Source organism: Paenibacillus sp. OK060 (assembly GCF_900101205.1).
Classification (GTDB): Bacteria; Bacillota; Bacilli; order Paenibacillales; family Paenibacillaceae; genus Paenibacillus; species Paenibacillus marchantiae.
Window position 1 is genome coordinate 288,358 of the sequence record NZ_FNFR01000005.1, and the last position, 57,671, is coordinate 346,028.

Below are 57,671 nucleotides of genomic sequence, written 5' to 3' on the forward strand. Positions count from 1 at the left end.
GTTGTTGGAGCCTGAATGCCTTCCTTGTCAAAAACATCCTTGCGGTACATCCAGATCATACGATTCGTCTCGCCGAAACCCTGATTGGGGAACATATACATTTTACCGTCGGCGGACAGGGCAGCCTTCGCTTCCTCGGGATATTGCTTCATCCATGCCTTCAGATTCGGCATACTGTCCATATACTGCATCAGATCCACTAGTGCGCCCTGTTGACCAAACTTATTCGAATCCTTGCGATTGGGCATATACATCAGATCAGGCAGCGTTTTGGAGGCAATCGCCAGGTTCAGGCTCTCATCCAGCTTGCCGGAAGGTGTCTGCACTTCCAGCGTGACGCCCGTCTTTTCCTTCAACCAGCTCCAAATGGGCCAGCTCTTGGAATAAGGAAAAGTGGCATTGTTGTCCAGCAGGGCCGTGAAGGTCTTTCCCGCCCCGGTGGAGTTATCGGTTATTCCGGTACCGTTTCCTTTGGTATCTGTTTGCGGGTCGGCACCCTTGCCGCCACTGCACCCTGCCACCATCGTTACTGCAATCAGCAGGGGAAGTATTACCGATTTCCATTTACCCATAAGCTTCTCTCCCTTAATCTGAATTCGCGGTGCACTTCTTGCCTCACTTAACCTTTAACAGCACCAACCATGGCTCCTTTGACGAAATACTTCTGTACAAACGGATAGATGACCAGAATCGGCAGGGTTGAGACCATAATGGTCGCATACTTGAGCGATTCCTCCACCACCAGATTATCTCCCCCAATGGATGTTACGTCGCCTGAGCTTGCGCTGCCGGCCAGTACGAGATTACGCAGCAGCACTTGGAGCGGAAACAAATCGGGAGACCGTAGGTAGAGCAGCGGAAAGATAAAGTTGTTCCACATACCCACGGCATAGAACAGGGCAATCGTGGCAAAGGATGCCTTGGACAACGGTACAATAATACGTATGAAGATTCCAATATCGTTTAGGCCATCCATTCGACCCGATTCCTCCAGCTCTTTGGGGATGCCTGAGAAGAACGTGCGCATCAGAATGAGGTTCCAGGTGCTGACTGCCCCCGGGAGAACCATGCCCCATACGGTGTCCACCAGATTCAGGGAACGGACCACCAGAAAGGTCGGAATCATCCCGCCGCTGAAGAACATCGTAATGACAATCAAGACCGTGAAGCTATTACGCAGTGCCATGTCTTTTCTGGACAAAGCGTAGGCTCCGGTGGAGGTGACCACCAGTGAGATCAGTGTGCCAAGCACGGTGTAAATGATCGTATTTCGGTAAGCCGTCCAGATTTGCGGATCGCCCAGCACCAATTTGTACATGCTCAGATTAAAGCCCTTGGGCCAGAAGGAAATATTGTTTTGGATGACGTTTACGTTGCTGCTGAGGGAAACCGCCAGCATATGAAGGAACGGATAGAGTGTAACCACCACAACGAACAGCAGGATCAGCGATGCCACAACGTTAAACCAGGAAAATCGGAGTGAGTTCACGCCACACCTCTTTCTACCATAGACTGGTCTCACTTAATCGGCGGCTAAGCCAGTTGGCCGTATAGATGAATATCAGACTGATGACACCCATGAACAAATCAATGGACGCACCATAGCTAAAATTCCCCTGTACCATACCCACCCTGTAAACATACGTGCTGATAATATCCGCTGTATCGTAGATCGCCGGATTCTGCATCAGGAAGACTTTCTCGAATCCGATTTCCAGCACTTTGCCGATATTTAGAATCAGTGTAATGACGATCGCGGGAGATATACCGGGTAGTGTGACATGCCAGATTTTGCGCAATCGGCTTGCCCCGTCCATATCTGCGGCTTCATACAACTGCGGATCGATGGCCGTTAGCGCGGCCAGATAAATAATGGTCTCCCAGCCGATATGTTGCCAGATTTCCGACAGGACGTAGATGCCCCTGAACAGCCCGGGCTCATTCATGAAATTGATCGGTCCAATGCCGATACCTGCCAGCAAATTGTTAATGAGCCCTCCGGTTGGGGACAGGAACATAATCACCATACTCGCCACGATTACATTCGAGATGAAATGCGGCAGATAGCTGACCGTCTGTACAAAACGCTTGAATGCTGCCCTTCGCACCTCATTCAGCAGAATGGCCAGCAAGATTGGGGCTGGAAAGCCGAACACCAGCTTATACAGTCCCAGCAGAAACGTATTCTTCATCAGCGGCCAAAAATCAGGATTCTCCAGAAACATCCGGTAATATTTGAATCCCACCCAATCACTGGCCCAAATTCCTTTAAACAGATTGTAATCCTTGAACGTGATGACCAGACCAAACATCGGCGCATAGCGGAAGATCAAATAATACAGGAGGCATGGCAGGAATAGCAGCCATAGCGCCTTGTTCCTGTTCCAGGTTCTGATCAAACGCGACTTCCGCCGAGGCGGCCGGTGCGCTTCCTTTTGCAGTGTGCGTTGCGTTACGCTAGCATCAGCCATCGGCATGCCCCCTCTTGCTTAGATGAGTTAATTCGACTTGTATGTCAGATAACTTAACCTGGAATTCCTGGGTTCGTATTCGAATTATAGCTATAAACCTTTAGAAAGCGCTATCTACATGTTATATAACTTTTCGCCTTTACTCCTTTTTTCCAGATATCCGCGTATAATTCAGTAAAAGTGTATATTGTTTGTGTCAGATTTATGCCGCTATGATAGGATTAACTACTCGATCCGGGGCTGTACTCAAGGGGGAATGTCATAATGAAGGGACTGCTTACAAGCAAATTTGCGCTGAATGGACTGTTTGTCAAGCTAATGCTGAGCTTCCTCAGTGTCATCCTGATTTTGGCTTCATTTAATCTGTTCTCCCATCTGTACTTAAGCAACAAGGTCTATCAGGAGATGGTCAGACAAAATGAACTAGGCCTTGCGCAGACCGTTGAAGGGTATGAGAATCATTTCCGACTGACCCAGAACATGATTCTGGCCCTCACCCAATCGGATACCTGGACAGCCAATCTGGGCATTTTGAGCCACATTAAGGAGAACCGCCGTTACGATATTCCCGCAGAGGTGAAGTCGGACCTCTCCACGCTGTACGCTAATCCTTTTCTGCATATCGACAATTTCATTCTCTATTTCAAGCAAGAAGACTATGTACTGGAGAAGGAAGGTCTTAGCAGTGCCAGCGATATGTTCGGTAAATATTATTATAGTAAAGAATATCCTCCGGACTATTGGAAAACTCAAACGATGAACAAACAGTTCCTGAAAGTAATGCCTGCGGCAGCTTTTACGGAAAATACCGTTCACTCATCCCGTTCTCTCGGTCAACTGATGCCCGTCATGATGAAAGCCATTCCTTACGAAGATGTGTACGGCATTGTTATGCTGGATCCACAACGTATGCAGGACACATATGGCGATGCCGCTAATAATCCGTTCTACATTCTGGACAACGAGGGACGCCTGCTTTTTACTACGAAGGAGGGGGAACTGCAGAATCCGCAGCTACCTGCAGACGGAAGCAAACATGAACGTATTGGGGATCAGTATTACTTTTATGAAAAAGGTAAACAAACCGGGTTTACTTATGTCCGGGTCACTCAGGCCGCGGTAATCGCCGCGGAAATGCGCGGCATGCAGCTGCTGCTGGCTTTCCTGCTTGGCGCTGCTGTACTAATTAGCGTGCTCTCCTCCCTGTTTTTCAGTATAAGATTAAACCAGCCACTCCAACGTCTTATTGCCGCTCTGGACCGAAATCCGGACAGCGGACCAGACAAATGGAGCAGTGTAAAAGAATTCGCCATGATCGGCGACCGCCTGAGCTCTATTCTGGAGAATAACCGTTATATTCAAAGCGACCTTGCGCAGAAGAACTCTCTCGTACGCCAGTACGCTTATATCCATAAAGTAAAAAATATACCGCTCAGCTCCTATCTGGCGGAGCTTGAGGATGCCCAGCAATCCGAGCAGCCTTATGTCTCCATTCTGTTCAAGGTAGGCTTCAAATTCCAGCCGGATGAATTCGGGCAACATACCCTGTTATTATGGAAGCTGATTCAGAGCCTGTTTACCAGTAGCAAAACCAATAGCGTGGCCATTCAGCCCGAGCAGGACCAACTGCTCTTGCTGCTGTTCGATCCAGGTCCACAGAGTGGTATTCTTCAAGCGCTCGATACACTGAAGGAGTTGCTGGCTGTCGAGGAAACCCTTTATCTGACCATTGCGGTAAGTCCGGTGTATTCCGGAGAAATTCCGTTTACCGATGCGTACAGCAATCTGTCCATGCTGTTAAAAGAGCGCAGGCTGAATGGGGAGACACAAGTTATTGTGGAGCCGCGTGCTTCTTCGTCAAATGCCTTCCATGTGAAGGTCACTTATGGGGAGGAACTGCACAACCTGCTGCAATCCGGCAATGAAGAGGCCGTATTCGCTTGGCTGGATCGCCAGCTGGAGCAACTGCAGCACAAGGATGCGGCCGCAGAAGACTTCCGCACCTTTGCCATCGGTGCAGTCGAACAGATCAGCAAGACGGTGATGAAGCTGAATTTGACGAACATCGAATCCGAGCTTCGCTCTTCTCCTCCGGGAGAGGCATTTGCTGGTTTCCATTCCATGCAGCAATACAGAGAATGGCTTCAGGCGTTGGCTCAACCGGTACTTGCGGCAGTACGCAGCCAGCTGGAAACGCGTGATCCGGTTATCACCTTTGTGCTGGACTACCTGGATCATCATTATGGGGAAGACATTAATTTGAATATCGTCGCCGACAAGTTGAATTTAACATCGGGGTACCTCTCCAGTATTTTCAAGGAAAAGACTAACATCAACTTCAGCGAATATCTGAACAATCTGCGGGTTGAGCGGGCCAAAGAACTGCTTGTGAATGTAGATCTGCGAATTCAGGACATTGCGACACAGGTCGGCTATCAAAATGTGAATTCGTTCATCCGCATGTTCAAGCGTCGATACGGGCTGACCCCCGGAGAATACCGCAGGCGTCATGCGGGTGATGAGCCATTCATCTCCTCCAGCCATGGCTAACCAGATGTGAGCGGGCAAGAACCGAAGATTGTAAATACACCAGCGTCCGCTCGGAAGCAGGCGCTGGTGTACTGTCAGTTTACATTAGAATTTTGGACAGGTGCATAAGAGCCATCGAAGGAATTCGTTGTTCTTCAGGAATTTGTTCATAGAGCAGATGCCCTTTTCCCGCTTCAATCATTTGTTTGCGCATAGTAGCAATACGACCTTTACTATGATCAATAAAACGAAAATCCACCTGTTTCAAATTTTGCATTTCGGTCATACACTCAAAAGTTTCTGCCTTTATCCCCTTATGTATCTCTTTCAGTTCCAGCACCTCCAATTGATCCGCAGTCCACAGGTTCTCAATCTCTTGCAGAGACTTCATGAAATCCAGTTCAAGCTGCCGCAGATTTTTCATGTGCGAGAAGTCGCACAACCGCTCAATCTTGGGTAGCGAAAGGTGCAGAAAGACCAGATGATGTAATGCTCCTACTGCATCGATCTCGGTCAGATTCTTTACGGACGATAACCTCAGCATACGGATATTCGATTCAGCCAGTACTTCGAGTGAACCAGCCAATGTACAGTGATCGAGAGCCAAATACTCGATAAATGGTAAGTCTACAACAAAATCAAGCTGATCAATGTCACAGTTCAGGACGAGGGTGCTCAACCGAATGCAGTCCTCAATCGGCGAGATATCGGGAAATTTCCCGCTAAGTGCGAGGTAATTCAAGTATTTGTAATTCCGGATGAAGTTTAGGTTTTGCTTTTTGGGTGAGCGAATGTTCAGAAACTCCATCTTTTGCAGCGCACTCAATATACTCAAATCTTGTGTTTGCTTGAGATCCAGCTGCAAAGCGGTGACATGTTTTAAACCAGCAAGTGCCTCCAGAAACTCTTCTGAATACCGCCCCTTCACATCTGTATTGGACACATTTAAAATCAAATCGGGTCGTTTGGCAAACACATATTCATCCAGTGTTCGCAGATCATGCATCTCGTCCAGCCCGACAACAAAGCTAATCGTAGCCCTGTTCCGCAGTTGTACGATAGCCTTGTCCATTTTATCCTCGTTCCAGGGAACTCCACTCATCGAAGCGGCCCACGGTTCGTTCATTACTGGTCACCCTCCAATTCTCTGATACTTATCCATGTCCAGCTTTCCTTTAATTGTAAATCAAGAAGAGTACATTGAGAAGTCGAATACACATTTCGTGGTTACTTATCACCTGAAAACTCTGCTATTTATCCATGTCCAGCTTTCCTTTAATTGTAAATCAAGAAGAGTACATTGAGAAGTCGAATACACATTTCGTGGTTACTTATCACCTGAAAACTCTGCTATAATACCTCCAAGTGTTATTCCCCAAGGGGAGATCAGGATGGAGGATAATCATCATGAAGTTTGCTAAACGTATGGAACATTTCAGTGAGGGGATATTCACACGTTTGCTGGAAATCAAGAGGCAACGACTGAAGAATGGAGAACCTGTCATCGATTTAAGTGTAGGCACACCCAATATTCCCCCGGCCCAACATATCATGACGGCTTTATGCGAGGCAGCAGCAGATGCTTCAAACTATACATATGCTGTAAATGATCAGAGCGAATTGCTGCAAGCAGTCAGTGAATGGTACAAGCGCCGTTACCATGTTGAACTGAACCCGAAAACCCAAATTTGCTCCTTGCTTGGATCACAGGAAGGACTCGCCCATATTTCTTTGGCGATCGTTGATGAAGGAGATTTAGTCCTTGTACCCGATCCTTGTTATCCAGTCTTTGCTGATGGACCTCTACTTGCAGGAGCCGAACTGTATTATATGCCCCAAAAAGAAGAACATGGATATGTTATTCAACTTCAGGACATTCCTGAAGCTGTTGCGCGCAAAGCAAAATTCATGCTTGTATCCTATCCCAACAATCCGACGACAGCAATGGCACCCGATCAGTTCTATCTGGATCTAATTGATTTTGCCAAGAAATACGACATTATCGTTCTTCATGACAATGCATACAGCGAGCTAGTGTTCGATGGGAAAACGTGCGGTAGTTTCCTTGCTTATCCCGGGGCGATGGATGTCGGCATTGAATTCAACTCGTTATCCAAAACCTATGGATTGGCTGGGGCACGAATCGGCTTTTGTGTGGGGAACCCGGATGTGGTATCTGTGCTTAAAAAGTTGAAATCCAACATGGATTACGGCATGTTTCTTCCGATTCAGAAGGCAGCCATTGCTGCAATCACAGGGGATCAGAGTGAAGTTGAGCGGGTCAGAGATATCTACGAGGAGCGCAGAGATATTCTTTGCGAAGGATTCAGCAACCTCGGTTGGCATATTGCCAAACCCGAAGCCAGCATGTTCATCTGGAGTCGGATTCCAGACCACTACGATACCTCAGAGCAGTTTGCCATGGATCTGGTTACACAAGCGGGTGTAATCGTAACGCCTGGGAGTGCATTCGGACCTTCGGGTGAAGGATATGTGAGATTCGCTTTGGTTCAGGATAAAGAGACGTTGCAGCAAGCGATCCTATCGGTAGATAACAGTGGAATGCTAAGAGAAAAAACAACGAAGTTATAACACAAATGAAAAAAAGCTATCATAATAAAATATCCCCTCTAGGTAAGCAGTGAGAAAAGAGAACATGTCTACATGAACTCACCACTGAAAACCAGAGGGGATTTTTTATTTAAGGATCGAATGTTTAAGCTGATTTGCGCCAGTTGGAACGATACATTAAATAAAGGAAATACGGCGTTCCAATGATTGCAATTAACAATCCGGATGGAATCTCGGTTGGTGCCATAATGGTCCTTCCGATTGTATCCGCCAGCACCAGCATCACTGCACCGACCAAAGCCGACAGAAACATCGACCGTCTTAACTTGTTTCCCGTCAACAGACGGACCATATGTGGGGCAATTAGCCCGATAAATCCAACCGTTCCCACACAGGCGACTGCACCTGCGGCAAGCAAAACACCAACGGTCATAGCCAGCAGACGCGTCCGACGAACACTCAAGCCAAGACCGGAAGCACTATTATCGTCGAATACCAACAGTTCGAATCTTCGCGCCAGCCACCACGCAAGCGGGATCAAAATCAACAGGAACACCCCAATGATCTTCACTTGATCCCACGTACGTGCATAAGTACTGCCTGTTAGCCAGATAAAACCGCTACTGCCATATACAGCGCCGCGAACAATCAGAACCTGAATGCCTGCGCCTGCAATTGCAGACATGGCGATACCCAGCAATACAACTGCGGAAGGATTGAGACCCTTCTTCCAGGACAAAGAGAATACGACTGCTGCAGCGAGCCCTGCCCCAACAATCGCCGCGATAGGCAGCAAGAACACCGGAAGACCAGGCCATAGGATGATGACCATCATCGCACCCAAGCCTGCGCCTGACGATACGCCCACGATGGACGCGTCAGCAAGCGGGTTGCGAACGGCCATCTGAATAAGCACACCGCTGATCGCCAGCGCAGCACCTGCACCTGCGGCGACAAGAGTTCGCGGAATGCGAAGCTGCACAATGGCCGAGTATAGCCCATCCGATTGAAACAGGCTTGGCAGAAGATCAGCCATTGGAATGCGCATCCCGCCAAACATCGTACTAAGGAGAACCAATGCTAACGTTAGTACCGTAAAGATAATAGCAATAGGGCCGAATGCCCAGCGACGCGAACGTGCTCCTGTGCTCATTGAGGTAGACATGCCTGATCCATTTGCTGCCTTCATGCGTGTAAGTACAAGCCAGATTAGCCATGGTGCACCAATGATTGCCATCACGGCCCCTGTCGGCAACTCCAGACTGGAGTTATGAACCATCTTGGCAAGTACGTCTGCACCGACTAGCAGTGCTGCGCCCCACAAGAAAACACCAGGCAATAACAATCGATTTGAACGAATTCCACTCAATCGAACCAGATGAGGTGCCACCAAACCCACAAAGCCAATTGGCCCAATTACACTGACAATGACCGCAGCCAGCAACACAGCAATAATTAACCCCGTGGCACGGGCCATGCCTACTTTTTGCCCGAGTGAGGAAGCAGTTGATTCATCCAGTTCCAACATATCCCACTGCCGGGATAAAACCAGGGCAACGATCGTAATTCCAATGACCCAAGGCCATGCGTAAATTACACCGCTCCAGTCATTCTGAACAAGCGTTCCTGATCCCCATAGAAATAATGCCTGAGTCTCCTGAGAGAAGAAAATATGCAGCGCGCTTGTAAAAGAACCAAGTACCATCGATACAATCATGCCGGACAGCGCAAGTCGCACCAGACTTGACGTTCTCCCCCCGCCCATGAAGTAGGCTGCGGCAGCTGCCAGTAATCCACCGAGTACGGCGAAAAGGAAAGGCGATTGCTGCATCAAGCCTGGGAAAAAAATCGTTCCCAACACCACGACAAAATAGGCCCCCGCATTGATGCCGAGTGTGTCCGATGCCGCGAGCGGATTGCGTGTAATGGTCTGTAACAACGAACCAGCAACAGCAAGCGCCCCTCCAGCGAGTATACCGATTACTGTTCGCGGCATGCGCAGATCCCAGATCATATTATGTTCCAGTGTGTCCTGCCTGCCCATAAGTGAATCTACAACCGTATGGAGTGGAATTGAAGCTTCTCCATAACACAGGCTTACAAAAAAAAGCACGATGAGAGCGGTTAGACCGCCCCCATAAATGCTTAATGTACGCCAGTTAAACACTGGTCGGGAATGTTGGACCGAACTCATTGGGTAATCGCTCCAACAACCCCGTCAACCAGAGCTTTGGACGAGATAGGTCCACCAAACGTCCATGTTGTGCTATCCAGTTGATAAGTGCGTTTATCTTTGACAAAATTCAGACCTTTCCATACTGAATTGTCTTTCATTGCTGTGCCAAAAACGTCATCATCCGGTTGTGTGATGTAGATGAAGTTGCTGTCCTGAACAGCAGGCAAGGATTCAATACCTACCGTTGAGAAGCCATATCCTTCAATCTTGTCCGGCTGCCAGTCGTTAACCAGTCCAACCTTCGCCAACGTGCCAATTACGACAGCGTTATCGGTAAACATGCGAAGACTTGCTGCATTTTGATACGTAAATGCTTGTGTCAGTACATAATGGAATTCCGATTTGTCGGCAGCAGCAAGTTTATCTTTGGCTTCTGTATAGTGCTGATCGAGTTCATCGAGTACCTTCTTCGCTTGGTCTTCTTTTCCAAGAGCAACCGCGATATTGTTGAACGTTTCCGTCATTTTGTCATAATTATAGCCATCACCCGTATACAGGTCATATTCAAGCGTTGGTGCAATGGCATTGAGCTGATCATAGATATTCGAATTGGAATTGGCGATAATCAAATCCGGCTTCAAAGCTGCAATCGCCTCCAGATTTGGCTCGTCACGTGTTCCAACATCCGTCACCGTGTCATCCAAAGCTGCTTCGGGAGTCACATAGACTTTATAGTTGGCGTTATCTGCACTACCTACTGGCTGAACACCCAGTGCTACTACATCTTCCGTATATGTCCATTCCAGTGTAACAACTCTCTTAGCTGGTTTGTCCAGTTTGAGCTCTCCACCACTATGTTTAACTGTAACAGGACCTGCTGTCTCTTCAGTCGGCGTGCTGCCGGAAGAGGCATTTTCATTTGTATCTGTTGTGCTGCTGGCTTTACCGCAACCTGTCAGAGCAAGCGCCAAAACCGTCAGCAATAAAAATCCGTTTAAGCTTTTTTTCATATCCTACTTCTCCCCTATTTATATGTATTTATATGATAACAATTATCATTATCACTAATGGATTATCCCGTAGGATTGCGATTTTGTCAATTCAAAAGAGTTATTATTTTCATTTTGCAAAATCTTCACTGTCACAGCATAAACAGAAAAAAATGAAAGAACCCGCATTCAAGGCGGGCCTGGATCACATCGAGTCTTTTGAAATGATGTTAGAATGCACCGTACGACGATTTAACTCAACTGCATCGTTGTGATGCACGTATTATCTTCTTCATATGTAGATAACTGTGTCTCTGCAACCTTTCCATCATGCACCACACGAATGAGGTATGACTTATCTCTGGCTAACCAAAAATCCATAAAACCGTTGGAGCCGGCCTTCATCTCAGCATCCTTCATAAGCGTATTTCCTTCAGAGTCATGAATCGTCACAATGAACTTCTTATTCTTCATTTCGCCCTGACATCCGGTCAGGCTATGAATTGCACAAGGATGAGTCTGATCCACATAGGGTGCAATGGAAAGGAAAAACTCCTTTTCAGGCAAGTCGTAGGTTGTCGTTTGGTTACCTTTATCCGTGACGATTAACTGGGTGGCATTAATGGAAGCCGATTCCGGTGTCTCCTTGCCTGTACTGATATCTTCTACTAATTTCTTAATATTGGGTGCTTCCGCGTTACCTGCCTCTTCTGTCCCCACATTGTTTGCAATAAGGAAGGCCCCCAACACAATTACAACCACTAAGCTGGCAATGATCCACATTTGTTTTTTCATCTGGAGTTCATCTCCTCGTCCGTTTTGGTTTATTATAAGGGAAAATACACCAACATTTAAGTGAATAAACGCATACAGCTGGAATGTAAAGGTTTTGATATAAAAAATCCTGGAATACGACGGTCGACTCATGTTCTGCACGATACTAATGTAGTAACCTATCATGGCTTGTCCCTGTGCAATCCTATATAATAACCATAAATTATGGAAATCATTTCGAACATTTGAATCCATTATACGTGTCTAACTTATTCTAGCTTGAGGATCAGGAGGAATTTCCAATGAAGAGGTACCGTGTACATAAAGAAAAACCGAATACACCCCATTCTATCGACTGGAACGGATTAATCCCAAGGCATATCGCAATCATGATGGATGGAAATGGAAGATGGGCTACGCGAAAAGGATTACCTCGAAGTGCTGGGCACTATGCAGGAATGCAGACAATGCGGGAAACGATAAGCATGTGCCACAAAAACGGGATTGCTTCGCTCACTCTTTACGCCTTCTCTACGGAAAACTGGAAAAGGCCCAAGGAAGAGGTCGATTACATCATTAGTTTGGTGGTCGAATTTGTACAGGATACAACCGTTCAGGAACTGAATCAGAATAATATCAAAGTTAATTTTATCGGTGATATCTCAAAATTCCCAGAAGAAACACAGGAAGCGATGCGCAAAGTGGTGGAACTAACCCAAACGAACAGCGGGATGGCTGTGTATTTTGCGATGAATTATGGGGGTAAAAACGATATTGTACAAGCGATCAAAACGTACATCGTAGAAAATAATGAAGAAAACAAAGAAACCTCGGAAATCTCCGAGGCGGATTTTGAAAAGTTTTTGTATACCGGACTCAATCCTGCCCCCGATCTGCTGATCCGAACCAGTGGGGAGAAACGGTTAAGCAATTTTCTATTATGGCAAGCCGCTTATTCCGAGCTCTGGTTCACGGATGTGATGTGGCCGGATTTCAATGAGCAATTGTTATACGAATCCATTCTGGATTATCAGCAGCGCAAACAAAGAGCTTTAGACGATATCACACAGTAATATCAACTTGTTTTTGCCGATCCTGAGCTTAAATGACTTTTTAACCAGGGATGGATAATAGGGAGAACGGTGCTGGGCTGCATGGCTTTGGTGTGATCCATATCCGCTCCCTTGATGATTTCGACGGTCCAGCCGAGGTTTTCAAGAACGGATTTATGCTTTTGCAATCGTCCAGCGATATCCACCGTCACATTCCCAAATTTCTCACCGTACACAATCGTATCTTTCTCTCCTGCAAAAGCCAATCTGGGGATATTCAACTGAGTTTGAATACGTTGGTCATCGAAATCAATTAAACCTTGATACAAGGTCGCAAATTGTTTCGTTTGAGCCGGATCGATCTTTAACTCCAAGTTGTCCCAATCCAATTGATCCGGACTCAATTCTTCAGCTTTCATTAGGGTTTCTGCTGAGTGTATTTCTCCCGTTTCTTCATACTGCTTCAATGCTCCCTCATATGTCTTGATGGTCACTACTCTCATTTCCTCATACGGCCCCTCGTATGGCGGGAATCCTCCCATAATGAGACTTTCCATTCGGTCAGTCCGCAGGGCTAACTGCAGCCCGGCGAGAGCCAGCCAGGAGTATCCATAATAACTAAATCGATTCACATTCATCTGATCCGCAATTCGTAACAAATCCTGAGCGATATATTCGGGCGTAAAATGTTCCGGATGGGGATGTGCCATATAGTGGCCTTCATAATCAAAATGCAGGATCTGAAATTCATCGGAAAGTCCGTCGATAAACTTTGCACCCAATTCAGGATCAACCCCCCATAACTTTAGGGTTTCAGCTTCTTGTCCAGTTACGGACTTTTTGGATATGGGCAGCATGATGACACTACGATCTTGCGCTCCCGTCAGACCCACTTCAAGCTGCGAGCCATTTAACAATGTAATCATTTTCTGCAATTGAACCAGTCCTTTACTGTTGATATCCTCAGTGTATAACATAGATGCAATCTTTCGGTTTTCATTATAAAGTGTTGATAAAATATGGACTTTGGCGCGTTGTATGTTAGTGTAGCACTTGAAGGTTTTACTTGAAGCATGAGGAGAAGAAACATGAACCGAACATATACACCTGGGCAGATTGCCACAAGGCTGGATGTAAGTACAACTACACTGCGACGGTATGAAAAGGAGAACCTGATTCCTGACGTTCCACGGACCGCCAGCAATCACAGGTACTATACCCCTGTTCATCTTCAGGCGTTTGTCGCCATTCGTTTATTATTGAAAGGGTATGAGATTCCCGTTGCATATGAGGTTATGAGAAAAGTAAAACAGGGTGATACAATCGATGCCCTCTGGCTTATAAACCAACAGCTGTACAACAGCCAACTGGAGAAGCAACGAATGGAAGACATATGGAAGATGGTGCAACAGGTGGATTTTGCTAACGATCGAAAGGTTGGAACGACGGAGGCGGTGACGATTGGAAAAGCTGCCGAAGCAGCCGGGGTCAACACTTCTGCTATCAGGCATTGGGAAACAGAAGGCTTGATTTGCTCCGAAAGAGACCCTAACAACGGTTATCGAATGTATACCCGAGCCGAGTTAAGAAAGATATTGGTCATTAGCAGTTTAAGAAAATCCGTCTACTACATTGAACATATGAAAGAGCTTCTGAACACTGTCGGCACGCAGGATTATACACAGATTAATAATGCCTTCCAACTGGCTCTGCAAAAGCTTAACAGCCAACTGTCCCTGCAATTTGCAGGCGTGAAGGAACTTATGACATATATTGAATTATTTCAGGAACCACAGGGGTAACTTATTGGTTAGTTGAGATTGGATGTTTTAATAAAAAAAGCCCGACACATGTTCGAGAAATTATTCTCAATACCGGTCGGGCTTCTTACTGTTACTTCACGTTCTAACATGCTGATTTACAGGGTAGAAATGGCTTTGTTTTTCTCAAAGAACCTTGCATTATGGGACGATACTCCTGCCATATCGGAAGCGGTCGGCTCCAGATAGAGCTTGGCACTATTCACTGCGAGTACGGCATCATTAAATGCACCAGCAATCAGACGGACTTTGCTTCCATAGGTAATGAAATCACCTGCTCCGAAGATTCCCGGCTGACTTGTGCACATTCGCGGATCAACCGAGATACCGTAATCTTCACGTTCCAGTCCCCAATGGACCAGGTTACCGAAATCACGATCGTATCCATGACTTACAACCACTTCATCCACTTCAATTGGCATGATCTCCCCATTGTCTACATGGGCAAGTTCGACGCGGCCTATTTTGTCTCCTGTACCATATAAGCGCGAGATGCTGTAAGGAGTCAAGACTTGGGCAAAAGCTTTCATCTGGGCAACAGGCAGCTCATGTGCCGTAAACTCCTGGCGTCTGTGCACCACAATGACCTCCCGCGCCAATCCCTCCATTTCATTCGCCCAATCTATTGCGGAATCCCCGCCTCCCGAGATCAGCACACGTTTATCCTTGAATCTGGACAGATCCGTAATGGTATAGTGTAGATTCGTCAGCTCATACCGATTTGCGCCTTCAATATCCAGCTTCTGAACCTGCGTCATGCCTCTGCCTGCACATAACAAAATCGTACGCGTGTAATGACGCTCTCCTGTCTTTGAGGTGAGTACAAATACTTGATCATCGCGTCGTTCCATCTGAGCAATTTCCTGGCCGAATACAATGGTTGGATCGAAGGTTCTTGCCTGTCTTTCCAGGGAATCAATCAATTTCTCACAACGAATCGGATCAACTCCACCTACATCCCAGACCAGTTTCTCCGGGTACGTGCGCATAAATCCGCCCAATTCCTCTTTGGCTTCAATCATTTTGGTACGCATGGCTCTCATCCCGCTGTAAAATGCAGCATACATTCCTGCCGGTCCGCCACCAACAATCGTTATATCGTAAATGTCCAATTGCTGCTCTGCTTCAGTATTCATCTAGGGCACCAACTTTTCAACGACATAATCCAACAACTTGGCCGACCCAATAGGGCCCACACCTGTTACAAAATCACTCGTTTTCAGCGGAAAGACATGATTGTCTTTCACGGCGTTCAAGCTCGCCCACACTTTGCTTTCTTTCAGGTTATCCATGGATTGCTTCGTATCATAGCCTTTCAGCGTCCTGTCTTCTAGAAATATATAATCCGGGTTCATTTCCGGCAAAAATTCCAGGGAAAACTGGCTAAACCAATCGGTAGAGTCTTTGATGACTTCAGGGCTGTTCAGACCCAAAGTATCATAGAAAAAGACACTGCTGCTTCCTCCTTTGGGACCCATGAAACGGTAACGATTGTGCTCTACTCGAAGAACCAGCACGGTTTTGCCGCCGATGGCTTGAGAAATTTTCTCCTGTGCCTGCTTCGCCTTCTCATCAAATTCAGCCAGCACTTTGGCAGATTCCTCTGTCTTGTCAAAGACAGCAGCCAACTTCGGCATGGCAATCTGCATTTCACTGTTGGAATCCAGAGCCACCGTTGGAGCAATCTTGGATAGTTCATCATATACGCCTTGCTCCATACCTACGCCTGCGGTAACAATTATATCTGGTGACAACGTCAGCAATTGTTCATAATTATATTGATATTGTTCCGCTTCAATCATTTGGACCCCGTGTTCCTCAAAATAAGACGCACGATAGTCCGGTTCAATCTCCGGAACAAATATAACCATCTGCGGTGTAACGCCCATCTCAATCAAGTACTCGGCATAGATGGAATCTAGTACAAGCATATTTTGAGGATTCGTAGGAATCGTCACCTCTCCAAACTGATCCCGAACAACTTTCGTCTCATTTTTCTCTGCCGTTTTTGCTGAAGCTTCCACTTCTTTATCAGAAGAACCGGAACAGGCGGAAAGCACCAAACTTAGTGCCAACAGCACCATTCCCAAACCCTTAAACCTTCGTGACATGATCTACTCGCCCCTTATGTAATATTGATAATGATAATTATTATCAAATACTAGCAAATAGGAAGAGATCCTTCCATAGGAGATGGTGCGTATTTAGTTGGATTATTGTGCTCTACCATACATTGGTGACCAGACTATTCACAATTTCATTCAAAATCATTTTCTGTCCAATAATTCCACGGCCATCCACCCACAGGCGAGTATCCACGAGAAATACCCTGTTGTTTTTTACAGCCTTCAAGTCATTCCATTGAGAGCTCTCCACTAACTTCTTCATATTTTCTTGAGCACTAAAGTGTTGCATAACTCGTTTCTCCACAAACAGGTAATCGGGATTGGCTTTGGCCAACAAGTCGAGTGAGCAAGGATTAAACCACGCCTCCCCTGCTTGCAGCGGCTGTGGCAGAGTTAAACGGAGCTGTTCGTACAGTAAATGGGATACCCCATTAGAATGACCACCCAAATATCGATAACCAAACGGTTCTACCCTCAGTACCATCACGGTAGAGGAAGATTGGACAAGATGCTGCAGTTGCTGCTGTGCTGCGTTTACTTTCAATTTCATCTGCATATGGAGTTTATGGGCTGTATCTTCTCGGTGAAAAAAGCCTGCCAGTTGACGGAGCAGAGCCTCCACATCGTTATTTAAACCGGTTATGATGGGTGCAATTGTGCGCAGCTTTTGTTTGATCTCTTCTGTCCAACAATTTCCCATAATGCATTCAGGATGAACTTGCCGAATCAGTTCCACATCCAGCTCATATTGTGAGACTTCCAACATCTTCACCTGATGCGTTTCAAATAGTTCATGTTGATGTTCATGCAAAAGCAAGGGAGTTACTACAACCGCATGTGGAATAATCCCCAAGTGAATCAGCACTTCCGCACAAAGCGGGGAAAGACATACGATTTTACGCTGGGGTAGCGTTTGTGCATAATTTCTCGGCGACACACCCGTTAACTGTTTGAAACGACGACTGAAATAATGTGCATCCTCGAATCCGGTCTTCTTCGCAATATCCTGAGATGTTGCCGTTGATAACAACAGCTCCTCTTGAGCACGATAGATCCGGTAATGAGCCAGATAATCCAGAGGCGGCTTTCCAAAGCGCTCACTGAATTTGCGGGAATAATGCCAGGGACTGATGCCTGCGATCTCAGCCAATTGCTTGCGTGTGATGACCTGTTCATAATGCTGCTGCATGTAATCCACAGTGCGGAGAATGCTTTGTTCCACGGTCGGTTCCTCTTCTAACAGCTCCCGGTATACATGTTGCAACAGTTCATACACCAAAAGCTGATTTCCTACACGGATTACATTGGGATTAGGAGAACCATCTCCATTCCAATGTTGGCTAAGACTCGCCAGTGTGCCACCGGTTAATTTTACTTTTTGATACGTGTCCCCTGACGGTACATGCCATTCATATTTCACTACTTCACCTCGGTCTGGGAACATCGCGTATGTATCGAACTGAACATGCCATCCGGCCAGATCCAGATTGCCACCCTCAATCACTTCAATCACGGTGTTTTCTTGCACTGCAACTAACTCCCCATAAGATACCTGAACCCTATGACCATTAATATTCCAGATCGCTTTCCCGTCGAGGATAAGTAGTAAGGCATGACTTGAAAAGTGATGCCTTTTGCCCTCACTCATCCATTGGTCTGTAAGTGGCTTAGTTGACTTCCATTGAGCCATCCACTCTATGTTGTTGGGCATTTTGTTATCCTTTCTGTGGCTGTTGTGTTATTAACTCTACAATACACGAAAACCCGCACCATCAGGTACGGGCTTTTCTTAATTTATACGTGTTTCCGTTCTTTTCCTATCATCCAATAGGTGAGCACACCTGACACACAGAAGGAAATAATCAAACCAACGCAGGCATGTAACAGATTCAGGCTCCCTTCCTCCATAAATAGCGGAATTTCCAGCAGACTTCCGGACCCACCCAATGCAACTGCTTTGACGGACATCAGCCCGAAACACAGTCCTCCTGCAGCACCGCCCAGCAATGCCGAATAAAAAGAGGCCCTCTTTCTCATATTGACCGCATACATCGCAGGCTCTGGGGTACCTAATAAAGCAGTTCCTGTTGCCCAGAAAGCCAGCTTCCTGAATTCCCGCTGTTTGCTTCTTAGCCCAGTAGCGAGTGAAGCTCCTGCTTGTGCGACGAAGGCAACTAACATGACAGGGAGAATGAGGGAGAAACCATTAACCATCAATTCATTGATTATGATAGGTAAAAGCCAGTAATGTAATCCAGCGATCATCATTAGGGAATAAACCGCTCCCAGCAGCATAATTGCTACAATCGGGGCATCATTCAGTAGTGAATCTACCACATCCGGTAAATGCTGATCAATCCAAGTACCAATTGGACCGAGTATCATTAGAACCAGTGGAACTAGAATCAGAAACGTCAACAATGGAGCAAGAATTCCTTTAAAAACTCTTGGGCTTTTTTGCTCAACGACTTTATCCAGATAGGACGCCGCATATATCGTCAAAATCACCCAAATTGAAGCTGAAAAAAAGATCGCTTGTGACACAATGGGTACACCCATAAAATGAACATCCTCTTCACCTGACAATAAAGCGGTCATTTGCGGGTAGAACATTAGACCGCCAATCGCTGCGGCAACATAAATATTGCTTTTTAACCGATAGGCTGTACTGATGGCTACCAGGATTGGCAACAGATAATACACACTATCTCCAATGGATTTAAATATCAGGAATGTCTGACTATCCATCAGTGAGGATTCGTTAAATAACGTAATGACGGCTAGAACAATCTTGAGCACTGCAGCTCCCAGGATGGCGGGCATCAGAGGCCTGAACACATCGGAAATAAAATATAACAATGATTTTTTACGGGTACGCCTTGTTGCAGGCAGTACGTCCCCTTCTGCTTTCCTCACTCCCATGCCCTGTAGCGTATTATATAGTTGGGAGGATTCGTCCTCATATGCTATGGAGCAATAATCGCCTGTTATACGAATATCGGCGCCAAGATCCAATACATCAGATACTGATAGATCCATTCGAGTACGGTCACGCAATGTCAGCGTAGTGGTATCCATGTCATGCTGCACATGACGAATATTTTCCTTTCCCCCTGCGAGTTTCAATAGTGCTTCGATTTGCTTGTCATTCATATGTACCTTCTCCTTATGCTGCGGTAAACCCGAGTTTTATGATATGCCCTTATCTATATACGCATTTCCATGAAAAAACTTCAATAGGATAAAAAAACTAATTCCCCTTTTATTTCATGGTTTTTGCGCAAGGTACAATGACCTAATCAAAATAAACAGCAAAAGTATATCCAACACACCGCATAGCAAACGAATGAGATTTACCAGACGCGGAGATTCTACCTATGGAGTTCATAAAATTGATAAAGTTTCACTGGTTCTTAGACGCCTGCAAGGTTATATACACAAAGAAATCTAATATCTGAAATCTATGATCCAAGGAGCTGGTCATTTGCAATATTACAGACATAGTGCAGAGGAGACACTTCAGGACGTTCAGAGTTCCACTAATGGGCTCACAACCTCTGAGGCTGCGAAGAGACTGCAGACGGAAGGCTATAACGAGTTAAAGGGAAAAGCTGCAACCCCCATCTGGAAGCTATTTATTGAAAATTTTAAAGATCCTATGGTTATCGTGCTGCTGATCGCGGCCGCTGTTCAGATCGTCCTTGGACACCTGATCGAATCGCTAATCATTTTTCTCGTCATTCTGTTAAATGCGGTAATCAGCGTTGTGCAGACCAAAAAGGCCGAAAGTTCTCTGGATGCACTCCGGCAGATGTCTGCTCCCGAAGCCAAAATCATTCGTGACGGGCAGAAAAAAACGATTCCCGCGCGGGAACTTGTTCCCGGTGATATTGTCTTGCTGGATGCAGGGGATTATGTCCCTGCAGACGGCCGCATTTTGGAGTCAGGCAGCTTACGAATCAACGAGGGAATGCTTACAGGTGAATCCGAAGCAGCGGAGAAACATGCAGATGCCATCCCGGAAGAAGCTCCGATCGGTGACCGTCGCAATATGGCATTCAGTGGATCACTGGTGGTGTATGGTCGGGGTACGCTTGTCATTACGGGTACAGCACTGAAAACGGAAATCGGCAAGATTGCCGAATTGATTGAAAATGCAGAGGCGAAGGAAACTCCGTTGCAACGGAAATTGGAATCCTTTAGTAAGAAGCTTGGCTTCTTTATCCTAGGCTTGTCGATTCTTATTTTCGCCATCGAAGCAGGACGTGTCTGGTTAACTGAGGGAACGGAAAATATCGGGCCATCCATTGTGAATGCCCTAATGTTCGCAGTTGCCGTCGCTGTCGCCGCCATTCCAGAAGCCCTTTCCTCCATAGTGACGATTGTATTGTCTCTGGGAACGAACAAAATGGCCAAGCAGCACGCCATCATCAGACGTCTTCCAGCCGTGGAAGCTTTGGGTTCTGCCAGCATCATCTGTACCGACAAAACAGGAACGCTCACTCAAAACAAAATGACCGTGGTGGACTATTACATTCCCCATGGCACGAAAGACCAATTCCCCGATGATCCCAAACAGTGGTCTGCAGAGGAACGGCGCTTGTTACATATTGCAGTACTCTGCAATGATTCGAATATTAACCAGGAAGGCAAGGAACTCGGTGACCCAACCGAGGTGGCGCTCATTGCCTTCAGTAACCGGGTGAACAAGGATTACAATGAAATTCGTGATCAGTTTCCGCGTGAAGCCGAGCTTCCTTTTGACTCGGATCGGAAATTGATGAGTACTGTGCACACATTTGAAGGACAGACGGCTTTGCTGACCAAGGGTGGCCCGGATGTGCTGTTCAGTCGCTGTAGTCATGTGTTTATGAACGGAGAAGTTCAGCCATTGACGCCTGAGATTCGCATACAGTTTGAAGAAAAGAACGAAGCGTTCTCCAAACGGGCCTTCCGTGTGCTAGCATACGCCTACAAAAAGTTTGATGACAAAAATCAGGTCACGGTAGAGGACGAATATGATCTAACACTTGTTGGTCTGACAGCCATGATTGATCCACCGCGTGAAGCGGTATATGGTTCCATCGAAGAATCCAAGAAGGCAGGCATTCGCACGATCATGATCACTGGCGACCACAAAACAACAGCCCAAGCGATCGGTATTGATATCGGACTTGCAGGCCCGGATGATCTGGCCCTTACCGGAGCAGAGTTGGACAAACTGTCGGATGATGAACTCGATCAGCAGCTCGAACATATCTCGGTGTATGCACGTGTATCTCCTGAAAATAAAATCCGCATCGTGCGTGCGTGGCAACGCAAAGGCAAGATTGCAGCGATGACCGGAGATGGCGTCAACGACGCACCTGCACTGAAACAGGCAGACATCGGCGTAGCGATGGGCAGCGGGACGGATGTCGCGAAAGACGCGGCAGCCATGATTTTGACGGATGATAACTTTGTCTCCATCGTGAATGCAGTCAGTGTAGGGCGTATGGTATTCGATAATATCAAAAAAGCCATTGCGTACCTGTTTGCAGGAAATCTTGGGGCGATTATCGCCATTTTGTTTGCACTTGTAGTCGGCTGGGTGAACCCATTTACGGCCCTCCAGCTGCTCTTCATCAATCTGGTAAATGATTCCCTGCCTGCTATTGCACTGGGTACGGAAAAAGCTGAACCGGATGTCATGCGGCGGAAACCGCGGGATATCAACGAAGGTATCTTTGCCGGCGGAACATTGCAGGCTGTCATTACACGTGGTGTTCTGATCGGGGTGGCTGTTATCGTGTCCCAATATATTGGACTTGGGATCTCGGAGGAAATGAGTGTGGCAATGGCCTTCACGACCCTGATTCTGGCACGGAGTCTGCAAACTTTTGCAGCGCGCTCCAACACACAGACGATTTTCCAGGTCGGCTTCACCACTAACAAATATGTCCTCGGCTCCATCTTGGTTTGTCTCTGCCTGTATGGAATCACGCTGATTCCAGGGGTTCGCAGCATCTTCGCCATCCCGGCAGCCTTTGGCTGGAATGAGTTCCTTATCGCAGGGGGACTTGCTCTCGCAGCGGTCATTCTGATGGATGTCATCAAGTGGATTCGCAATCGTGGCACACCAGCTACTACGTCCTAAAAATAATCAGATGAAAATGCTCATGTGCAAAAACGACGTCCTGGGTCAGGACGCCGTTTTTGTTTAACCACCCAATGAATTCGTATGACATTATTGCCATATACATAGATTGAGCGTAAAATGGTTTATTGAATTCATAGACAGGAATGGTTACGTGAAAGATAAAATTGTAATGCCTCTCTGGACTTGCTGCCTATTCATCGTTGTGATGAATACCACCATGTTTAACGTCTCTTTACCCGTTATTATTCATGATCTTCAGATTACATCAGACCTGGGGTCCTGGGTCATTTCAAGCTACTCCATTGGTTATGCCTTGTCGACGGTGATTTACAGTCGATTGTCTGACCGTATTCCGGTACGCAAATTGTTGACGGTGGGATTGCTTATTCTGGGCTTATCTTCATTGCTGGGATTATTTGCGCACAGCTTTGCGATCCTTTTGCTGACACGTATTTTGCAATCTGCGGGTGCAGGAGTCATGGCCGGGCTTGGACTTGTCATCGCGAGCCGTTATATCCCAGTGGAACGACGCGGAGCTGCCATCGCACTGATCTCATCAGGAAGTGCCATGGCGTTTGGGCTTGGTCCCATTGTCGGCGGACTCATTAGTGAGTACTGGGGCTGGAATGGACTTTTCGCCATTACGGTGCTTGTCCTGCTTGCACTGCCCGTACTGCTCTATTTTCTCCCGCGTGAAACGGCCAAACTGGAGAATCCTTTTGATATGATCGGTGCTGCATTAACCGTGATTAATGCAACCACCCTTCTGGTTGCCATTACTCAGCAGTCTTGGTTATGGCTGGCCATCGGTGTCATTTCACTTGTTGTGCACATCGTGTATATTCGCAGGGCGAGCCTTCCTTTTGTGAATCCACATGTATTCCGAACACCCGGGTTTACCCGGCTACTGATCATCGGCTTCTGTGTTCTGGTCGTAAATCTGGGGAATCTATTCCTGATGCCGCTAGTGCTCGCTGATCTGTTTGGACGCTCGTCACTGGCTATTGGTCTGCTGATTGCTCCTGGAGCCATCGTCTCGGCATTCTGTACCCGTTTTGTAGGTCGCTGGATCGATCGTTATGGCAATATACGTTTTCTGATGATCGGACACATTTTGCTTGCCGCAGTGCTTGCTCTGTTTATGCTGGGACTGAATCAGTCTGCCCTGATCATCACCGGAGGATATCTCTTCTTCTCCCCGGCACTCTCCGCCTCCATAGCTTCACTGAATAACGAAGCGTCTCGGGTGCTGCCCAAAGCGCAAATCGGTTCCGGTATGGGCTTGCTGCAGTTGATCCAGTTTTTTGGCGGTTCGGTATCCGTAGCTGTCTGCGGGCTTATGCTGCACGGCATTCCGGGTGTTCCGGTAGAGGAAGCCTATCATTATGTATATGGGTGTCTGCTTTTAGTCTGTCTGATCTCGCTTGTCATCGTGGTCTGGCATAACAAAGCTGCACGATCGAACTCTACGGCTACAATGACTGAGACTGGATAGGTTGTAAACTAGGATGTATTCTATATCATTCAATCACAACATTATTTATTCAATTGAGTAAAAGGCTCGCGCATAGCGCGAGCCTTTTGTTGTTCACCCCATTATTCAAACGGTGAATCACTCAACTGGATCACTCGGTCTGGTTTTTAAACAAGCTATGAATGCATTGAAGTTGGCAGCGATCTCACGTACATTTTCCTCCAGCAGTTGCTGGGCTTCCTCCGGGGTCTCTGATTCACTCTCAGCATCTTCACGCACTATCGCCTCTTCATGATCCATAACCAGTACGGCAGGAGATTCTGAATTCTTTCGGTAATCCAATAAATAGTTGTTGCCGCTGCTGACACTCCAAGCAAACGGAATAATCCGGCGTGGATCGGGATTCACATCATCTACCAGATTGTTGTTATTTGCAATGAACTGATGATCGAGAGCGGAGAAACGAATTTCCCAATCGACAACCTCTCCATTTTCAATCATATCAAATGCTTGAACGCCAGACTCCTGCTGAAACTCCAGATATTCGTGGGGAAACACAATACCGTAATGCTTCTGAATGTTATCGATATTCAAGTTATTCAAACTCTCCCTCCGTACAGCCCTGTCGTACCACATCATTTCCCAGCCAATGCTGCCTTCCAGGCCTCCTCCACCGCTACAGGAGCTTTGCTGCTACTCTCGCCGCCGCCCTCCTCCGTCCAAAGCGGTGGATAATATGCAAATACTTGTCCTGTCTGAAGCTGCCCCATGTCGTTTTGCCAACCCTTCCAGCGAAAGGTCTGATAGTACTGCTCCAGATCACCGTTAGCCAACCAGTTGATGAAGCCTGAATAAGCCAGTTCTGTCGATTCCCATTCCAGCGTGTCAGGGGCAAAATAGTATACATGTCCCGTACGGCCATACTTGCCCATATCCATTCCGAAAAATCCACCCGCGGCATCGTAGGCGACGATCATCATGCCTTCCAATGCGGGTACACACAGCTTGTCTCCCAAACCATTCCAACTGGTCAGACTCCCAAAGATGCGGTCACCACCCGATCCAAGTAACGTAATCCAGCCATCATCCAACAGGATTCCCTCGGTCTCATAGGCAACGGCTCCCAAATAGGATTTGGTGCTTACTTGGAGGCGATAGAGCGCATCCTCTCCGACCTCCCGCTGTGCAGGAATATAGGTGTATTTATTTTGTCCATGGTCCAACAGCTCCTTGAGTTCCTCCCAAGCGTGATGTTCCCGATCCACTAATTCGTTTGCAGATAGTTTATGCATGATCACTCGCCCCTCTCCAACCTTTAACATTACATATCGTTCATTTCCAATAGCTGATCGTGTTTATTCCGACTTGGCGAAGCCCCTCAACGCTTCAGGGTTCATAATAACTATTTTTTGATTTTGCATTTGGACGACATCCTGCTGCTGCAAATCCTTTAACAATATGCTTACCGTTTCCCTCAGAGTTCCAACCATATCTGCCAGATCCTGATGAGTCAGTCTCAAATTAATGATGGTCCTTTCCTCTTCCAGTGCACCGAATTTGGTATACAGTTTTTGCAGCGTCAGCATTAATCGTGTCTTGGCATCATTGATTTTCATCTCATGCAACTTCTCATTAGCCAGAATCAGACGATCAATCTGAAGCTGTAGCAAACGGTCTTTAACACCTGGATATTGGGCAATCAACTGTTTGAATACCTTACCGTCAATGGTACAGACCACACTGTCACGATGGGAAACCACGGATAACATCCTTTCCTTGATGGGATCGACAAGTTCCATATCTCCAAAGACATCGCCCTGTCCCAGCAAATCGACTGTATGCTCTCTCCCCTGTGTCGTTCTATACACTTTGATGACTCCCGATAACACAATATAAGCATGATGGCTCGGTTCACCTTCATCAAAAATCCGCTTGCCTTTGGGGTAAGATATCGTTCGGAATAAAGGACGGATTCCTTCAAGTTCTTCCGGATACAAGTCTCTAAACAACGGAATATCTTGCCATAATGTCATGTTGTCCATAAGCTTCCTTTCTGTACCTCGGATGATCGTATGCTGGCATACAGCACCTCTTCACCAGCACTGTTATAGTAGGTTACAGCACACGATGCCACAATCAAACCACCTATTTCCCACAACCAGTATGTCCACTATTTTGTATAACGAGGAGAGATTATCATGAGAATTAATCTGGATGGGCTGGGTTTAACCGAGACACCGGAACATGTATGGGATGCTGAAAATTTGCTTGAACTAAGCCTCTATAACAACCGAATCAACACAATTCCCGATCAGCTGTTCCAACATACTGAAATTGAAGTTTTGAATTATGCAGGAAATGAAATTGAGACTTTGCCAAGCCTTATCGGCCGCCTTGCTCATTTGAGAATGCTGGATCTTGGACATAATCGTCTCGAACAGTTGCCCAAAGAAATTGGACAATTAAGCTCGCTGGATACGTTCCTCTACCTGAGCAACAATCGATTTACAAGTCTTCCTGCAGAGCTGTGTAACCTCAAGTCACTTCGATATCTGAATGTTACAGATAATCAGCTTCGGGAGCTCCCAGCAGAATTAGGCAATCTGAAGAACCTCATTGAACTTCGTTCATATTATAACAAACTGGAATCACTTCCCGAATCGCTTACCGAGCTCAGCCAATTGAGAGAACTTCACGTATACGGTAATCTGCTTACTCACCTGCCTCAGGGAATAGGCCACCTTACTGAACTTCGCATATTGGATTGTAACAACAATCGGATTAATGAATTGCCTCACTCTATTCAGGACATGAAAAAATTGAGAAAGCTAAGCCTCAGAACAAATAGAATAACCCATTTGCCTTCAGAAATCGGTGCACTTAGCAGCCTGATTGAGCTCGATCTGAGAGATAACGATATGTCGGAGATTCCGGAATCCATCCTGGAGCTGGAGCATCTGGAGAAGCTTGATCTCAGGTGGAATAGTAATCTGAGATCTACTTCCTGCTTAACTATCCTCGAGCAAAGAGGTTGTGTGGTTTATAAATGAACATTATAACCTTCTGCATGAAAGGACCGAACGAAGGATAGAATCATCCTGGATTTCTCGACTTCACACTTCCTCCACATGCTTCACCCATATATGTTTGTAGTCAATTTTTCCCCATGCATTTAAGGCAATGCCTTCAAGCATGGGGTGATGCTGAGCTCTCTGAAGACTGTGATACAGAAAGATGACATTCGATGAACTTTTGAGCTTTTCCTGAATGTCCAAAAGCTGCTTCATTCGCTCGTCCGGGCTCGGTTCTCTCATGCATACTGTTAACTTGTCATCCACATATGCGGTCAATTCCGGGCTGAGGTGATTACGCAGGAAACTGAAACGGGATTGATACAGCTCCAGCAGGGTAAGGTCTGCCTGCTCACCAAGTACTTCTCCAGCCATGACCAGATCGGCCTGTGCCAGCACTTGGGGGTCAGCCAGATGCTCAATCGGGAGCTTCACCACATTCAGTTGTACCCCCATCTCCTTGCATCGTCTGCTAATCCACACAGCCGTTTTTTCATTCTCCAACCATTCATACGTGTAAAGGTTTAGAGGCTGACCGCCATATTCGGATCCCTGAATCCGTTTTTTTGCTTCATCCAGATCAGAACTCCCTGCGTAATCCTGCTGCGCTCCACTGAGTACAAACCCCTCCGATGCACACTGCCTGAGACCACCCAGTTCCTTAATCATTCGTTCCCGATCCAATCCCAGATCCATGGCCTGACGAAATAAAATATTCTGCTGAATCCCTGCTTTGTTCAGGTTAAAGGTCAGGTAGGTGCTGCCATTCTCCAACTGGCTGAGAGAGGGTTCACTCGTTGATTCTCTACTCGCACCCGAATATAACAGCTGCATATCCCTGCTTGTCCTGTGTGACCCAGGCTGTCCTTCATAGTCCGGCCACACCCACATCTCAATCCGATCCAGATGAGGACGCCCTTCAAAGTAATGGCCATTCGCTTCCAGAACAAGCAGAGATTCATTATTTTTGATCATGCGGAAAGGACCCGTGCCAATCGGCAGTGCTGAGAAACATGCAGCTTTGTCGGGACCTCCCAAATCTTCAGGCACGATCGAACAGCGATCCGTACAGAGAAAAGCTGGAAATACCGCATTGGGCTGGGCAAAATAAAAATCAATGCAATATCTCCCGGGAGTCTCTATAGCTTTGATTAAAGAAAACATCCATTCCGAGGATGTCCTTCCTGACATGCGTTCAAATGTAAATCTCACATCCTGTGCAGTCATTTCCTGACCGTGGTGGAACCGTACTCCCTTACGTAAGTAAAACCGCCACCGGGATGATGAGTCGTCCCATTCCCAATGATGAGCTAGTCCAGGAAGAATACGTTTTTCCTCCGGATCGAATATGAGGAGTGTATCGAAGATCTGCCTTACCCAATGAGATTCAGTACGCCGCTGAACCCACGCAGGGTCCAGATGAGGGACCGGCCGGTAAAAGGGAAAACGCAGTACCTCCCGTTCCTCCCCATCGGTGCGCAAGATGCCCAGCTGTCGTTCCAGCCAATCGGTGAAGTCTTCCTTCATTCGCTGCGTACCGGAAGAATCAATTAAACGCCATGCTTCATTGAGCTGCTCATTCTCCACAAGCTGCTTCGCTTTGGCTGCAAGCAGATCCGACACCGATACGTTAAAAGACATTCGGGATACATTGCCTCTTCCTCGACCGGGTATCCATGTCAAATAACCGGATTCCGTCAATTTGTTCAGCACAAGCTGTGCATTACGCCTCGAACAATCCAGCAGTTCAGTGACCTGTTCCATCATGACTTCAATCATTTCCTGCTCAGGCACACCCTCAAAGTGAGTGCGCAAGATCAGATAATGCTCTTCTGCGTCCATCTTCACCCTCCTAAAAGGCGAAGTCGACTTGGTGAATGCTTCGCTTTTTCTTCCTCTTTTGCAAAAGTATAATGGACCTCATTACCACACGTAAAGAGGAGAGTGTTATCCATGTCTGAAATCAACGTACACGCCACACCTACCACCACACTCGCCACATCCGTATGGAGAAATCCAAGCTTCATCATTCTGTTTGCTGCCAGCGGCATCATTGCTCTTGGCAATCAAATCTATGAATTGGCTCTGCCTCTTATTTTATATGAACTCACAAAGTCTCCTGTAGCGATGTCCACCATGCGTGGCATTGAATTTCTGCCGAACCTGTTTCTAGCCATGTTTATCGGTGTACTGATGGACCGGGTGCATAAGAAATGGTGGTCTATTGGCTCCATCGTGTTACAGGTTATCCTTCTGCTCGCGCTGTTTCTGTCTTTTCAATATGGTCAACCTTCCATTTATGTACTCTACGGATGCGGTTTTATGCTGATGACACTGAGTTATGTTTTTCGCAATGCATCAGCTGGCATGATCAAACAATCGGTGCCTACGCCACTACTAACGTCAGCCAACGCGGCTTTGGGTTTCACCACAACGTTAATTACCATTATGGGTGCCGCCCTATCCGGAATGCTGTTGATGTTATCCAACCTGCATACGGGGCTATTAATTACGGCCATTCTGCTTGCGGTATCCTGTATCATTCTAATACCACTGCACTCCGCACCTGTGTCCAGAGGAACATCTCCTCAGGGCTTCTGGGTAGACTTTAAAGAAGGCTGGATCGAGCTGCGTCGCAACCATATGTTACTGGTTATCAGCATTACGGTCATTTTTCTCAATGCCACCTATGGTATGGTGGATGCAACCGTCATCTTTTATGCCAAAGACACTTTGCAACTGCGTAATCTGGAGCTTGGACTTGTACTATCTGCTGCTGGGGTAGGTGGTTTGATCGGCAGTCTGGTGGTAAGCTCCCTGCGCCGCAAATATTCGGCTGGCGTGCTGATTGTGGTGACCACACTGCTTCAAGGATTCGCCTTTCTGATCCTTGGTTTGTTCCACTCAACCTACGGACTTGCAGTGGGTCTGTTTCTATCTGGTATTTTCCAAACCATCAGCACGATCTGCATCTGGACATTCCGCCAGGAGTCCACGCCACATCACATGATTGGCCGGATCAGTGGGATTACCGGGTCTCTGTTCAAGCTCGGCATGCCCCTGGCTATATGGGGAAGCGGCTGGATCTCCGAGCTGTCCAATCCTGCGTTGGTGTTCGGTATAGCTGCGGCAGCGAATTTCATCATTTTTATCTGCTGCCGCTACAGTGTACTCTGGGACCGAAAATAACGATCAACATATACAAACAGGTGGCGAGATCATACTCACCACCTGTTTCGTTTCTAAGTACCTCTCCCCATTGTGGAATTCTATGAGCATCTTACGCCTTATTTCACCATTCAAATCTGCTATAATCGAACTTCATAGTCAATTCATGAGGAGGAATCAACTTGTATCGTATTACTACAATTGCACTCCTGGCCCTGATCCTGTTCGCAACCGGTTGTCAGAAGGATGAGACTTCATCCGTCCCTTCTCCCGAGGCTGTGCAGGTACCGGATACCCAGAAGATGTATTACATATCACCACAAGGAAACGATTTGAACAAAGGAACCATTCAAGCTCCCTGGAAAACGTTGCAGCATGCTGCCGACCATGCTCCCCCGGGAAGCACCGTTTATTTGCGGGAAGGTGTCTATCACCAAAAAGTCAAAATCACTCGAAGCGGTAATTCCTCCGGCAATCCAACCCTGTTTTCCAGCTATCCGCAGGAGAAGGCCATCATTGATGGTGAAGGTCTGTCGGTACGCGGCATAGAGGGTTTGATTGAAGTCGAAAATGCCAGCTATATTACGATTCAAAATCTCGAAATTCGCAACTTTACAACCTCACTTCGGGGACAAGTGCCTACTGGAATATATGTTCACGGGTCAGGAGAGCACATTCAACTCCTGGGCAACACCGTTCATTCCATTGCCAATGATGCTAAACCTTCAGGACCCAATTTACAGGGCAGGGACGCCCATGGAATCGCGATTTATGGTACGGAGCATCCCCAAGCATTACGGGATATTATCATCAAGGATAATGAACTGTATGATCTCGTGCTAGGTTCAAGTGAGTCACTCGCAGTCAACGGGAATGTGGATACGTTTGCCCTACTCGACAATACGATCCATGATACCGACAACATCGGCATTGATCTGATTGGGTATGAAGGAACTTCCGAGGACGACACTTACGATCAGGCGCGAAACGGGATTGTACGGGGAAACGAAGTCTATAATATTTCTTCCAATCTTAATCCGTCTTATGGAACGAACCTCCCTAATGATAGCAATTCTGCCGGGGGAATCTATGTAGATGGAGGCAAAAATCATATCATCGACCACAATCGGGTATATCGTAACGATATCGGAATCGAGATTGCTTCGGAGCATGCTGGGCGTTCCACCAGCCACATTACGTTGCAGGATAATCTGATTTTTCATAACAGGCTTACCGGCATCGCCATGGGCGGCTATGATGAGGAACGCGGTTCTACTGAGGACAGTACGATTATGTACAATACGTTAGTGGATAACGACCTGCTGGATGCAGGCAATGGGCAGTTATTCTTGCAAGCCCGAACGAAGAACAATACGTTCAAACGAAACATTCTCGTATCGGGCAGCTCTGACGTGCTCATTTACAATGAATACACCAGTAATTCGGGGAATGTGTTTGATCACAATGTGTACTACTCCTCTGCACCACAAGAAGATACGCTGTGGGTATGGAAAAACACGGAGTATTCCGGCTTCACCCCCTACATGGAGGGATCAGGAAATGACGCACATTCATTGTATGTAAACCCCGAATTTATGGATGAGGCCAACGAAGACTTCACTCTCCAAGCTGGTTCTTTCGCCGAAGGATACGGCTACCTTGCACCGCGATAATGATTACGGAAGAAGAACAACCAATTCAAGTCAGCTGTCCCGTTTCAAACAAAATAAAAGAGCTTGCGCATAGGGCACTTCCCTTATGATGCAGGCTCCTTAATGTTTTCCTGTTTAACTGTTTAACCCAGCCCTTAATTTCTTACAAGCTCGGCTGCATGGGTCACCCGATTTCGCCCACCCGTTTTGGAGGCATAGAGCGCTTTGTCCGCTTTTTGAAACAAAGACTGATCTGTATCTTCCTGCGAAACCGTAGCTGCGCCAATACTCACTGTAATGTTATACTCGCCCCAATCGGCGGAATCTACCTGTGAACGATATCTCTCCGCTGTAGCCACAGCTTGCTCTCGATCACAATTCGCAAGAATAATGACAAATTCCTCTCCGCCATAACGCGCCACCACATCCGTGCTCCGTGACACCGATTGCAGCAGGCCTGCCAGATTGCCCAGCACCAGATCTCCAATCGGATGTCCATACGTATCGTTGATGTTCTTGAAATGATCAATATCAACGACCAGAAGGGAGAAAACACATTGAGTTTCCCGGAAGAGTGCCAGGCTTTCCACCATTTTATCCTGAAAAAACCTGCGGTTCTTGAGTCCGGTGAGCAGATCCGTCGAAGCCATCGTCTCCAACTGATCATTCACTTTGATTAACGCCTGCTGCTTCACCTTATATTCTTCGTGCAGTCGTTCAAGTTCCTTGTTCGCATCATTTGTGGCTTGATACAGTTCCTGAAGTTTCGTCTTGGTGTTCATTATATCCTTCTCATGTTCAATTCGCTTACGCATCACCACAACCACACAATCTACTACGCTTTCCCCATCGCGATTTTGGCGAATCCCGTTAAGCAAAACTGGGACATCCTGCTGATCACTGGTGCGAAACGTAAAGTACATCTCGTCCACATGTCCATATAACTGAATATAGGGATAGAAATACGTATGAAAAAACAGCTTGTTGGTCACCGACATAGTCGACTCAATATGCCGTCCCAATAGCTCATTGCGTTCATACCCTAGCATGGTCAGCAGGGTTTGATTAATCGTTTTTATGATGCCCGAGTCAGAAATGGAGAAGTATCCACAGGGTGCCATATCTAATTGTATATCCATGGATTAACTGCCTTTCCTCTCATTTTACTTTACACGCTCTGCAAATACTCTTTAATGAAGCGGCTTGTCTCTTCAGGCTGACTTAAATGTGGATAATGCCCCTTCGCCGTCATCTGTTGAAGTCTACTGTTCTTCAGATGCGCATGCAAGTAATCCCCCACTTCAACGGGAGCGATGCTGTCATCCGAGCATTGAAGAATGAGCGTAGGTACCGAGGCACGCTCCAATTCATTCCGACAATCCGAGAAAAACGTCACCTCCGCAAATTGTCTGGCAATATGCGGATCTCTCGAACAGAAGCTTTTTTCCAACTCTTCCGTCAGCTCTTTCCGTTCCGGATTCTGCATAACAATCGGAGCGAGATAGCTGGCCCAACCAATAAAGTTCATCTGCATCATTTCCAGCAACTCATCAATGTCACGCCGATCAAATCCGCCATAATAACCCGGAAGATCGTTTACATAACGCGGGGAAGGCCCCAGCATGACGATTTGCTTGAAATATTTAGGTTCATGAATGGAAGCAAGCATGCCAATCATACTGCTGACCGAGTGTCCAACAAATATGACATCTCTCAAGTCGAGCGCTTCCATAATCTCCAGCACATCCTGGGCATATCCTTGAAGATCACTGTATTTGTTTGAATCATAATAGTTAATTTGAGATTCACCTGAGCCTACATAATCGAATAAAACAACTCGGTAGTGCTCCGTAAAACTCGGAACAATATAGCGCCACATATCCTGATCGCACCCAAATCCATGTGCAAAAATAATCGTTTGGCTGCCTTTTCCCAACACTTTCACATTGTTACGCACGAGGACGTCAATCGTCATCCAAATCACCTCTCTGAGGTAGTATCCTTTTGCTTTGACCTATCTGGTTATTATATCGGAAATTGTTGGGTTATGGATAAGAAATATTAATTTTCATTACTTTGGATACATAAAGAACAATCCACTTTGTATGCCAAAAGGCCCTCTCATCACGAAAGGGCTCTTTGTACTCATTTTTTATTTTTGGCTATTTTACAGTGAGAATCACACGTTGATAATGCTTCAACTGATGCTCCCCATCATCCTGTACTTCGGCTACGATATGAATGGTATCGCCCGATTTGGCATCGTCAGGTACGTTGAACGATACAGCATCGGTGTCACTGCCCTCCAATTGAATCGTATCCAACTTCTCGCCCTTCGCCAGTTCACGATGTAATCCAAGTTGCAGATCACCCGCCATCTCAGGCTGAACTTTCTCCTCCTGGACGTTGGAATCTTTGTACGTATCTGCTTCAAAATATCTCCACCATTTGTAGGTGAGCTGATCTCCATCCGGGTCTTTTCCTTCGGCATGAAGGGTTATTTTCTCACCCGGACTGACGGACAGATCCAGTCCTTCCTTAATCGTTAATGACGGATTATGGTTGGCTGCTTCAAAGTTATCTGCTACGGCCCAATCGGCACGAGCCGCAAAATCATTCTGAATATCGTCAAACCATCTCATCAAAGAGTATTCAGCCTCATATCGTTTGGTATACGGATCGTAATCAAGAACGTTGTTCCTGAACAGCTTCTCATTTACCACACCGAAGCGTCCACCCCATCCACCGTAGGAAGGGTCTTCCATACTGCGCAGTCCATTGTCAATTAAATAGAAGAAGGATGGAGAATCACCCTCAGATATAAAATCGTATTTGTCATATTGCGGATTCTTCTTTAGATACTCAGCACTACCGCGCTGCTCTTCTTCCAGCTCGCCTTCAATCATTTTGCCGTCACCCATAGATGCATACATATCCAACAACTTGCCATGACCATCCAGAATGTTTTTGATCATCCAATCCCCATGCAGCTTGCTGTTGACTTCCTCTGTATGGAATTTCCACGCATAGGCAAAATGCCAGAAGTTCGATTGGTCGTTCAGAATACGAATGTCAGGCCAATTTTTTGCAATATAGTCGTTATAGCTGTCATCCTGATCGAGGATGATGTATAGCACCAGTTTATCACTGACTTTTTTGCGAATCGTCTCCCACTCAGCTGTGTCCTTGTACTGTTCTTCAATCGATTTCAGTGCTCTGGCTGTTGTATTCGTACCGCCCCAGGTCTGCACAATCAGATCTCTGGAATCATCGTCGAGGAAAAGCGTTTGGAGAAATTGGGAACCTTCCGTTTCTTTCTCCATCTCCCCTTTGTCGGAGATATTACCGATTTTGGTCATCTTGCGAAGCTGTTCCGGCTTCGGATATCCCTCTGCATGTTTGGACAAGTTGGGATAAATTTCGCCATAGGCATCAATCATATCGTAAACCCACTGTGTACCTGTCCAGCGGAAAGGTTTGATTCCTGCTTCCTCGTCGCCCGCATAATGATAGACTGAACTGGTCAGCACAATGCCTGCCAGATCCATTTCATTGGAATATAACAGAAAACGAATCACCGAATTCATATCATCCACTTCACCATCGGTTGTAATGACCGTTCTAGCTTTGGTTGCTGAATGATCTGCCGTTTCTGTAGATTCATTTTGTTCCTGTTCTGCCGTCTTATTCGGCGTTTCAGTAACCGTTTGCGGTGTTTTGGATGCGCATCCACTGACAATCAGAATCATACTGAGGCAGCCAGCCGCCAAAACGTTTAACCATTTTCTTGTATTCATGTTCGTGATGCTCCCCTTTCTTGTGTTCCACGCGATGTGTTTTTGGGAATGTCTGCGATGTTGGTCTACTACTTAATATGGTCCGTAAAATGCAAAAAAACCCAAACATCAATATGAGCTGGACAGAGTCCACGCATATCGACATTCAGGTTTTGCCTGCCAAAGCAGTAACAATCCTCATTTGAGAAAAAGTATAACACTTTTCTGGTTTAATGTAAACGCATTCAATATTACTATATAAATTGAACTAAAGAATATTTATATAACCAGAGGGTGTAAGCTTTTCCCATTTTGATATATGCTTATGCTTATGACTATGAATGAATGTAACTGTTTGAAAATAGCCTAACACCAGGAGGGATCAGACACCTTGGAACAGCTGAATGCTGCCCTAATCCGTTTTGTGGAGCAGCAAGATTTATATAATAAAGCTTATGGACTTTTCAAAAATCATGATCTGCGTCCTCGTGAACAGCAACACCAGCTGCAAGTGGACGAACGAATCCCGCTCTCTCCAGAGCTCCAATATCTGTACAGCCACTACGAGATGATGGATGAACAGGCCAAGGGCACACTCAAAATGAAAAATGCAGCCGTCGAGATCGGTGATGCAGCTCTAATCTCCTTTGTTGCACCTGAACATCTCCATCGTCAGCAACTAGGTCACCGCTGGATCGGAATGAACGAACCTTATGAGGAGTCAGCCTCTTGGCAAAAAAATCATGTCGTCATTGCGAATTTTAACGATGATCCGATAATTGTGGATACAGCAGCACCGAACTCTCCTGTATATGCGGCCTTTGCAGGAGAAGAACCTCAGCTTATTGCCGATTCATTAACAGTGTTTTTTAATGCACTGGCCATCCTGATTGAAGCTGCACGGGCCTATGCTGGGGAATTGAAGGACGAGGAAACTTATGAAACCAAACCCGAATATCTGGAGCATGTCGAACCTATATTGAATGATTTACTGGGAGAAGAGCATACTGCACATTTATTCGAGTATTTGTCATTTTGTTGAAATTAAAGGATCACAAGATACGGAGGGTTGAATCATGATTTATGTTGCTTTGCTTCGGGGCATTAATGTGGGCGGGAATAATAAAATCAATATGAAGCAGTTAAAAGAAACGTTTGAACAAGCGGGCTTGCTGGACGTGGTGACGTATATCAACTCAGGCAATATTATCTTTGCCGATCATCAGGAACGCGTGGATGCGAATACGGAATTATCCCAGATTCTTGAACAAGCCATAGCTGTCGATTTTGGCTTACAGATCAAGGTGATGGTACGTAATCTGGATGAAGTTCGAACAGTTATTCAGGGACTACCGGAGGACTGGACGAATGATGCCGCGGCCAAAAGTGATGTCATGTTCCTCTGGGATGAAGTGAATGATGTTTCAGTTCTGGACAAACTGCCCATCAAACCGGAAATCGGCACATTGCTATATGTTCCCGGAGCCATTTTATATTCCGTCAGTAAAGAACTTGTCACCAAAAGTGGTATGAACAAGCTCATAGGCTCCAAGGTCTACAAATATATGACGGTCCGGAACGTGAACACGACCCGCCAGATTTACAAGCTGATGCAGGCTGCGGCTGAGAGATGATCAAGGCCAAGTGAAGTGTCTTGCCAGTTTTCAAAGCTTATGTATATCGGAGGGGATTGCATGAATCAGGAGCGGACATGGAACGTTAGTATAAAATCTGTGAAGCGGGAGGAATTTTATTTTGCCCCGAATACGGCTTGGCAGGTGAAGGTACCAGCTTACCGAGTACACTTCAATTCAGATTGCGAATTAAGGCTGCATGCTCAAGATCAGATTTTGATAAAGGTTGGTGAGGTTGGAACAGCAGGCTGGGCCGCATTTATTGGAACGGCAATCAAATGTGGACCTGATTCAATCCTGCTGTATACAAGCCCCCAGTATGAGTCACGATTGATGGAAGCCTGGCAGTTTGAAATGATCTTCTCACCACTCAACTCCATAGAAGGTGCCCAGAACGTGATCGATACGTTGGGGTTCTTCCCACCTTTTCACTACGATGAACTAACCAATGTGAAGCTGCAAAACGCGGATCAAGGCGATAAGTTTGAAAATCTGTCCCTGACGATTACGCATACTTCCACAGACGGGTTGGAACAGCCCCTCGACTTTAATTTTGAAGACGTCCAGTTTAAGAACATCTCTCCCGCCGAGGAAAGCAATGTCTGCTTGCAGCTCAGCTTCGCTTACGAGGGTGAACAGATTGGCGTGCAACTGGACGCGATAGCCGGATTCGCAGCGACATTTCTATGCCGCAAAGTTGTGGTTCAGTTAGGTCTTTAACCTTACCCGGCAACGGAATGGGTTTGAATTTTTCTCGATCCCAACATGACTGCACCCATGACTAGAACCAACAGGGCTACCAGCATGAACGGAATATGTTTATCTACCTGATACAACGTTGTTGTGAGTAAAGGGGTGATCACGGCAGATATGCCTTGAATCGCAGCAACCAATCCGGCTGCGCCGCCCTGTTGTTCTTTGCTGACCGAAAGAGAAGCCCCGGCCATAAAACCAGGCATCATCAGACCCGAGCCCATGCCGAACAGGAAGAAGGAGAGATAATAGACAACCAATTGACTAGAGATCAGAAACAATACCATGCTTGCGAGCAGAAAAAGGGACCCGAGCAAAATCATCGGCCGTGGCTGCCATTTCAACCACTTCATCTGGATCACCTGCATGATCAGCATCGCAGCCCCGGAGAACATCAGTCCAAACGAGACCATTCGGGCTGTAGCCCCTGGAGATAATGCGAGTTGGTCCTGGAAATAAAATCCACCAATAACCTGTACCGTCATAATGCCAATCATCGTAACCAACCCGGCAGCAAGATACATACGCAACCCGCGTTGGAGCGGGTTGACCTTGGGCGCTTTCTCCTGAATGACCGGCTTGGCAGCAGGAATGAGCAACAAAGCAATGATAAAAGCCGCTATCGCAATAAAAATACCAAAGTAAAGCGGCCACAGGAGGCCGATAATGGTAAAAGCGCCTGCAATCGCAGGGCCAAATACAAGTCCCAGCCCATTGGCGGCACTAATAATCGCCATCCCGCTTCCCCGCTCTTCTCCTTCCGTCACATCTCCCATATATGCCTGTGAAGAGGATAGCACTGCCGGAATGAACATACCAATCAAGCTCCGCGTTACAATCAGAAGGGTTAACAAAAGTCCCCCTCCGAGCCACGCATTTAATCCACTATACATCGCCAATGCAAACAACGCACAACTTATGGACATGCCTATGAATCCAATCAATATGATTGGTTTTCTGCCTTTCAGATCACTGAATCTGCCCCATACCGGACCCATCACAGCCATGGCGATGGACCCGAGTGAAATAATTAGCCCGGAATGACTTTCTTTCATCCCCAGCTCACGAATAAGTGGCGGCATAATGGGAGCAATAAGCATAAGACCCAACATGGCTGCAAATACGCTAAAAAAGATACTTCCTCTGATTCTGTTCACGCTCATACACTCCTTTATTTTTCAGTACAGTATCCACTGTACCTGGAGTATACAAGGCTGAGAGAATCTCGACTGCCTCCATACGGAACAATTAACGGTTAGACGGATTATTAATATATTTTTTTCATTTCCGATGGCTTCACGCCGAATTTGCGATAGAATTGCTGGGAAAATGCACTGATGTTACTGTAACCAACCGCTATCGCTGCCTCAGTGACGTTATTCTCTTGACTGCGCAGCAATTTCATGGCGTTGTCGAGACGAATCTGGCGCAAATATTCAAATACGGTAGTGCCGAACAGCGCCTTAAAGCCTTTTTTCAATTTAAAATCATTCAGACCCACCTGTTTGGACAACGCCAGCAGGGATGGAGGGTCCACCATGCTTGCCTCCATAATCTCCCGGGCGGTATGCAGCTTCCGTATATCCTCTCTGGAAAATCCCGAAGGAATAGGCGCCAGATCAAACAGCTGAATCATAAACCGATTCAATATCTCCAATGCGGTCGCTTCCATCATTAAGGAAGATCTATAGGGGTTGTTCAATTCCCCAATCAGACTTTCAATCATCGTTCGAATTCTGTGATCCAGCTGAAATATGATGGGTTTGAACACACAATGTCCCAAAATGTCCTGAAACCGAATGGACTGGCTCGTTGCCAATTGTGCGCCCGCATAATTGAACAACGAGATCGGAATTCCGATGGCAAAAGAAGTATAGTTCTCCTGCGCAGGCGGATGGAACCAGGCTTCAAAATCACGCATCATAATGAGTGCTCCCTGTCCAGTGGGCAGCGTATATTGCTGACCGGATATGTCTACATAGCGCGCACCTGACAAGGCAAATTGCAGCTCAATGATGGGAATATTCGATGCAAAAAACGTAGAGCACGGTTCACTATAATTAATCTGAGAATACACAATTTCGATACCACTATACGTGGTTACTCTTTTTATATTGCCACTGCCCGCTTTAGCAGAGAGCAGGTACGTGTTTTCATCTTGCTGACTGAATGGTTCCTGCGTTAAGTAATGCTGGTATACGACAGCTAACGAATCGAAACCCATGTGTTCTCACCTCGTCTATAACTTGATCATGACTCTCAGATAGAGATTTGTTTAATTGAGAATAATTCTCAATAATTCTACCTCAATTTCTGCTTTTAGACCAGCCCCATGACGAGATCACTATTCTACATACGAAAAAAATCCAGAAACCACCTATAGATATGGTATTTTCACATTGAAGAATGAGGAGATACGCCCGCAACTAAAAAAGGACACTAGAGATCATTCTCTCGTGTCCTTTCGCATGACTTATTCCCAAAAAAAGCGTCCGGCAAATACCTTCTCCGTCAGCAACTTGTATGTCTCGTCTGGCAATTCTTTTTTCATTTTCTCCATTACGATATCCTTGCCTACATTATAATGCATAGACATGCCGATCTCCGCTGTCGTATCGGTTGCGTCGAGGCGCATGATTGGTGCATTGGCATCTTTGGTCCAATATGTCCATTCGGCCAATTCCAATGATCCACCACAACCCGGGTTGCCTGTATAGAGGAACTGCTTCAAATATGCTGCCATCGCGGAAGACAATGTCTCACGGCCTGGTTTGTTCTGTTCACTAAAATAACCTTCAGGGAAAAGAGCGGCAACGCCGTCTGCGTGTCCTGTGTAAAAGTCCATATCCGCGCCATGCGGTGCGCCCAGCAATGTTTGCAGCCTTTCGGAAATGACCCCAGGCTGTGTACCCCATGCAAAACGATAGGCGTATACCGGCGGCTGTCCCGCTTCACTCGTAAGGAATTCAGCTACCCGCTCTGTATTAAAGCCGGCATAAACCTCACTGCCGTATTTCAGAGCTGCGGCATACTGTTCGGCCTTGGTTTCATCTGTAAACAGAGTTTCATAATGAAATGAGGGTACAAAGTATGGATCACCGAAAGCAAAGCTGGAAAACTCGGTTTCCAAACTGCCCAGCAGAACAGGAACTTGTGCATAATTACCGCTGTTGATGGCATCGAATCCCTCTTTCGGAATGACTGTACCGTCACGGAACAAATGTGGGAATGGCTGCATACGAATCGCCGTTGAACCATATACAGTGACCAGCTTGTCAGCAGGCAACTCACGCAAATAGCTGGCCAGCTGTGCCTGATACTGCTTGCCGATCCATGTTCTCGCATGTTCAATAGAGGTCACTTTACCCTCTTGCACGAGCAATTTCACAAGTGCATCCTCGGATTTTTGCTCGCCTTCCTCCGGTGCAGCCGTGGTCAGACCACCACTGAAAGCAGCTAATTTCTGAAATAGCCCTTTGCTTAGCGGTGAGATTAACGCTACCAGAACATTACGTGCTCCTGCCGACTGCCCGGCCAACGTAACATTGCCTGTATCTCCGCCAAAGCCCTCGATATTATCCTGTACCCACTGCAGTGCACGGAATGCATCAAGCAAGCCATAGTTGCCCGAATCATCAAGGGGATTTCCGGTTTTCAATGCAGCATTTTGAAAGAACCCAAGAGCTCCCAAACGATAGTTCACCGATATGATAATGCTGTTCGTGTTACGCGCAAGCTGTTCACCCTGAAAATCCTTGCCTGATCCGGTCATATTCCCACCGCCGTGCAAAAACACCATAACCGGAAGCTTCGAACTGGTTGTATTCGGACGCCAAATATTGAGATACAGTGAGTCTTCACTTCCGGCTATCGTTTCACCGGATAACTGCAAGCTGCACGCAGCAAATTCCTTGGCGGTTCGAGTCCCTGTCCATGCATCCGGTTCACGCGGTGCTTTCCAGCGTAATTCACCTACCGGAGGTGCTGCATAAGGAACACCTAACCAGCCGAGCGTACCGTAGTGTTCATAGGTTTTTCCATCAATGGCTCCATATTTCGTCTGCTGCAATGTTTGAGGTTTGAACCCCTGATCTTGTTTATGTTTCATCCAACTCTGCTCCAAGGTTCCACCGCCATTGAGCTGTGCCTGCAAAGCTTATGAGTCGCTTCAGCCAACTGGCGATTGGTACGTTCGCTCGTGCTCCTGCCTTGAAGCGCGTTCACCTCCTTAACCGATATGTAAGTGAAAGCCTCTCCTTGGTTGTAGTTATATCTTTCTAGAGTGTTCGTGCCAATCTCTCCAGCAGTTCCACCGCAGGAGCTAGCACTGCTTCATCAATATCGAATTCCGGATGGTGATGCGGAGCAGGCAGCTCGCTGCCAATAATCATATACGTTGCTTTCCCACCTTGTTCCTGCACGCGCCGAATCATGTAACTGGCATCCTCACTTCCGAGTGAAGCACCATCCGAAATAGCCTCCGCATGGGTAAATCCTGCGATGCCTTCACTTTGCTGCACAGCAAGCTCTGCAAGCTCCATATCACAGTGAATAGGGACTGCACCGCCAATGACTTCAACCGTAGAGCTTAACTCATGCATCGCCGCGCTGTGCTCGATGATCTGACGCACCCGTCGCTCCAGCTCACGATTCGTTTCTTCTGTCGTTGAACGGGTTTCAATCACCATCCGTGCGTGCTCGGGAATAATATTGGCCCCTGTTCCGCCTTCAAGAATACCCACATTAATGCGTGTATCTGCCGTGCTAAACCGAGGCAACGCATGAATATTAAGGAGTGCTGTAGAGGCTCCCAGCAAAGCATTCCGTCCTTCCTCCGGTGTAGCTCCGGCATGAGAAGACACACCTGTAAAATGGGCTTCCAGCTTGGTCGTTGCCAGGAATCCAGCAGACGCCCCTCTGACATGACCGGATGGCACACCTGTACCCAGATGTATGCAGAACAGACGGTCCACCTGTTCCAGCATGCCTTTTTCGACCATGGCATACGCACCACGCACACCTTCTTCAGCAGGCTGGAACAGCAGACGGATCTTCCCGGCGAACTTTCGGTTACTCAAACGTTCTGCAAGTGCAAGCCCAATGGCTGTATGTCCATCGTGCGCGCAAGCGTGCATAATGCCTTCATGACTGGAGCGAAATTTCCCCGCTTGTGGTATATGTTTGTCTGACTTGCTCTCACGGATCGGAAGTGCATCCATATCGAAACGGAACGCCGTTGTTGGCCCTTCCATTTCTCCTTGTAACTCAGCGACAACCGCCGTAAATCCCCCTCGCATCTGCTGCACAATCGCTGAATCTGCCCCTTCATCGATGGCACGCTGATATGCATCTTCCAACACTTCAGGGTTTGGCAGACCTCGCCGCGATGTGTCATCAATCGCATCTTTTCCATAGGCCACATGGTAACCCAGTTCCGTTAACATCTGCACGACTTTGGTAGCCGTACGAAATTCGGTGAATCCCAGCTCGGGATGTTCGTGAAGGTCTCGTCGAAGCGCAATAATATCAATCATGGTCACTCACCTCTCTCATCAAGCTCTCTATTTCATCATACATACACCTTTACACTACGAATTCTATATTATGGGTCGCTAATCCTGTTTCGCGTTACTTCTATACACATGCTTCACGCCCATACTGGGGACCCTTCGTGTCACAGGATGCGATTGATCTGATTCAATAAAAAAGTTGCCCGCTCATTGAACGGCACTCTTAGCCAAACTGCCCAAGAATATTCTTGGGCAGTTTTTCGATTTCACTTTTAAGTGCAACTTCTATAGGCAAAGGTAACGTGGTATGGTAGGCCCACGCACAAGCTTATCGTATAATAAGCATAACGTTGATGAATATGGCGCAAAAAAAGGAGAAACTCATGATGTTGATTAGACTAAATTGGATCACACTGCGGGTACACGATCTGGAAGCATCGCTCCGCTTCTACCACGATTTGCTCGGGCTGCCGATTCAGCGCAGATTCGAAAGCCGTGGACGGCAGATCGCCATGCTCGGACCAGAAAATGAAACGAAGCTGGAACTGATTGAGGGCAGCGAAACCACACTCAAGCCAGAGGCCGGTGTTTCGATCGGCTATGAGGTAAGGTCGCTGGACGAAGCCATGGAGCAACTCGCCGCATTAGGCATCCCGATTGTACGAGGCCCCGTCCAGCCCAATCCGCATCTGAGGTTTATTTACATTGCCGACCCAGATGGCTTCGAAGTGCAGTTGGCCGAACATGTATGATTAAGGCGCAATTATTTTTGAGGCGAATCTAAATAAGTGTACGTTTCACGATGACTGACCTGTTGTGTGTGGAGCCAAACCTACACGCGCACCCCACATAGGACGGCGTCAGCGCGCTGTTGTGCAAGTTTACAGCTTCATCCGACGCATCAGCGGCACACCTACTCGATTCAAAAGCCGTTCAAGCAGCAGCCAGCACCAGCGTCTGCTCATTGGCAAATGGCGCTCATACACGGCAGAATACTCGAAATCCGACACAGCGCCACGGTTGCGTTTGAACTGCGCAGCACCAGCACTCTCATGCAACAGATGACCGTTCTCACGGGCCTGTCCAATCAGGCAAGCTGATAGCATACGGTACAGTCCGATAGACTGGGGTAGCGCCGTATCGTAACCGAATAACGGCGTTGTCATCACCCCATTCCGACAGAAGTATCCCATAATCGCATCTATACGCCCTTCCTTTCGCAGACCATACAAGGTCAGTGTTCCCGAAGCTTTTGCTGTCGCAATGAACTGTTCACTGAATTGCGGATTATCATAAGAGTATTTTTCGAGGTATAGCAGCCTATACAGCTCCGCAATTCGCGGAATATCTTCCTCCGTCAAATTCGATCCGGAAACGAATTCATATCCGTGCTTGGTCAACAATTCGTAATCCCGCTTCAGCAGCCAGCGCGACTTCGCATTGCCGAAATTCGGATCATTCGCCTGGTACAGATAGATTTGACGGCTCGGAATTAGTTGACAGCCTGCTTGCTTCAGTTCTCCCGTCAGATCGGAGTGAAGCCCTGGGCACAAGGAGCGAAATATGACGGCATGCTCAGGATAACGTTCCCTTACTGCTGCAAGCAGACAAACAGCCTGCTCTCCGGACATGGCTGGATACAGGTTTGTTGATAACAGCCAGTTGTTGATATGTACAACCTTGTTTATTTGTGATTGCCGCATTCCCCACCCCACCACACTAAGCAGCGCGAAAAGCCCCTTTTCCAGCAACGGTTTCCGAAGCATCGTCAACTCCTGCTTGGCATACCTCACATAATGCGTATAAGGTGAACAAACGTAAGAATTTTCATACTCTGCATCATTTACCGTCAACGGAAGCACTAGATCGTCAATTCGAGCAATGAGTAAGGTTGTGTTTACATTTATAATGAAGTCCCGCGTCCCTTGTAACATCATGGGTTCCAAATACGCTCGTGCATCTCTACCATCCTCGGTGTTAGGCCAGTCCATATCTTGGAGCGAATTCAGATCATAGAAACAAACGCGACTATCGCGTCTTTCATTCTTCGCTGGATCTGTAAGATCGCGGCTATCCGTCTTTTTTTCCATTACTGCATTCTTCACGTTCTGCTCCCCCAATTACCCAAACTTCCTGCCATCAATTGTTTTTTTACAAATTCCTATTCCTCCCATTATAGTGGGCCTGGATGAGCATCCACAATTGTTTCGTTGAAAACGGGCGGAGAGATAAGCCATCTAAAAACAAAAAAAGCCTGCCCCCACATCATGGTTGGAGACAGGCTCAGTAACTGAACTTCGAATATAAAATTGGTGTAATCAGGTGACTCCGATGCAGTAGGCTAGCTTCAGCCTAAGTATTTTACAGCGTACCTGTTGCAGAACCTACTTCGTTCTTATCGGATACCAACTCGTTCAGGTCCACAATCAGTTGCTCCAGTTCTCCGAAGCTGTCCACCATCTTCTCGGTCAGGTTGCGCTGTTCCTCCATACTGGCAAGAATTTCTTCCGTAGCAGCACTCGATTCCTGAGTCACACTTGAAATTTCTGAAACCTCATTAACCACTTTCGTAGAGGATTCCCTCATGGTGACTGAACTACTCTCGATATCTGCGGCCTGATTCAATACTTGCTGAGAATTGCTGTTGATCGTACGGAAAACTTCTTCTGCCGTTTGCACACTGTCTTTTCCTGCTTCCAAAGCGAGTCGAATACGCCCAAACCGATCCGTCAACGCCTGTGTCTGTCCTCTCAAACGGGACAAAATAGCAGCAATATCACTGGCCGAATGGCCGGAGTGTTCTGCCAGCTTGCGAACTTCCTCCGAAACGACTGCAAACCCACGTCCATGTTCACCTGCACGGGCTGCTTCAATCGCTGCATTGAGCGCAAGCAGATTCGTCTGGTTCGCAATATCCAAGATGCTGTTCAGCATTAGCGACATGGACTCACTTTCCTCGTTAAACTTACTCATATCATCGGCTGTGGTATTAATCGTTTCATACAGCTCCTGCATCTGAACATTCAGTTGATCCATCTGCGCACTGCCTGTTTCCGTGCTCGTTGCCATGCTGGCTGACAGTTCTTTCATCTGAAGTGAGTAGGAAGCAACATCGCGGATATGCTGATCCGACAAAGACAAGGACTCTGAAATTTCAGCCACACTGGTGGCCTGGAATTCAACCCCTTTGGCCACCTCGCTGAATCCAAGCGTTACTTCATGGGTAATGGAGCCGGTGTCGGTTACTTTTTGCTTCAGTTGATCCGTATAACGAGATAGGCCCTCTACAGATTCTTTGACCCTTACAAGCATTGTTTCCACTCTCATTTTGGAATGCTCTACTTCTTGCCAACGCGCTTCGCTATCCCAAAAGAGTCTTTGATTCAACTGGGAAACCAGCATCAGAATGGCTCCCGTAAGCGCAAACAATCCTACATCAACAATATGGCCAATAAATTCCTCGGAGCTCTTTGTCTCCACCAGAACGACCTGAATAATACTGATGATAAACAACACGAAAAATCCGGTAGTGAACAGTTTCTTGTCGGGATAGAGCAACAATACTGAAGTGATGACCAGACTTAAAGTGATGTTAACACTTCCCCAGCCTGCATAGACTCCACAAACCGTAATCAGGAGTGTACAAAGCCACGGGATCACATGAATATACTTCTTTTTGATATTGGCGTACGTTACCCAACCGGTGAATAAAATAGCTACCCCACTCGAAACAAGCAGCTTGGGTTCCAGAAAGGCCATACCAAAACCGATGGCAACAATAACCCACAGGATGATACAGATCAGCTTGTTCCTTTTCCAGATGATTTCGTCATAACGATTCATGAATTTCCCGTCCTTTTTATCAATTAAATACGATGGTGAAACATTTCTGTACTATCTTTTATCAGTCTTTGGTCCTTGCTTATGAATAAATCGCAAAGTCCTAGGGCTTTGTTATAGTACATTAGGTCTTCATAAACATGAAAACACACTTAATGTATATCGGAATTTTATTATAAATTTTTAATATATGAAGGAATATAATATGTACTTATATTTCAGGAATTTTATTTGGTTTTCTCCATAGTAAAAAAATAGTAAAAACCCGTATCAGGGATACGGGCTTTCACATGTTAAGAAGATCAGCTACCTTTTATTTCCTGAACACAAGTGTGTTGTTAGACGAACCTGCATACTTGGTGACAAACTCGCGGGCATAACTGGCTGTCTGTACTTCATAGCTGTAGTTGGAGCTCGGTCTCCAACTCGTTTGAGGAGAGGATGGACTGCTTAACGCAGGTGTGCTGCCTGTATCCGTAAATTCCCCGTTTCCTTTATCATCCAGAATGCCGCCTTTTTCAGCGCCTGCACCAAAATAATTATTTTCAGAATAAATGCGAGCTTTCTCACCAATGGTAATCGCCTGGTTAAAGTTGTTCGCGTAATTGTTTTTGATATGGAAATAACCGTATCTCATGAGACCAGGACCACGTACATACAGGTTTTCAAAATAGTTATTAGCCATCGTTACATGAGGTACACCATTATAGCTGCTGTTGCCATCATTCGGGTATCCGAGAATAATTCCGTATTTGTGGTTTGCAAATTTGGAATTGCTGATCGTTATATAATCTGCACGATCCCCAATATACAAGAGCTTGTCCAGATCACTTCCGCTCGAGCTGTAGCTATGGCCGGAGAACGTCACGTGATCGATCCAGTAGTTGGAGCCTGAAGTAATATACATCTGGATATCGTCGTTAGCATTAATATTGGAAGCGTGTTCAAAAGTCAGATTCTGAAAAATGACATTACTTGAGCTGGACGTCGATCTGAAATGAATGTTCGTCAGTGTGTGTTTATCAAAAGAGCCTACCAACGTTTTGTTCGATCCAAATTCGACTTTCTGCAAGGTAGAGGAAGAAATATTTTGTTCAATAACCAGTATTTTAGCTGTTGTGCCTGCCATGTGTGTTCGCAGATCGTTCAGATTACTGATGTAGATGACCTGACCGTTCTTACCACCTGTCGTGGCTGATTTGGATACACCACTCTCATTTTTGGCGTTACCGGCAAAACCCGTTAAACCATTGGTGCCTGTGTTGGGATAACTGGCCGCACCATATGTAGCGGGTGCCGTAGAGACCGTGGAGACTGTCAATAATAACAGTGTTACAGCGAGTAAAAGAATCGAAAATTTCTTCAAAATTTCACCATCCTTTATAATTTTATCCTGAAAGACAAGTTGATTATATCGTGTAACATCAGATGTGACAATACAAAAATTGCAATTTAACCAATATTTTTATTTTTTTGCAACAGCAGTCCCCGTATAAGAAAAATGAAAAGACGACACAAAGTCATCTGCAAAAACCATGAATTTGTATCGCCCTTCTTCTGAAACCTATTTGATTTTCAGTTCCAGCTTATGTTTCTCCGCTTCCTGCAAATTACCGTAAACTTTGCCCGGCTCAGTTGGTACTTTCAATACAAGCGATTGAGGATCGTCCAGCATATTGCTGCCGTAGTATAAAATGATCCCGTCTTCTGTTCCGCTACCTAGATACATTAGAAGCTTGGTCTGCTTACCATTCTGGGTGATAGAAACAATCTCGTAAGAATGTACTGATTCACTTATAGATTGTTTGGTTTGGAAATCAATCTTTTCATTGGGTTCATAGACAAGTTTGGCTCGTATAATAAGTGGAGACATCTCGACTTGAGATAACTTCACCTCGTGGCCGTCAATCGTAAATAACTGATTAAGATTTATAATTTCCGTCTTGGGAACTGAAAATTTGGGGTCTAAGTCAAAAGAAATCTTCATCCGCTCTGAATATCGCATTTCAGGTCGCTTTGTCCCTGTTTTTGGGTCTGCTAGCTTCCCCGGATCGAGGGAGACGATTTGAAAGTCGAGCATTAACTTTTCAGGAAATGCATCAGTCCGTTTGAGGTTAATCGCAGTTCGACCATATATGATATGGTTCCCATTGGGTACTTGGACTCCCCCCGCATTACTATCATCAAATTTATGATTGGTCAGCATGTCAGTTACCCTGGAACGGTTCACCGAATATATCTCCTGGGAAGCATCCGTCTGGGCTGTGTACAAAACGATCATCTTGTTTTCATCCGCCATAACTGCATTGACGGTTAACTGATATATTCCTGATTTCACAGAACGATTCACGAGCTGTACATAACCATTGTTAATTGCGGATGTAATCGTATTTCCGTCTACATCCTTTTCAGCCAACTCCCGAAAAGGTTCAAGGACTCCCCAATTCTGTGCAGGCGGGCTGTACATTGCCTGTTGTGGTGTAGAACCGCTAAGCGGACCCATCAGCAGCCAACCGGCTGCCAGAGCGGTTACAAGCACCGCCGTAATCCACTTTAATTGCACATGACCTGTCATTCGCCGAGTTCTTGCCTTTGCCAGACCTCGCTGAATGGTAAAGGCCGTGTCCGCCGGATTCAATTGCTGTCTCTCCAGCTTAGCCTGGGAAGCATCTGCGAAAAGTGCTTGTTCCTCCGGACTAGTTGTCATGCCAATCCCCCCTGTTCTTCATCTGTTTCCGTAACAGTTCCAACCCTTTATGCTGCCAGGTCTTGATGGTTCCTTCCGGTTTGCCAAGAATGGAGGCAATCTCAATCGATGTCATGTCGTTATAGTATTTCAGCAGTAATACATGGCGGTATTTAGGTTTGATTTTCTCAAGCATGGACCACATTGCAAGTCTGTTATCGCTGCGTCCTCCAATGGCAGACTCGGATATCGCCTCCTCCAACCCATCGCTTGGCAGTGGTGTAGCCCGTTTGCGACGCCTTTGTTCATCAATGCACACATAGATCAGAATACGAATAATCCATGATTTGAACGCCTTCTCATTTTTCAGAGAGCGACGCTTGATCCAGGCCCGGCATGTCATCTCCTGCACCGCTTCTAGTGCATCGTGACGATTACGCAGGTAACTGTAGGCAATGGAGATCAGCGTGTCCTGATGCTCCATGATGGATTGGACAAATGCCGTCTCGTCTTCGCTCTGTACAAACAGCATCTTTTTCATCTCGGCTTTGGTTTCCACCCTGCAATCCCCTCCTTCTCTCTCTTTCTGTCGTTTAAGACGGATGAACAAGCCAAATCGTTTTTTATTTATTTTCCATCACAAAAAAGCCCCGCCTAATCCTGAGGAGGAAGCTCTTGTATTGATTTCCGCATCATTATTTAAAGTTCAAACCATTCCAGCTCAGCGTCATCCTGATTCATAGCTGCTTCCATTTGTTTCAGCCAGTTTGCTGCGATGTCACCCCAAGTATGGAACAGACAATAGATGTATAACTCTCCCTCTACAATCTCATCCATTCCCGATGCCACTTCAATCGAGACTTGTAGAGCTTCAGGCCAGGTCGAACCCTCCTGAAGCAACGCAAACCCATCTTCATAATGCTCCAGCTTATACAAGTCAGAGAAGGTTAAGGCATCCGCCAGTCGCTTCACAATCCGAGGTAAAATGACAGGATTTGATGTTCTGATGCCATATTCCCAGCCCACATGGTACCTCCTTTAATCTAAAAGTTAGCTAAAGGCTACTACTCTTGCTCATTCAATTCATTGATCGAGCGGTCCAGCCACAATTCATACCAGTCGAGAAAACCCAGCCGCTCCGCGTTGCCCATATAATGATCCGGATAAATCCCATTACTGTTCGCTCGATCATCGGTCCAGATCTCTCCGTAGGACAATCCCTTCACGATCAGATTGAGCGAGACGCCACATCCAAAATCACTGATTCGCAGCATCCCTGCCGACCATTTCGGATCATAATACTCATGTTCAAGCGCTGCCCACTCGTCCTCTTCTTTGCTGTCGTCGTACCAGTCCACATCCCAATTCCAGGATTCCACATGTGGAAACGGCTCAGAAATTGCATTCAACTCATCATCATAATCCATCACCAAATATATGCCGTTCTCCGGCTTTTCCAGCCCATAATAAGGACCTGTACCACCACTTCCAATCCCAAGCAAAAAAGCTTGATACTCTTCAGGCAGCGCTATCTTCCATTTCTGTTCAAAAGCTTTAATTTCGTCCAATGTCCATACCGGAGCCATCTCATATTGATGATTCTCTGCCCCAAACAGATTCCGCTTCGGGTCCAGAGTCTGGAGTTTGTTCAACTTTCCCTGTATGCGTTCCAACTGGGGATTGTGCATGTCTGTAGGCCTCCTTCCATCGCGTTGTACCTATAACGTCAAATTCGGATCAAGTCATTCAAACTATTTTCGCTTTGCAGACTGGATTTGATGTTAATCCATATTTGGTTGTTGTCCCTCGATATCGCGCACGCATAATTTCCGGGCTCCATCTGGAGCAACACACCACCGCAAGACTCATCGGGTTCTAGCTCGCCCCCAGTGACATCCTCCGCTGCCCCCAGATACACGTTACCGGAAGGGACAAGTAGATGGTATAACTTTTGCATTCTCCAGTTCCTTCCCCGCATCATCCAGACTCCATGTCACCTCATACTGTCCATCTTCACCCAGATTCAGAAACAAACAGTTGCCTGCATTTACCTCTGTCAGTTCATCCTCTGCAATAGACCACCAGTCCGGTGTGTCTCCAACACGATGTTTTAACGTCCCCAGATCGTACAGGCACAATGCTGCCGTATCCGTGAAGATCTGAAATTTCCCGTTCATTCTATCTCTCCTTTCTAATTCAAAATAAACACCTTGACCCTAGGTCAGACCTAAGGTTTATAGTGGAACTATTCCATTCAAGCAGACAGGAGCCAGCTTAATGAACAAATACATTACGATTAGCGAACTATCCAAATTAATGCATGTTTCAATCCATCAAATTCGATACTTTGAGGAAAAAGAAATACTTTTCCCGGCATATGTGGATACCAACCACTACCGTATGTATGGAATGGATGAGATCTACCAGCTTTCTCACATTCTTCTATTGCGCAAGTTGAATGTCCCTGTTCAGCAAATCAAAGAGTGCATGCTCTCCTATTCCGCAGATGACTATAACCGATTATTAACCGATTCACTTCGAGCTGTACAATCACAGATTGATTCGTTAATGCATATGGAACAATTCATTCAAGGCATATTGCAGGAACAGCAGGAATGGATCAGCCAATCCCAGCAGGATCAGTGTATACCCATATATGAGATAAAGGAAATTCCTGTTCGGCATTTCACCACTTGGATCACCATCCAACCAAACGAATCTCTGCATGCCCGTGCACTTTATCAGCATCGTACGGATCAACCTGCATTGTTTGAAATTGATTTACACTACTTGTATACCTTAGACCAGGTTGCAGTCTGTGTTCCGTTTTCTAATGCTACCAGCGATTCTTTTGTTGAAAAAGGGTTATATCTAACCAGATCATTCACAGTGACATCCGAAGAAAATATTACCCAGGAAATTCATCACCTTAAGGAATATGCATTTCAAGCCACTTACGTGCTGGTAGACCCTATAATCTTGATTGAAAAGTCCTATCTCTCCATGTTAGGAACTGATCAATTACACTATGAGATTCAGGCCAGAATTGAGGTCACTCCTCCTAAAGTGAAAGAAAGGAACCCATTATGAACCTCACGACTCCAATTCAAATTGTGGACTATGATGATCAAAATCAACATCAACTGGCTGTCCGAAAATTAATAGTCCATTCTTTTGCAACCAAGTTTGAGGCTCTTGTTCGGCTCGCCCCAACGGAAATAGTTGACTTGCTTGGCGCTATATGGATTGATCAGGGAAACTCACCCTCCGATAGGCAGTTCATTGCAATGGATGGAAACCAGGTTGTCGGGGTTCTATGCCTGAAATGGTGCCTCAAAAACCCCCTACAGATAAAAAAGGAGATCCATCACATTCCACTCCGTAAGCTTTGCAAGCAATACGGACTACGCAATGTCTGCATGTTTATGGTCGGAATGATTGCCCTGGAATATAAGCCAAGTCCACACGAATGTTATATTGAGCATTTGGCTGTAGCTTCAAGTCACCGAAAGCGTGGGATTGCCAGACAGTTGCTGATTACTGCTCAGCAGTTTGCAAACCAACATCTCCATTGTAAATATATATCTTTGCACGTATCCAGCAGCAACACACAAGCCATTCGTCTTTACCAACAATTGAACTTCAGAGTGGAATCATCACACAACAGCATTTCCCGAAAATTCCTGTTCCGTGAACCTGAATGGATTTTCATGATGATCCCTATCTCTAACATACAGGAGGCATTTCAGTGTTTAAACAACAGCCCCCTAGACTAAGATTATTTACGACCTCAGTTTTCAAATGGCTGATCGGTGTAACAATCATCATTCTGGCTATTGTGTCTTGGCTGCTCATTCAGAACACATTCAACATGAAAGAAACACGCATCTCCATTCCAACCTCATATGGACAATTAACGGGTATACTCACACTGCCCAAACAGCATTCAGATAAGGTTGGCCTTGTCGTTTTTGTACATGGTGATGGTCCGATTAATGCCAGTTATGACGGTGGGTATCGACCTTTGTGGGAAAAGCTTGCCATGGCGGGGTATGCCTCCCTCTCGTTGGATAAACGTGGTGTTGGCGGTTCCTCGGGAAACTGGCTTGACCAAACCATGGAGGATCGTGCACAGGATGTCTTAACCGCCATTGAATGGGCCAGAAAAGAACCCTCTATTGATCAAGATCGAATTGGTTTGTGGGGTGCCAGCCAGGCTGGATGGGTCATTCCAAACATCGTGAAACAAGATCCGGATATTGCATTTAGCATTTTGGTTTCCCCCGCCATCAACTGGATTACACAGGGCAGATACAACACCCAGCAGGAAATGCTCCAGAAGGGATATACCGAGGAAGAGATCACTGCAAGGCAGCTCTATAATGACCAGGTTCTGCAGCTGATTCGAAACAAGGCCACCTATGATGAATATAAACTCATAGCTAATAAGGACCAACTCATTTCCAAGGAGCGTTGGACGTTTATCGTCAACAATGTGGAATCAGATGCCACAGATGGGCTCGTTTCGTTTCATAGCCCTGTTCATCTCGTGCTTGGAGGTCAAGATATAAATGTCGATGTTCAAGAGACAGAGCGCGTGTATCGTCAGATGATTCCACAATCACTGCTCAGTGTAACCAAACTACCGGATGCTGATCATTCGATGCTGATCATTCGATGCTGCCCTCTTCACTGGTACATTCTACGTTCAAAACCTATGCAACGGCCTTGTTCTCGCCACGAAAACTAATGGACGCACAGTATTTGGATGATATTGTTCAATTCTTGAACTCTATTCACGCAGTTGATCAACCGTTTGTTGCACACTTCCGGTTCCCAATCGATTCATTTCTCCTGAAATTCTTAAGAAAAATGACGCAATTTGATCCGCTCCATCCCCTTTGATCCGCAGGCGAGATTATTAGAACCATATTTAACCATTATATCAAGCCCGGCACACAGGTTAAAGGTACTCAAGAGTTAACTAGGTTCATGTTATACATGTGAAGAATTAAGGTGTTAGCAAACAAGGTTATTCTCTTCATTTTTTTAGCAAAAATGACGATATAATCATAACTGACTTTTTTTGATTTTGTGGAGGAAACCATGGCTATCAACCTTAGAAGAGAACCTTTTCGCTATACTTTAAAGGAACCGATAATGTTCGAAATTTTTATACTCAGCATTAACGGCGCCTCAGCACCACCCAAACCCATTCAAGCGGAATTATGCGATATCAGCCGATCCGGCTGTCAGCTTTCATTTCCGTTAAATCTACATGTGGAGTCCAATAACATCCGAATCGGCATGAACTTGCTGCTTTTTGAAGACCCCTTGTATTTGGAAGGAACCCTGCGCTGGGGCAAAGAAGAAAATAACCAATGGCACTACGGCGTACAGCTGGAGATCCAGCAAGGCAATCATGAGCGTTTATCCAGAGAAATGAGAATGCTTGCGGGGCAAGGCAAAATTATGGTGAAGTAACCCGGGAAGCACGAATCTAACAAAAAAAACAGCCCGGTGAACCGGACTGTTTCAATATTTTAGATATTCAGGCTGCTTTGGTAGCAGTCGTAGTATTGTCCATCTTGGACCAATCCACTGTGGTTTCGAGCAAAAGTGACACCACAACCCCAATGACAAGCCCATTGCTAATGATCGGAATGAGATACATGGGCAGAGCATGAAACGCTTCAGCAGGGATGTTCATTACAGCAACACCTGTAAGAACAGGCAGTGCCACACGATAGATGGTTTTGGAATTAAAGGTGGTGCCTTCAAGTGTTCTTAGGGCTGTACCGAACATTTGCAAATAGGCTACAAATAGAACGGCGCTCCCTACACTGGGAGGAATTTGTGCGAAAAAGGCTGTCACAGAAGGTGTAAGTCCCAATATACATAACATGCCTGCTCCAACAACAAACGCAGCCCGTTTCAGAATGCGGGTGCTCTCCAGAAAACCAATCGAAGAAGCAAATAATCCGAACGGCAGCACACCTACAAACGCAGATAACATGGTGAACAATCCCGTGAGCATGTACGATCGTTTATATTGTTGGCTGGTCGTTTGCACTCCATATATTTTTTCGACGGAGCTTAATGTGGTGATGGAGTTCGTCATATTCACCAGCCCAACAAAAAAAGCTGTGATGACGATTCCCGGTTCCCACTTCGGCGTCCCCCATGGAAACCAGGAAAACAGGTTTAAATCCTGTTGACCTGATGCTCCTGCATGCTGTCCAGGGAACACAAAACTGTAGGCAATCCACCCCGTCACGATGCCAATCAGGATGGAATAGTTGCCAAGCTTGCCTTTTCCCTTAAGCTGGATTAAGGCCACAAGAAACGCAATAGCAACGGACAACGCCGCTACAGGCAGGTTGAATGTGCCAAACTCGGTGTATCCAACCATGCCTTTGAAGAAATTCATGGTCAATTGAATCGTCATCAGAAATAACATCGCACTCTTGACCATTGGTGTGAACAGCTTCTGAAGCACATGCGCCGCTCCAAGCCCGCCAAGGATCATCATCGTCAGCCCAGCTAACAGGAAACCCGCAGCCAGTCCTCCCCCAATACGTTCCAAACTCATTCCTGCCGATGAAGCCGAGGCCGTTAAGCTTAGCGTCAGCCCCCACCATAACCCCGAGGGACCATCCATCACGGCATAACGATGGCCAAAGAACGCCTGTAATATACACACAGCCCCGGTAAGCAAAAAGGCATGCTGCATCGACGCAGCAATGGCCTCCGGTGAAAGCTGGAAATTGTGTCCGATGGATAACGGCACCACAACTGTGTTGGTAAACAGGAAGAAAAACCACTGAATACCTGCCAATGCAAGCGATGACGCACCCTTTAAATTATTTTGCAAAGATTGCTCTTGATGTCTGTTCATGATTGGGTTAACATTCGCTCCATTTCTTTATAATGATGCCTCCGGGCATGCGCAAATGCTGTAACGCCGTCCCGGTCAGCAATGGAAGGATCGGCACCATATTGCAAAAGCAATGCTACGATCTGCTGATGGCGAGTGCCGCCATCCCCCAGAATGACCGCTTCCAGCAAAGCTGTCCAGCCCAGATTGTTGATATGGTTCACATCCACATCCGTGCATTTCAGAAGGATCTCCACAATATCGACATGACCTCGATCTGAAGCAGGAATCAGAGCTGTGCCCCCAAACCGATTCGTAATCCGGGTATCGGCACCTGCTTTTATAGCCAGTTCGACCATTTTACGCAAACCTTCCGCACTGGCATACAGCAGCATGTTGTCCAGTCGTTGATCCTGGATGTTCACATCCGCCCCCGCTTCAATAAGCATACTTGCCGTCTCTGGCTTGTTGCCATGTACCGCGGCCATCAGAGGTGTCCGTCCTCGCGCATCCCGGTCATTCACTCCGGTTCCTTGTGCGATAAACCGCAGCACATCATCTGTATGTCCAGCTTCAGCAGCTG

General features: G+C 46.4%; 51 protein-coding genes (2 of these 51 only partly in view). 17 read left to right on the forward strand and 34 right to left on the reverse strand.

Translation table 11 applies throughout. The features are described from left to right. The 3 genes in view from BLS14_RS19915 to BLS14_RS19925 are tightly spaced (at most 47 nt apart) and all read right to left on the reverse strand, a layout consistent with a single transcriptional unit that may run on beyond the window. Positions 1-572, reverse strand: partial view of an extracellular solute-binding protein gene (locus BLS14_RS19915; protein WP_090953577.1) — the start only. 988 nt of this gene lie to the left of the window's left edge; only the first 572 of its 1,560 coding nucleotides appear in the window; its start codon is at positions 570-572; its stop codon lies beyond the left edge, outside the window. Between the two features lie 47 nt (positions 573-619). Continuing rightward, a complete protein-coding gene (locus tag BLS14_RS19920) occupies positions 620-1,489 on the reverse strand; it encodes a carbohydrate ABC transporter permease (RefSeq protein WP_072734581.1) in 870 nt (289 codons plus the stop codon). Positions 1,490-1,502: 13 nt separating this feature from the next. Further along, positions 1,503-2,471 carry an ABC transporter permease gene (locus BLS14_RS19925; RefSeq protein ID WP_090953579.1) on the reverse strand — a complete coding sequence of 323 codons (969 nt, stop codon included), beginning with the start codon at positions 2,469-2,471 and terminating at the stop codon, positions 1,503-1,505. 264 nt (positions 2,472-2,735) lie between these two features. Between BLS14_RS19925 and BLS14_RS19930 the strand changes: the two genes are divergently transcribed. After that, positions 2,736-5,021, forward strand: coding sequence for a helix-turn-helix domain-containing protein (locus tag BLS14_RS19930; RefSeq protein ID WP_090953581.1), 2,286 nt, complete (start codon positions 2,736-2,738; stop codon positions 5,019-5,021). A gap of 79 nt (positions 5,022-5,100) precedes the next feature. Here BLS14_RS19930 and BLS14_RS19935 read toward each other — a convergent pair whose 3' ends face one another. After that, positions 5,101-6,126 (reverse strand): leucine-rich repeat domain-containing protein, encoded by a 1,026-nt coding sequence (locus BLS14_RS19935; RefSeq protein ID WP_090953583.1) that lies wholly within the window; start codon positions 6,124-6,126, stop codon positions 5,101-5,103. Positions 6,127-6,407: 281 nt separating this feature from the next. On the opposite strand from BLS14_RS19935, the gene BLS14_RS19940 reads away from it, so the two are divergent. Continuing rightward, positions 6,408-7,592: an aminotransferase class I/II-fold pyridoxal phosphate-dependent enzyme gene (locus BLS14_RS19940; protein ID WP_090953585.1), complete on the forward strand. Its 1,185-nt coding sequence runs from the start codon at positions 6,408-6,410 to the stop codon at positions 7,590-7,592. 124 nt (positions 7,593-7,716) lie between these two features. On the opposite strand, the gene BLS14_RS19945 is transcribed toward BLS14_RS19940, so the two are convergent. The 3 genes from BLS14_RS19945 to BLS14_RS19955 all read right to left on the reverse strand — a co-directional run bounded on the left by BLS14_RS19945 (position 7,717) and on the right by BLS14_RS19955 (position 11,531). Beyond that, complete coding sequence (locus BLS14_RS19945) at positions 7,717-9,765, reverse strand: iron ABC transporter permease (RefSeq protein ID WP_090953587.1); 2,049 nt, start codon at positions 9,763-9,765, stop codon at positions 7,717-7,719. Then, entirely contained in the window at positions 9,762-10,757 is a 996-nt protein-coding gene (locus BLS14_RS19950; RefSeq protein ID WP_072734586.1) for an ABC transporter substrate-binding protein, read from the reverse strand. The genes BLS14_RS19945 and BLS14_RS19950 overlap by 4 nt, the downstream gene beginning before the upstream one ends. Positions 10,758-10,988: 231 nt before the next feature. Next, positions 10,989-11,531: a CueP family metal-binding protein gene (locus BLS14_RS19955; RefSeq protein ID WP_072734587.1), complete on the reverse strand. Its 543-nt coding sequence runs from the start codon at positions 11,529-11,531 to the stop codon at positions 10,989-10,991. 281 nt (positions 11,532-11,812) lie between these two features. On the opposite strand from BLS14_RS19955, the gene BLS14_RS19960 reads away from it, so the two are divergent. Beyond that, a complete protein-coding gene (locus BLS14_RS19960) occupies positions 11,813-12,583 on the forward strand; it encodes an isoprenyl transferase (protein ID WP_090809769.1) in 771 nt (256 codons plus the stop codon). A 2-nt stretch (positions 12,584-12,585) separates the two neighbouring features. On the opposite strand, the gene BLS14_RS19965 is transcribed toward BLS14_RS19960, so the two are convergent. Then, entirely contained in the window at positions 12,586-13,488 is a 903-nt protein-coding gene (locus tag BLS14_RS19965) for an alpha/beta fold hydrolase (RefSeq protein ID WP_371121654.1), read from the reverse strand. A gap of 162 nt (positions 13,489-13,650) precedes the next feature. Between BLS14_RS19965 and BLS14_RS19970 the strand changes: the two genes are divergently transcribed. Continuing rightward, a complete protein-coding gene (locus tag BLS14_RS19970) occupies positions 13,651-14,364 on the forward strand; it encodes a MerR family transcriptional regulator (protein ID WP_090809766.1) in 714 nt (237 codons plus the stop codon). A 116-nt stretch (positions 14,365-14,480) separates the two neighbouring features. Here BLS14_RS19970 and BLS14_RS19975 read toward each other — a convergent pair whose 3' ends face one another. From BLS14_RS19975 to BLS14_RS19990, 4 genes are all read right to left on the reverse strand, one after another. After that, complete coding sequence (locus BLS14_RS19975) at positions 14,481-15,518, reverse strand: NAD(P)/FAD-dependent oxidoreductase (RefSeq protein ID WP_090953589.1); 1,038 nt, start codon at positions 15,516-15,518, stop codon at positions 14,481-14,483. Further along, positions 15,519-16,493: an ABC transporter substrate-binding protein gene (locus BLS14_RS19980; protein WP_063565412.1), complete on the reverse strand. Its 975-nt coding sequence runs from the start codon at positions 16,491-16,493 to the stop codon at positions 15,519-15,521. A gap of 112 nt (positions 16,494-16,605) precedes the next feature. Beyond that, a complete protein-coding gene (locus BLS14_RS19985; RefSeq protein ID WP_256336604.1) occupies positions 16,606-18,198 on the reverse strand; it encodes a helix-turn-helix domain-containing protein in 1,593 nt (530 codons plus the stop codon). Positions 18,199-18,302: 104 nt separating this feature from the next. Then, positions 18,303-19,661: a PTS transporter subunit EIIC gene (locus tag BLS14_RS19990; protein WP_090953591.1), complete on the reverse strand. Its 1,359-nt coding sequence runs from the start codon at positions 19,659-19,661 to the stop codon at positions 18,303-18,305. A 331-nt stretch (positions 19,662-19,992) separates the two neighbouring features. Between BLS14_RS19990 and BLS14_RS19995 the strand changes: the two genes are divergently transcribed. Next, positions 19,993-22,644 carry a cation-translocating P-type ATPase gene (locus BLS14_RS19995; protein ID WP_090809762.1) on the forward strand — a complete coding sequence of 884 codons (2,652 nt, stop codon included), beginning with the start codon at positions 19,993-19,995 and terminating at the stop codon, positions 22,642-22,644. A gap of 154 nt (positions 22,645-22,798) precedes the next feature. Further along, entirely contained in the window at positions 22,799-24,142 is a 1,344-nt protein-coding gene (locus tag BLS14_RS20000; protein ID WP_063565409.1) for an MFS transporter, read from the forward strand. A gap of 117 nt (positions 24,143-24,259) precedes the next feature. Here BLS14_RS20000 and BLS14_RS20005 read toward each other — a convergent pair whose 3' ends face one another. The 3 genes from BLS14_RS20005 to BLS14_RS20015 form a co-directional block, all read right to left on the reverse strand. Continuing rightward, the gene (locus tag BLS14_RS20005) at positions 24,260-24,724 is read right to left on the reverse strand and encodes an SMI1/KNR4 family protein (RefSeq protein ID WP_240321418.1); all 465 of its coding nucleotides are present in this window, start codon (positions 24,722-24,724) and stop codon (positions 24,260-24,262) included. A gap of 32 nt (positions 24,725-24,756) precedes the next feature. After that, the gene (locus tag BLS14_RS20010) at positions 24,757-25,413 is read right to left on the reverse strand and encodes a DUF2625 family protein (RefSeq protein WP_063565521.1); all 657 of its coding nucleotides are present in this window, start codon (positions 25,411-25,413) and stop codon (positions 24,757-24,759) included. 63 nt (positions 25,414-25,476) lie between these two features. After that, positions 25,477-26,154, reverse strand: coding sequence for a Crp/Fnr family transcriptional regulator (locus tag BLS14_RS20015; RefSeq protein WP_063565408.1), 678 nt, complete (start codon positions 26,152-26,154; stop codon positions 25,477-25,479). Positions 26,155-26,319: 165 nt separating this feature from the next. Here BLS14_RS20015 and BLS14_RS20020 point away from each other — a divergent pair, with 165 nt between their 5' ends. Then, positions 26,320-27,171: a leucine-rich repeat domain-containing protein gene (locus BLS14_RS20020; RefSeq protein WP_063565407.1), complete on the forward strand. Its 852-nt coding sequence runs from the start codon at positions 26,320-26,322 to the stop codon at positions 27,169-27,171. 63 nt (positions 27,172-27,234) lie between these two features. Here BLS14_RS20020 and BLS14_RS20025 read toward each other — a convergent pair whose 3' ends face one another. Continuing rightward, positions 27,235-29,034 (reverse strand): SgrR family transcriptional regulator, encoded by a 1,800-nt coding sequence (locus tag BLS14_RS20025; protein ID WP_063565406.1) that lies wholly within the window; start codon positions 29,032-29,034, stop codon positions 27,235-27,237. 111 nt (positions 29,035-29,145) lie between these two features. On the opposite strand from BLS14_RS20025, the gene BLS14_RS20030 reads away from it, so the two are divergent. Both BLS14_RS20030 and BLS14_RS20035 read left to right on the forward strand, forming a co-directional pair. Beyond that, positions 29,146-30,381, forward strand: a complete 1,236-nt coding sequence (locus tag BLS14_RS20030; protein WP_063565405.1) for an MFS transporter — start codon at positions 29,146-29,148, stop codon at positions 30,379-30,381. Between the two features lie 161 nt (positions 30,382-30,542). Next, positions 30,543-32,033, forward strand: a complete 1,491-nt coding sequence (locus tag BLS14_RS20035) for a right-handed parallel beta-helix repeat-containing protein (RefSeq protein ID WP_090953593.1) — start codon at positions 30,543-30,545, stop codon at positions 32,031-32,033. 134 nt (positions 32,034-32,167) lie between these two features. Here BLS14_RS20035 and BLS14_RS20040 read toward each other — a convergent pair whose 3' ends face one another. The 3 genes from BLS14_RS20040 to BLS14_RS20050 all read right to left on the reverse strand — a co-directional run bounded on the left by BLS14_RS20040 (position 32,168) and on the right by BLS14_RS20050 (position 35,809). Further along, the gene (locus BLS14_RS20040; protein WP_072734597.1) at positions 32,168-33,151 is read right to left on the reverse strand and encodes a sensor domain-containing diguanylate cyclase; all 984 of its coding nucleotides are present in this window, start codon (positions 33,149-33,151) and stop codon (positions 32,168-32,170) included. A 29-nt stretch (positions 33,152-33,180) separates the two neighbouring features. Further along, complete coding sequence (locus BLS14_RS20045) at positions 33,181-33,987, reverse strand: alpha/beta fold hydrolase (RefSeq protein WP_072734598.1); 807 nt, start codon at positions 33,985-33,987, stop codon at positions 33,181-33,183. 187 nt (positions 33,988-34,174) lie between these two features. Beyond that, on the reverse strand, positions 34,175-35,809 hold the full coding sequence (locus tag BLS14_RS20050; protein ID WP_090953595.1) for a DUF1593 domain-containing protein: 1,635 nt from the start codon (positions 35,807-35,809) through the stop codon (positions 34,175-34,177). Positions 35,810-36,179: 370 nt separating this feature from the next. On the opposite strand from BLS14_RS20050, the gene BLS14_RS20055 reads away from it, so the two are divergent. From BLS14_RS20055 to BLS14_RS20065, 3 genes are read left to right on the forward strand one after another with little or no spacing between them, the layout of a single operon-like run. Then, on the forward strand, positions 36,180-36,830 hold the full coding sequence (locus BLS14_RS20055) for a hypothetical protein (protein WP_063565401.1): 651 nt from the start codon (positions 36,180-36,182) through the stop codon (positions 36,828-36,830). Between the two features lie 34 nt (positions 36,831-36,864). Continuing rightward, a complete protein-coding gene (locus BLS14_RS20060; RefSeq protein ID WP_063565400.1) occupies positions 36,865-37,422 on the forward strand; it encodes a DUF1697 domain-containing protein in 558 nt (185 codons plus the stop codon). Between the two features lie 60 nt (positions 37,423-37,482). After that, positions 37,483-38,142, forward strand: a complete 660-nt coding sequence (locus tag BLS14_RS20065; RefSeq protein ID WP_063565399.1) for an Imm50 family immunity protein — start codon at positions 37,483-37,485, stop codon at positions 38,140-38,142. A gap of 2 nt (positions 38,143-38,144) precedes the next feature. On the opposite strand, the gene BLS14_RS20070 is transcribed toward BLS14_RS20065, so the two are convergent. From BLS14_RS20070 to BLS14_RS20085, 4 genes are all read right to left on the reverse strand, one after another. Beyond that, complete coding sequence (locus BLS14_RS20070) at positions 38,145-39,332, reverse strand: MFS transporter (protein ID WP_090953597.1); 1,188 nt, start codon at positions 39,330-39,332, stop codon at positions 38,145-38,147. 110 nt (positions 39,333-39,442) lie between these two features. Continuing rightward, positions 39,443-40,399 carry a helix-turn-helix transcriptional regulator gene (locus BLS14_RS20075; RefSeq protein ID WP_063565397.1) on the reverse strand — a complete coding sequence of 319 codons (957 nt, stop codon included), beginning with the start codon at positions 40,397-40,399 and terminating at the stop codon, positions 39,443-39,445. Positions 40,400-40,648: 249 nt separating this feature from the next. Next, positions 40,649-42,283 carry a carboxylesterase/lipase family protein gene (locus BLS14_RS20080; RefSeq protein WP_090953599.1) on the reverse strand — a complete coding sequence of 545 codons (1,635 nt, stop codon included), beginning with the start codon at positions 42,281-42,283 and terminating at the stop codon, positions 40,649-40,651. A gap of 169 nt (positions 42,284-42,452) precedes the next feature. Then, positions 42,453-43,709: an amidohydrolase gene (locus BLS14_RS20085; protein ID WP_063565396.1), complete on the reverse strand. Its 1,257-nt coding sequence runs from the start codon at positions 43,707-43,709 to the stop codon at positions 42,453-42,455. A 329-nt stretch (positions 43,710-44,038) separates the two neighbouring features. On the opposite strand from BLS14_RS20085, the gene BLS14_RS20090 reads away from it, so the two are divergent. Then, the gene (locus BLS14_RS20090) at positions 44,039-44,437 is read left to right on the forward strand and encodes a VOC family protein (RefSeq protein ID WP_256336605.1); all 399 of its coding nucleotides are present in this window, start codon (positions 44,039-44,041) and stop codon (positions 44,435-44,437) included. Positions 44,438-44,566: 129 nt separating this feature from the next. On the opposite strand, the gene BLS14_RS20095 is transcribed toward BLS14_RS20090, so the two are convergent. From BLS14_RS20095 to BLS14_RS33240, 9 genes are all read right to left on the reverse strand, one after another. Next, positions 44,567-45,790 carry a GNAT family N-acetyltransferase gene (locus BLS14_RS20095; protein ID WP_240321407.1) on the reverse strand — a complete coding sequence of 408 codons (1,224 nt, stop codon included), beginning with the start codon at positions 45,788-45,790 and terminating at the stop codon, positions 44,567-44,569. Between the two features lie 256 nt (positions 45,791-46,046). Further along, positions 46,047-47,528, reverse strand: a complete 1,482-nt coding sequence (locus BLS14_RS20100) for a methyl-accepting chemotaxis protein (protein WP_090953601.1) — start codon at positions 47,526-47,528, stop codon at positions 46,047-46,049. A 310-nt stretch (positions 47,529-47,838) separates the two neighbouring features. Next, entirely contained in the window at positions 47,839-48,891 is a 1,053-nt protein-coding gene (locus tag BLS14_RS20105) for a pectate lyase family protein (RefSeq protein ID WP_090953603.1), read from the reverse strand. A 198-nt stretch (positions 48,892-49,089) separates the two neighbouring features. Continuing rightward, the gene (locus tag BLS14_RS20110) at positions 49,090-50,232 is read right to left on the reverse strand and encodes a DUF4179 domain-containing protein (RefSeq protein ID WP_090953605.1); all 1,143 of its coding nucleotides are present in this window, start codon (positions 50,230-50,232) and stop codon (positions 49,090-49,092) included. Then, a complete protein-coding gene (locus BLS14_RS20115) occupies positions 50,222-50,770 on the reverse strand; it encodes an RNA polymerase sigma factor (RefSeq protein WP_240321406.1) in 549 nt (182 codons plus the stop codon). Before BLS14_RS20115 ends, BLS14_RS20110 begins: the two co-directional genes overlap by 11 nt. A gap of 140 nt (positions 50,771-50,910) precedes the next feature. Further along, positions 50,911-51,237 (reverse strand): hypothetical protein, encoded by a 327-nt coding sequence (locus BLS14_RS20120; protein ID WP_090953607.1) that lies wholly within the window; start codon positions 51,235-51,237, stop codon positions 50,911-50,913. Between the two features lie 38 nt (positions 51,238-51,275). Beyond that, a complete protein-coding gene (locus BLS14_RS20125; RefSeq protein WP_063565390.1) occupies positions 51,276-51,899 on the reverse strand; it encodes an SMI1/KNR4 family protein in 624 nt (207 codons plus the stop codon). Between the two features lie 38 nt (positions 51,900-51,937). Beyond that, positions 51,938-52,168, reverse strand: a complete 231-nt coding sequence (locus BLS14_RS33235) for a DUF6386 family protein (RefSeq protein WP_256336606.1) — start codon at positions 52,166-52,168, stop codon at positions 51,938-51,940. Continuing rightward, positions 52,131-52,388, reverse strand: coding sequence for a DUF6386 family protein (locus BLS14_RS33240; protein WP_256336607.1), 258 nt, complete (start codon positions 52,386-52,388; stop codon positions 52,131-52,133). Before BLS14_RS33240 ends, BLS14_RS33235 begins: the two co-directional genes overlap by 38 nt. A gap of 100 nt (positions 52,389-52,488) precedes the next feature. On the opposite strand from BLS14_RS33240, the gene BLS14_RS20135 reads away from it, so the two are divergent. From BLS14_RS20135 to BLS14_RS20150, 4 genes are all read left to right on the forward strand, one after another. Further along, positions 52,489-53,301: a MerR family transcriptional regulator gene (locus BLS14_RS20135; protein WP_063565388.1), complete on the forward strand. Its 813-nt coding sequence runs from the start codon at positions 52,489-52,491 to the stop codon at positions 53,299-53,301. A 23-nt stretch (positions 53,302-53,324) separates the two neighbouring features. Beyond that, positions 53,325-53,987 (forward strand): GNAT family N-acetyltransferase, encoded by a 663-nt coding sequence (locus BLS14_RS20140; protein ID WP_161490590.1) that lies wholly within the window; start codon positions 53,325-53,327, stop codon positions 53,985-53,987. Beyond that, the gene (locus tag BLS14_RS20145) at positions 53,960-54,961 is read left to right on the forward strand and encodes an alpha/beta hydrolase family protein (RefSeq protein ID WP_256336608.1); all 1,002 of its coding nucleotides are present in this window, start codon (positions 53,960-53,962) and stop codon (positions 54,959-54,961) included. The genes BLS14_RS20140 and BLS14_RS20145 overlap by 28 nt, the downstream gene beginning before the upstream one ends. Before the next feature lie 410 nt (positions 54,962-55,371). Beyond that, complete coding sequence (locus BLS14_RS20150) at positions 55,372-55,695, forward strand: PilZ domain-containing protein (RefSeq protein WP_231952418.1); 324 nt, start codon at positions 55,372-55,374, stop codon at positions 55,693-55,695. Between the two features lie 67 nt (positions 55,696-55,762). On the opposite strand, the gene BLS14_RS20155 is transcribed toward BLS14_RS20150, so the two are convergent. Both BLS14_RS20155 and BLS14_RS20160 read right to left on the reverse strand, forming a co-directional pair. Then, the gene (locus BLS14_RS20155) at positions 55,763-57,109 is read right to left on the reverse strand and encodes a uracil/xanthine transporter (RefSeq protein WP_090953609.1); all 1,347 of its coding nucleotides are present in this window, start codon (positions 57,107-57,109) and stop codon (positions 55,763-55,765) included. Beyond that, a protein-coding gene (locus tag BLS14_RS20160) for an ankyrin repeat domain-containing protein (protein WP_090953868.1) crosses the window boundary here: on the reverse strand, positions 57,106-57,671 show its 3' portion. 19 nt of this gene lie beyond the right edge of the window; only the last 566 of its 585 coding nucleotides appear in the window; its start codon lies beyond the right edge, outside the window; its stop codon occupies positions 57,106-57,108. The genes BLS14_RS20155 and BLS14_RS20160 overlap by 4 nt, the downstream gene beginning before the upstream one ends.

Bases quoted from the DNA above. Each gene is read 5' to 3' on its own strand.
- BLS14_RS33240 (WP_256336607.1), bottom strand. From the start codon at position 52,388: ATGAACGGGAAATTTCAGATCTTCACGGATACGGCAGCATTGTGCCTG.
- BLS14_RS19945 (WP_090953587.1), bottom strand. From the start codon at position 9,765: ATGAGTTCGGTCCAACATTCCCGACCAGTGTTTAACTGGCGTACATTA.
- BLS14_RS20010 (WP_063565521.1), bottom strand. From the start codon at position 25,413: ATGCATAAACTATCTGCAAACGAATTAGTGGATCGGGAACATCACGCT.
- BLS14_RS20030 (WP_063565405.1), top strand. From the start codon at position 29,146: ATGTCTGAAATCAACGTACACGCCACACCTACCACCACACTCGCCACA.
- BLS14_RS19985 (WP_256336604.1), bottom strand. From the start codon at position 18,198: ATGGCTCAATGGAAGTCAACTAAGCCACTTACAGACCAATGGATGAGT.
- BLS14_RS20090 (WP_256336605.1), top strand. From the start codon at position 44,039: ATGAATATGGCGCAAAAAAAGGAGAAACTCATGATGTTGATTAGACTA.
- BLS14_RS20085 (WP_063565396.1), bottom strand. From the start codon at position 43,709: ATGATTGATATTATTGCGCTTCGACGAGACCTTCACGAACATCCCGAG.
- BLS14_RS20065 (WP_063565399.1), top strand. From the start codon at position 37,483: ATGAATCAGGAGCGGACATGGAACGTTAGTATAAAATCTGTGAAGCGG.
- BLS14_RS20150 (WP_231952418.1), top strand. From the start codon at position 55,372: ATGTTCGAAATTTTTATACTCAGCATTAACGGCGCCTCAGCACCACCC.
- BLS14_RS20135 (WP_063565388.1), top strand. From the start codon at position 52,489: ATGAACAAATACATTACGATTAGCGAACTATCCAAATTAATGCATGTT.
- BLS14_RS20155 (WP_090953609.1), bottom strand. From the start codon at position 57,109: ATGAACAGACATCAAGAGCAATCTTTGCAAAATAATTTAAAGGGTGCG.
- BLS14_RS19990 (WP_090953591.1), bottom strand. From the start codon at position 19,661: ATGAATGACAAGCAAATCGAAGCACTATTGAAACTCGCAGGGGGAAAG.
- BLS14_RS20060 (WP_063565400.1), top strand. From the start codon at position 36,865: ATGATTTATGTTGCTTTGCTTCGGGGCATTAATGTGGGCGGGAATAAT.
- BLS14_RS20050 (WP_090953595.1), bottom strand. From the start codon at position 35,809: ATGAATACAAGAAAATGGTTAAACGTTTTGGCGGCTGGCTGCCTCAGT.
- BLS14_RS19960 (WP_090809769.1), top strand. From the start codon at position 11,813: ATGAAGAGGTACCGTGTACATAAAGAAAAACCGAATACACCCCATTCT.
- BLS14_RS20100 (WP_090953601.1), bottom strand. From the start codon at position 47,528: ATGAATCGTTATGACGAAATCATCTGGAAAAGGAACAAGCTGATCTGT.
- BLS14_RS19955 (WP_072734587.1), bottom strand. From the start codon at position 11,531: ATGAAAAAACAAATGTGGATCATTGCCAGCTTAGTGGTTGTAATTGTG.
- BLS14_RS33235 (WP_256336606.1), bottom strand. From the start codon at position 52,168: ATGCAAAAGTTATACCATCTACTTGTCCCTTCCGGTAACGTGTATCTG.
- BLS14_RS19925 (WP_090953579.1), bottom strand. From the start codon at position 2,471: ATGGCTGATGCTAGCGTAACGCAACGCACACTGCAAAAGGAAGCGCAC.
- BLS14_RS20075 (WP_063565397.1), bottom strand. From the start codon at position 40,399: ATGGGTTTCGATTCGTTAGCTGTCGTATACCAGCATTACTTAACGCAG.
- BLS14_RS20020 (WP_063565407.1), top strand. From the start codon at position 26,320: ATGAGAATTAATCTGGATGGGCTGGGTTTAACCGAGACACCGGAACAT.
- BLS14_RS20015 (WP_063565408.1), bottom strand. From the start codon at position 26,154: ATGACATTATGGCAAGATATTCCGTTGTTTAGAGACTTGTATCCGGAA.
- BLS14_RS19950 (WP_072734586.1), bottom strand. From the start codon at position 10,757: ATGAAAAAAAGCTTAAACGGATTTTTATTGCTGACGGTTTTGGCGCTT.
- BLS14_RS19935 (WP_090953583.1), bottom strand. From the start codon at position 6,126: ATGAACGAACCGTGGGCCGCTTCGATGAGTGGAGTTCCCTGGAACGAG.
- BLS14_RS20125 (WP_063565390.1), bottom strand. From the start codon at position 51,899: ATGCACAATCCCCAGTTGGAACGCATACAGGGAAAGTTGAACAAACTC.
- BLS14_RS19940 (WP_090953585.1), top strand. From the start codon at position 6,408: ATGAAGTTTGCTAAACGTATGGAACATTTCAGTGAGGGGATATTCACA.
- BLS14_RS19930 (WP_090953581.1), top strand. From the start codon at position 2,736: ATGAAGGGACTGCTTACAAGCAAATTTGCGCTGAATGGACTGTTTGTC.
- BLS14_RS19970 (WP_090809766.1), top strand. From the start codon at position 13,651: ATGAACCGAACATATACACCTGGGCAGATTGCCACAAGGCTGGATGTA.
- BLS14_RS20080 (WP_090953599.1), bottom strand. From the start codon at position 42,283: ATGAAACATAAACAAGATCAGGGGTTCAAACCTCAAACATTGCAGCAG.
- BLS14_RS19975 (WP_090953589.1), bottom strand. From the start codon at position 15,518: ATGAATACTGAAGCAGAGCAGCAATTGGACATTTACGATATAACGATT.
- BLS14_RS20025 (WP_063565406.1), bottom strand. From the start codon at position 29,034: ATGGACGCAGAAGAGCATTATCTGATCTTGCGCACTCACTTTGAGGGT.
- BLS14_RS20110 (WP_090953605.1), bottom strand. From the start codon at position 50,232: ATGACAACTAGTCCGGAGGAACAAGCACTTTTCGCAGATGCTTCCCAG.
- BLS14_RS20040 (WP_072734597.1), bottom strand. From the start codon at position 33,151: ATGGATATACAATTAGATATGGCACCCTGTGGATACTTCTCCATTTCT.
- BLS14_RS19980 (WP_063565412.1), bottom strand. From the start codon at position 16,493: ATGTCACGAAGGTTTAAGGGTTTGGGAATGGTGCTGTTGGCACTAAGT.
- BLS14_RS20045 (WP_072734598.1), bottom strand. From the start codon at position 33,987: ATGACGATTGACGTCCTCGTGCGTAACAATGTGAAAGTGTTGGGAAAA.
- BLS14_RS19965 (WP_371121654.1), bottom strand. From the start codon at position 13,488: ATGATTACATTGTTAAATGGCTCGCAGCTTGAAGTGGGTCTGACGGGA.